This is a genomic window from Ruegeria sp. ANG10 (assembly GCF_040705255.1).
Taxonomy (GTDB): domain Bacteria; phylum Pseudomonadota; class Alphaproteobacteria; order Rhodobacterales; family Rhodobacteraceae; genus Ruegeria.
In genome coordinates this window covers 110290-166008 of the sequence record NZ_JBFCVU010000010.1, presented here as the reverse complement: position 1 = coordinate 166008, position 55719 = coordinate 110290, and the positions used below count along the sequence as shown (strand labels likewise).

General features: G+C 59.3%; 59 protein-coding genes (2 of these 59 cut by a window edge). 29 read left to right on the top strand and 30 right to left on the bottom strand.

Annotation, left to right across the window (positions count from 1 at the left end):
* Positions 1-602 carry the 5' portion of a zinc ABC transporter substrate-binding protein gene (locus AB1A64_RS18730; protein WP_366553110.1) on the bottom strand. 352 nt of this gene lie to the left of the window's left edge, so only the first 602 of its 954 coding nucleotides appear in the window; the start codon lies at positions 600-602; its stop codon lies beyond the left edge, outside the window.
* 200 nt (positions 603-802) lie between these two features.
* On the opposite strand from AB1A64_RS18730, the gene deoC reads away from it, so the two are divergent.
* From deoC to AB1A64_RS18715, 3 genes are read left to right on the top strand one after another with little or no spacing between them, the layout of a single operon-like run.
* The gene (gene deoC, locus AB1A64_RS18725; protein ID WP_366553108.1) at positions 803-1801 is read left to right on the top strand and encodes a deoxyribose-phosphate aldolase; all 999 of its coding nucleotides are present in this window, start codon (positions 803-805) and stop codon (positions 1799-1801) included.
* 48 nt (positions 1802-1849) lie between these two features.
* The gene (locus AB1A64_RS18720) at positions 1850-4183 is read left to right on the top strand and encodes an aldehyde dehydrogenase family protein (protein ID WP_366553106.1); all 2334 of its coding nucleotides are present in this window, start codon (positions 1850-1852) and stop codon (positions 4181-4183) included.
* A gap of 24 nt (positions 4184-4207) precedes the next feature.
* On the top strand, positions 4208-5023 hold the full coding sequence (locus AB1A64_RS18715; RefSeq protein WP_366553104.1) for an SDR family oxidoreductase: 816 nt from the start codon (positions 4208-4210) through the stop codon (positions 5021-5023).
* Positions 5024-5044: 21 nt separating this feature from the next.
* On the opposite strand, the gene AB1A64_RS18710 is transcribed toward AB1A64_RS18715, so the two are convergent.
* The 7 genes from AB1A64_RS18710 to AB1A64_RS18680 all read right to left on the bottom strand — a co-directional run bounded on the left by AB1A64_RS18710 (position 5045) and on the right by AB1A64_RS18680 (position 13512).
* Positions 5045-6355 carry a pitrilysin family protein gene (locus tag AB1A64_RS18710; RefSeq protein ID WP_366553103.1) on the bottom strand — a complete coding sequence of 437 codons (1311 nt, stop codon included), beginning with the start codon at positions 6353-6355 and terminating at the stop codon, positions 5045-5047.
* Positions 6352-7692 (bottom strand): pitrilysin family protein, encoded by a 1341-nt coding sequence (locus AB1A64_RS18705; protein ID WP_366553101.1) that lies wholly within the window; start codon positions 7690-7692, stop codon positions 6352-6354. Before AB1A64_RS18705 ends, AB1A64_RS18710 begins: the two co-directional genes overlap by 4 nt.
* An 82-nt stretch (positions 7693-7774) precedes the next feature.
* Positions 7775-8293: a DUF3035 domain-containing protein gene (locus AB1A64_RS18700; RefSeq protein ID WP_366553099.1), complete on the bottom strand. Its 519-nt coding sequence runs from the start codon at positions 8291-8293 to the stop codon at positions 7775-7777.
* A gap of 50 nt (positions 8294-8343) precedes the next feature.
* Positions 8344-8814, bottom strand: coding sequence for a signal peptidase II (gene lspA, locus AB1A64_RS18695; protein ID WP_366553097.1), 471 nt, complete (start codon positions 8812-8814; stop codon positions 8344-8346).
* Positions 8814-10403, bottom strand: a complete 1590-nt coding sequence (purH, locus tag AB1A64_RS18690) for a bifunctional phosphoribosylaminoimidazolecarboxamide formyltransferase/IMP cyclohydrolase (protein WP_366553095.1) — start codon at positions 10401-10403, stop codon at positions 8814-8816. The genes lspA and purH overlap by 1 nt, the downstream gene beginning before the upstream one ends.
* Positions 10404-10425: 22 nt before the next feature.
* Positions 10426-12165, bottom strand: coding sequence for a heparinase II/III family protein (locus tag AB1A64_RS18685; RefSeq protein WP_366553093.1), 1740 nt, complete (start codon positions 12163-12165; stop codon positions 10426-10428).
* Positions 12166-12255: 90 nt separating this feature from the next.
* Entirely contained in the window at positions 12256-13512 is a 1257-nt protein-coding gene (locus tag AB1A64_RS18680; RefSeq protein WP_366553091.1) for a transcription antitermination factor NusB, read from the bottom strand.
* Between the two features lie 89 nt (positions 13513-13601).
* Between AB1A64_RS18680 and AB1A64_RS18675 the strand changes: the two genes are divergently transcribed.
* Complete coding sequence (locus AB1A64_RS18675; RefSeq protein ID WP_366553089.1) at positions 13602-13784, top strand: DUF1674 domain-containing protein; 183 nt, start codon at positions 13602-13604, stop codon at positions 13782-13784.
* Positions 13785-13788: 4 nt separating this feature from the next.
* Here the strand turns inward: AB1A64_RS18675 and AB1A64_RS18670 are convergent, their stop codons facing one another.
* Complete coding sequence (locus AB1A64_RS18670; protein WP_366553087.1) at positions 13789-14643, bottom strand: LysR family transcriptional regulator; 855 nt, start codon at positions 14641-14643, stop codon at positions 13789-13791.
* A gap of 98 nt (positions 14644-14741) precedes the next feature.
* Between AB1A64_RS18670 and AB1A64_RS18665 the strand changes: the two genes are divergently transcribed.
* From AB1A64_RS18665 to AB1A64_RS18650, 4 genes are all read left to right on the top strand, one after another.
* Entirely contained in the window at positions 14742-15878 is a 1137-nt protein-coding gene (locus AB1A64_RS18665) for a gamma-butyrobetaine dioxygenase (protein WP_366553085.1), read from the top strand.
* A complete protein-coding gene (locus AB1A64_RS18660; protein WP_366553083.1) occupies positions 15875-16465 on the top strand; it encodes an HD domain-containing protein in 591 nt (196 codons plus the stop codon). Before AB1A64_RS18665 ends, AB1A64_RS18660 begins: the two co-directional genes overlap by 4 nt.
* Positions 16462-17130: an ureidoglycolate lyase gene (locus tag AB1A64_RS18655; protein WP_366553081.1), complete on the top strand. Its 669-nt coding sequence runs from the start codon at positions 16462-16464 to the stop codon at positions 17128-17130. The genes AB1A64_RS18660 and AB1A64_RS18655 overlap by 4 nt, the downstream gene beginning before the upstream one ends.
* A 97-nt stretch (positions 17131-17227) precedes the next feature.
* A complete protein-coding gene (locus AB1A64_RS18650; protein ID WP_366553079.1) occupies positions 17228-18085 on the top strand; it encodes a hypothetical protein in 858 nt (285 codons plus the stop codon).
* A 6-nt stretch (positions 18086-18091) separates the two neighbouring features.
* Here the strand turns inward: AB1A64_RS18650 and dapB are convergent, their stop codons facing one another.
* Complete coding sequence (gene dapB / locus AB1A64_RS18645) at positions 18092-18901, bottom strand: 4-hydroxy-tetrahydrodipicolinate reductase (protein WP_366553077.1); 810 nt, start codon at positions 18899-18901, stop codon at positions 18092-18094.
* Between the two features lie 92 nt (positions 18902-18993).
* Here dapB and rbfA point away from each other — a divergent pair, with 92 nt between their 5' ends.
* The 6 genes from rbfA to rpsO all read left to right on the top strand — a co-directional run bounded on the left by rbfA (position 18994) and on the right by rpsO (position 23150).
* Positions 18994-19389: a 30S ribosome-binding factor RbfA gene (gene rbfA, locus AB1A64_RS18640; protein WP_366553075.1), complete on the top strand. Its 396-nt coding sequence runs from the start codon at positions 18994-18996 to the stop codon at positions 19387-19389.
* Positions 19386-20129 carry a phosphodiester glycosidase family protein gene (locus tag AB1A64_RS18635; protein ID WP_366553073.1) on the top strand — a complete coding sequence of 248 codons (744 nt, stop codon included), beginning with the start codon at positions 19386-19388 and terminating at the stop codon, positions 20127-20129. The genes rbfA and AB1A64_RS18635 overlap by 4 nt, the downstream gene beginning before the upstream one ends.
* Before the next feature lie 54 nt (positions 20130-20183).
* Complete coding sequence (gene truB, locus AB1A64_RS18630; protein WP_366553071.1) at positions 20184-21089, top strand: tRNA pseudouridine(55) synthase TruB; 906 nt, start codon at positions 20184-20186, stop codon at positions 21087-21089.
* 21 nt (positions 21090-21110) lie between these two features.
* Complete coding sequence (locus AB1A64_RS18625; protein ID WP_366553069.1) at positions 21111-21614, top strand: DUF1643 domain-containing protein; 504 nt, start codon at positions 21111-21113, stop codon at positions 21612-21614.
* 94 nt (positions 21615-21708) lie between these two features.
* Positions 21709-22737 (top strand): calcium-binding protein, encoded by a 1029-nt coding sequence (locus tag AB1A64_RS18620; protein ID WP_366553067.1) that lies wholly within the window; start codon positions 21709-21711, stop codon positions 22735-22737.
* A gap of 143 nt (positions 22738-22880) precedes the next feature.
* A complete protein-coding gene (gene rpsO / locus AB1A64_RS18615; protein ID WP_039543122.1) occupies positions 22881-23150 on the top strand; it encodes a 30S ribosomal protein S15 in 270 nt (89 codons plus the stop codon).
* Positions 23151-23317: 167 nt separating this feature from the next.
* On the opposite strand, the gene AB1A64_RS18610 is transcribed toward rpsO, so the two are convergent.
* From AB1A64_RS18610 to AB1A64_RS18590, 5 genes are all read right to left on the bottom strand, one after another.
* Positions 23318-23644, bottom strand: coding sequence for a potassium channel family protein (locus tag AB1A64_RS18610; RefSeq protein ID WP_366553065.1), 327 nt, complete (start codon positions 23642-23644; stop codon positions 23318-23320).
* 32 nt (positions 23645-23676) lie between these two features.
* Positions 23677-24903, bottom strand: coding sequence for an HlyD family secretion protein (locus tag AB1A64_RS18605; RefSeq protein ID WP_366553063.1), 1227 nt, complete (start codon positions 24901-24903; stop codon positions 23677-23679).
* Complete coding sequence (locus AB1A64_RS18600; RefSeq protein ID WP_366553061.1) at positions 24896-25234, bottom strand: hypothetical protein; 339 nt, start codon at positions 25232-25234, stop codon at positions 24896-24898. The genes AB1A64_RS18605 and AB1A64_RS18600 overlap by 8 nt, the downstream gene beginning before the upstream one ends.
* Before the next feature lie 315 nt (positions 25235-25549).
* Positions 25550-27151 (bottom strand): BCCT family transporter, encoded by a 1602-nt coding sequence (locus AB1A64_RS18595; protein ID WP_366553059.1) that lies wholly within the window; start codon positions 27149-27151, stop codon positions 25550-25552.
* Between the two features lie 197 nt (positions 27152-27348).
* Complete coding sequence (locus AB1A64_RS18590) at positions 27349-28110, bottom strand: DUF3299 domain-containing protein (protein ID WP_366553057.1); 762 nt, start codon at positions 28108-28110, stop codon at positions 27349-27351.
* Positions 28111-28393: 283 nt separating this feature from the next.
* Here AB1A64_RS18590 and pnp point away from each other — a divergent pair, with 283 nt between their 5' ends.
* The gene (gene pnp / locus AB1A64_RS18585; RefSeq protein ID WP_366553055.1) at positions 28394-30544 is read left to right on the top strand and encodes a polyribonucleotide nucleotidyltransferase; all 2151 of its coding nucleotides are present in this window, start codon (positions 28394-28396) and stop codon (positions 30542-30544) included.
* A 119-nt stretch (positions 30545-30663) separates the two neighbouring features.
* Positions 30664-31002, top strand: a complete 339-nt coding sequence (locus AB1A64_RS18580) for an NIPSNAP family protein (RefSeq protein ID WP_366553053.1) — start codon at positions 30664-30666, stop codon at positions 31000-31002.
* 52 nt (positions 31003-31054) lie between these two features.
* Here the strand turns inward: AB1A64_RS18580 and AB1A64_RS18575 are convergent, their stop codons facing one another.
* Positions 31055-31690, bottom strand: a complete 636-nt coding sequence (locus tag AB1A64_RS18575) for a DUF1326 domain-containing protein (RefSeq protein ID WP_366553051.1) — start codon at positions 31688-31690, stop codon at positions 31055-31057.
* Between the two features lie 251 nt (positions 31691-31941).
* Between AB1A64_RS18575 and AB1A64_RS18570 the strand changes: the two genes are divergently transcribed.
* The 4 genes from AB1A64_RS18570 to AB1A64_RS18555 all read left to right on the top strand — a co-directional run bounded on the left by AB1A64_RS18570 (position 31942) and on the right by AB1A64_RS18555 (position 34389).
* On the top strand, positions 31942-32214 hold the full coding sequence (locus tag AB1A64_RS18570) for a PepSY domain-containing protein (RefSeq protein ID WP_366553049.1): 273 nt from the start codon (positions 31942-31944) through the stop codon (positions 32212-32214).
* Between the two features lie 23 nt (positions 32215-32237).
* Complete coding sequence (locus AB1A64_RS18565; RefSeq protein ID WP_366553047.1) at positions 32238-32765, top strand: LuxR C-terminal-related transcriptional regulator; 528 nt, start codon at positions 32238-32240, stop codon at positions 32763-32765.
* Positions 32766-32896: 131 nt separating this feature from the next.
* Positions 32897-33586 (top strand): outer membrane beta-barrel protein, encoded by a 690-nt coding sequence (locus AB1A64_RS18560; RefSeq protein ID WP_366553046.1) that lies wholly within the window; start codon positions 32897-32899, stop codon positions 33584-33586.
* 71 nt (positions 33587-33657) lie between these two features.
* Positions 33658-34389 (top strand): glycosyltransferase family 25 protein, encoded by a 732-nt coding sequence (locus tag AB1A64_RS18555; RefSeq protein ID WP_366553044.1) that lies wholly within the window; start codon positions 33658-33660, stop codon positions 34387-34389.
* Between the two features lie 72 nt (positions 34390-34461).
* On the opposite strand, the gene AB1A64_RS18550 is transcribed toward AB1A64_RS18555, so the two are convergent.
* Positions 34462-35112 carry a peroxiredoxin gene (locus AB1A64_RS18550; RefSeq protein ID WP_366553042.1) on the bottom strand — a complete coding sequence of 217 codons (651 nt, stop codon included), beginning with the start codon at positions 35110-35112 and terminating at the stop codon, positions 34462-34464.
* A gap of 183 nt (positions 35113-35295) precedes the next feature.
* Here AB1A64_RS18550 and AB1A64_RS18545 point away from each other — a divergent pair, with 183 nt between their 5' ends.
* Complete coding sequence (locus AB1A64_RS18545; RefSeq protein WP_366553040.1) at positions 35296-36735, top strand: aldehyde dehydrogenase family protein; 1440 nt, start codon at positions 35296-35298, stop codon at positions 36733-36735.
* A 53-nt stretch (positions 36736-36788) separates the two neighbouring features.
* Here AB1A64_RS18545 and AB1A64_RS18540 read toward each other — a convergent pair whose 3' ends face one another.
* A complete protein-coding gene (locus AB1A64_RS18540; RefSeq protein WP_366553038.1) occupies positions 36789-37640 on the bottom strand; it encodes a bifunctional helix-turn-helix domain-containing protein/methylated-DNA--[protein]-cysteine S-methyltransferase in 852 nt (283 codons plus the stop codon).
* 118 nt (positions 37641-37758) lie between these two features.
* Here AB1A64_RS18540 and nth point away from each other — a divergent pair, with 118 nt between their 5' ends.
* From nth to AB1A64_RS18525, 3 genes are read left to right on the top strand one after another with little or no spacing between them, the layout of a single operon-like run.
* Entirely contained in the window at positions 37759-38403 is a 645-nt protein-coding gene (gene nth / locus AB1A64_RS18535; RefSeq protein ID WP_366553148.1) for an endonuclease III, read from the top strand.
* Positions 38400-39389: an adenosine kinase gene (locus AB1A64_RS18530; protein WP_366553036.1), complete on the top strand. Its 990-nt coding sequence runs from the start codon at positions 38400-38402 to the stop codon at positions 39387-39389. The genes nth and AB1A64_RS18530 overlap by 4 nt, the downstream gene beginning before the upstream one ends.
* 28 nt (positions 39390-39417) lie before the next feature.
* Positions 39418-40269, top strand: a complete 852-nt coding sequence (locus AB1A64_RS18525) for a glycosyltransferase family 2 protein (protein WP_366553034.1) — start codon at positions 39418-39420, stop codon at positions 40267-40269.
* Between the two features lie 13 nt (positions 40270-40282).
* Here the strand turns inward: AB1A64_RS18525 and AB1A64_RS18520 are convergent, their stop codons facing one another.
* From AB1A64_RS18520 to AB1A64_RS18500, 5 genes are all read right to left on the bottom strand, one after another.
* Entirely contained in the window at positions 40283-41116 is an 834-nt protein-coding gene (locus tag AB1A64_RS18520; protein ID WP_366553032.1) for a DUF547 domain-containing protein, read from the bottom strand.
* Positions 41113-42486 (bottom strand): radical SAM protein, encoded by a 1374-nt coding sequence (locus AB1A64_RS18515; RefSeq protein ID WP_366553030.1) that lies wholly within the window; start codon positions 42484-42486, stop codon positions 41113-41115. The genes AB1A64_RS18520 and AB1A64_RS18515 overlap by 4 nt, the downstream gene beginning before the upstream one ends.
* Before the next feature lie 71 nt (positions 42487-42557).
* Positions 42558-43268: a glutathione S-transferase family protein gene (locus AB1A64_RS18510; protein WP_366553028.1), complete on the bottom strand. Its 711-nt coding sequence runs from the start codon at positions 43266-43268 to the stop codon at positions 42558-42560.
* Between the two features lie 64 nt (positions 43269-43332).
* The gene (sigZ, locus tag AB1A64_RS18505) at positions 43333-43872 is read right to left on the bottom strand and encodes an RNA polymerase sigma factor SigZ (RefSeq protein ID WP_366553026.1); all 540 of its coding nucleotides are present in this window, start codon (positions 43870-43872) and stop codon (positions 43333-43335) included.
* 6 nt (positions 43873-43878) lie between these two features.
* Positions 43879-44364 (bottom strand): RNA pyrophosphohydrolase, encoded by a 486-nt coding sequence (locus AB1A64_RS18500; RefSeq protein WP_366553024.1) that lies wholly within the window; start codon positions 44362-44364, stop codon positions 43879-43881.
* Between the two features lie 137 nt (positions 44365-44501).
* Here AB1A64_RS18500 and AB1A64_RS18495 point away from each other — a divergent pair, with 137 nt between their 5' ends.
* The gene (locus AB1A64_RS18495; protein ID WP_366553022.1) at positions 44502-46529 is read left to right on the top strand and encodes an NADPH-dependent 2,4-dienoyl-CoA reductase; all 2028 of its coding nucleotides are present in this window, start codon (positions 44502-44504) and stop codon (positions 46527-46529) included.
* 13 nt (positions 46530-46542) lie between these two features.
* On the opposite strand, the gene AB1A64_RS18490 is transcribed toward AB1A64_RS18495, so the two are convergent.
* Together AB1A64_RS18490 and AB1A64_RS18485 are read right to left on the bottom strand one after the other, a co-directional pair.
* The gene (locus AB1A64_RS18490; RefSeq protein WP_366553020.1) at positions 46543-47151 is read right to left on the bottom strand and encodes a LysE family translocator; all 609 of its coding nucleotides are present in this window, start codon (positions 47149-47151) and stop codon (positions 46543-46545) included.
* Between the two features lie 77 nt (positions 47152-47228).
* Complete coding sequence (locus AB1A64_RS18485) at positions 47229-47669, bottom strand: DUF4399 domain-containing protein (protein ID WP_366553018.1); 441 nt, start codon at positions 47667-47669, stop codon at positions 47229-47231.
* A 228-nt stretch (positions 47670-47897) separates the two neighbouring features.
* Between AB1A64_RS18485 and AB1A64_RS18480 the strand changes: the two genes are divergently transcribed.
* Both AB1A64_RS18480 and AB1A64_RS18475 read left to right on the top strand, forming a co-directional pair.
* On the top strand, positions 47898-48809 hold the full coding sequence (locus AB1A64_RS18480; protein ID WP_170515853.1) for a LysR family transcriptional regulator: 912 nt from the start codon (positions 47898-47900) through the stop codon (positions 48807-48809).
* Between the two features lie 392 nt (positions 48810-49201).
* Complete coding sequence (locus AB1A64_RS18475; RefSeq protein ID WP_366553016.1) at positions 49202-50074, top strand: isoprenylcysteine carboxylmethyltransferase family protein; 873 nt, start codon at positions 49202-49204, stop codon at positions 50072-50074.
* Between the two features lie 177 nt (positions 50075-50251).
* On the opposite strand, the gene AB1A64_RS18470 is transcribed toward AB1A64_RS18475, so the two are convergent.
* The 5 genes from AB1A64_RS18470 to AB1A64_RS18450 are packed head-to-tail and all read right to left on the bottom strand — an operon-like array spanning position 50252 to position 53935.
* Complete coding sequence (locus tag AB1A64_RS18470; RefSeq protein ID WP_366553014.1) at positions 50252-50971, bottom strand: SDR family NAD(P)-dependent oxidoreductase; 720 nt, start codon at positions 50969-50971, stop codon at positions 50252-50254.
* 48 nt (positions 50972-51019) lie between these two features.
* Entirely contained in the window at positions 51020-51922 is a 903-nt protein-coding gene (locus AB1A64_RS18465) for an OmpA family protein (protein ID WP_366553012.1), read from the bottom strand.
* Positions 51919-52491: a peroxidase-related enzyme gene (locus AB1A64_RS18460; protein ID WP_366553010.1), complete on the bottom strand. Its 573-nt coding sequence runs from the start codon at positions 52489-52491 to the stop codon at positions 51919-51921. Before AB1A64_RS18460 ends, AB1A64_RS18465 begins: the two co-directional genes overlap by 4 nt.
* Positions 52488-53216, bottom strand: a complete 729-nt coding sequence (locus tag AB1A64_RS18455) for a GNAT family N-acetyltransferase (RefSeq protein ID WP_366553008.1) — start codon at positions 53214-53216, stop codon at positions 52488-52490. Before AB1A64_RS18455 ends, AB1A64_RS18460 begins: the two co-directional genes overlap by 4 nt.
* Positions 53213-53935, bottom strand: a complete 723-nt coding sequence (locus AB1A64_RS18450) for a molybdopterin-binding protein (protein WP_366553006.1) — start codon at positions 53933-53935, stop codon at positions 53213-53215. Before AB1A64_RS18450 ends, AB1A64_RS18455 begins: the two co-directional genes overlap by 4 nt.
* 51 nt (positions 53936-53986) lie before the next feature.
* On the opposite strand from AB1A64_RS18450, the gene sfsA reads away from it, so the two are divergent.
* Positions 53987-54685, top strand: coding sequence for a DNA/RNA nuclease SfsA (gene sfsA, locus AB1A64_RS18445; RefSeq protein ID WP_366553005.1), 699 nt, complete (start codon positions 53987-53989; stop codon positions 54683-54685).
* A gap of 114 nt (positions 54686-54799) precedes the next feature.
* On the top strand, positions 54800-55719 hold the 5' portion of the coding sequence (locus tag AB1A64_RS18440) for an amidohydrolase (RefSeq protein ID WP_366553003.1). Its footprint extends 223 nt past the window's final position; 920 of the gene's 1143 nt are visible here — the first part of the coding sequence; its start codon is at positions 54800-54802; its stop codon lies beyond the right edge, outside the window.

Sequence of the window (55719 nt, the reverse complement as noted above, 5' to 3'; positions counted from 1 at the left end):
GCGCCGAAATAGCCAAAGGCGTCATGCGCGGTAACCAGCACGCGGTTGTTTTCGGGAACGGCCGCCAGTGCCTGATTAGCATAGGTGGTCAGCGCATCAAGCTCAGCCAAATGCACTTCCGCATTAGCGGCAAAAATATCCGCCGCTTCGGGGCGCGCTGCGGTCAGGGCCTCTTGCACCTCAACCACCACATCGCGCCACAGGGTTGGGCTCATCCACACATGCGGATCGTATTTGTCGGCATAATCGTCATGCGCGCGCAGTTTGGATTTGTCGATCCCTTCTGCCACGGCCACCACGGTGCGCTTGCGGCCGAGGTCATGGAAGAAATCTTCCATTTGCGCCTCAAGATAAAGGCCATGCCACAGGATCAGGTCCGCGCGAGTCATCGCAACGATATCACTGCGGGTCTGGCGATAGGCATGCGGATCGACGCCGGGGCCCATCAGGCCCTTCACCTCGACCTGGTCCCCGCCCACCTGACGCGCGGCGTCAGCAATCATACCAGTGGTTGCGACCACTTTCAGTGGTGTCTCGGCCCAAGCCGTCAGTGGCAAAGCAGCCGCAAATGCTAGCGCTGCAAGAAAGCTGCGACGAATCATAGTCAGATCCCGATTTGGTGTCCTGTTGAGAATGAATATGCGAACCATTCGCAACTAAGTCAACGCTATTGCGAATTATTCGCAAGAAAATGCCTATTTTTGTCCATTTGGTCAAAAAATTTGCAGATCGCTCCTTGCTGCACCTTCCCTTTACGTGCGGCTCGTGCGATTTTGGCGCAAACCTCCCAAAGGACGTGACTATGGATACGCAGAGCTCAGAAAGCCCCGTGCGCACCGCGCATCTGCCGCAAGTGACCGAACCCAGAAACCCCGGCATGGATCTTGATCTGGATTGGGTACGCGCCGTGCAGGCCAATACCTCGGCCATCGAACGCCGCGCCGCGACCCTGCCCGGTCGTCGGTCGGTTAAGAAAGAGTATCAGGCCGCGTGGCTGTTGAAGGCGATCACCATGATCGACCTGACCACCTTGTCCGGCGATGACACCGTGGGTCGGGTGCGCCGCCTGTGCGCCAAGGCGCGTCAGCCCGTGGCGCCTTCGGTATTGCAGGCGCTGGACATGCCGCCGATCACCACCGGGGCTGTCTGCGTCTACCACGACATGATCGGCACGGCGGTTGAGGCGCTGAAAGGCACCGGCATTCCGGTTGCGGCTGTGTCAACCGGTTTCCCGGCGGGCCTGTCGCCGTTCCACCTGCGTGTGGCCGAAATCGAAGAAAGTGTAAAAGCCGGCACCGAAGAGATCGACATCGTCATCTCGCGCCGTCACGTCCTGTCCGGCGATTGGCAGGCGCTGTATGATGAGATGAAGGCCTTCCGAGTGGCTTGCGGTGATGCGCATGTGAAGGCCATCCTCGCCACCGGAGAGCTGGGCAGTCTGCGCAACGTCGCCCGCGCTTCGCTGGTATGCATGATGGCGGGTGCTGATTTCATCAAAACCTCGACCGGGAAGGAAAGCGTCAACGCCACCCTGCCCGTGTCATTGGTGATGATCCGCGCGATCCGCGACTACTATGACCGCACCGGGTATCGAGTTGGGTATAAGCCTGCGGGCGGGATTTCTAAAGCCAAGGACGCGCTGGTGTATCTATCGCTGATCAAGGATGAGCTGGGCGACCGCTGGCTGCAGCCGGACCTGTACCGCTTTGGCGCATCATCCCTGCTGGGCGATATCGAACGGCAGTTGGAACATTATGTAACGGGCGCGTATTCCGCCGGTTACAGGCATTCACTCGGCTGAGCCTGTGACAAGCGTCAGGACAGTGAGTATTTGGGAAAAGATGAAGTCATGACTGTGAAAGAAATCTTCGAGACGATGGATTACGGCCCTGCCCCCGAAAGCGCCGCCGAGGCACTGGCCTGGCTGGTCGATCAGGGTGATAAGTTCGGTCACTATATCGACGGTGCCTTCACCAAACCGGGCAAAGGGTTTGAAAGCCGCAACCCCGCGACCGGAGAGGTGCTGGCCAAGCTGACCCAAGCCAAACAGGCCGATGTAGACGCAGCCGTTGCCGCTGCCCGCAAGGCGCAACCGAAATGGGAAAAGCTGGGCGGTGCGGGTCGTGCGCGATACCTCTATGCCATCGCACGCCTGCTACAGAAGCATTCGCGCCTGTTAGCCGTGCTGGAAAGCCTCGACAACGGCAAACCCATCCGGGAATCTCGCGACATCGACATCCCGTTGGCGCAGCGGCATTTCTACTACCATGCGGGCATGGCGCAGTTGATGGAAAGCGAGCTGCCGGATGCGCAGGCGCTGGGTGTGTGCGGGCAAATCATCCCGTGGAACTTCCCTTTGCTGATGCTGGCGTGGAAGATTGCCCCAGCGCTGGCGATGGGCAACACGGTGGTTCTGAAACCGGCCGAGTATACGTCGCTAACCGCGCTGCTGTTTGCCGACCTCTGTTCGCAGGCCGGACTGCCCAAGGGCGTGGTCAATATCGTCACCGGCGACGGCGCCGTGGGCGAGATGATTGTGAACGCGGACGTGGACAAGATCGCCTTTACCGGCTCGACCGTTGTGGGCCGCCGCATTCGCGAGGCAACCGCCGGGTCTGGTAAAGAGCTGACTCTGGAGCTGGGCGGCAAGTCCGCTTACGTCGTCTTTGATGACGCCGATATCGATTCAGCCATCGAAGGTCTGGTCGACGCGATCTGGTTCAATCAAGGTCAGGTCTGCTGCGCGGGCTCACGCCTGTTGGTGCAGGAAGGCATCGCCGACCGGTTCCACGAGAAACTGCGCGCGCGGATGGACAAGCTGCGCGTCGGTGATCCGCTGGACAAGTGCATCGACGTGGGCGCGGTGGTGGACCCGGTTCAGTTGCAGACCATCAAGAGCATGGTCGAAAGCAACACCGTCGGCCACGTTCATCAGGCGGCCTGCGACCTGCCCGCCAATGGGTGCTATTACCCGCCGACGCTGATCTCCGGGCTCGAAACCTCGGACCCGCTGATGCAGGAAGAAATCTTTGGCCCGGTGCTGGTATCGTCGACCTTCCGCACCCCGGAAGAGGCGGTCGAGCTGGCCAACAACACCCGCTACGGGCTGGCGGCGACGGTCTGGACCGAGAATGTGAACCTTGCACTGGATATTGCGCCCAAGCTGGTTGCGGGCGTGGTCTGGGTCAATGCCACCAACCTGTTCGATGCGGCCGCCGGGTTCGGCGGTGTGCGCGAAAGTGGCTTTGGCCGTGAAGGCGGCTGGGAAGGTCTGGCGGCCTATACCAAGCCCAAGGGCAAGGCCAAACCGCTGGCCAAGGTTGAGGCGACCCTGGGCGAAGGTGCTCCGGTCGATCCCATCGACCGCACCGCCAAGATGTATGTCGGTGGCAAGCAGGCAAGGCCCGATAGTGGCTATTCCAAACCTGTCTGGGGCAAATCCGGCCTGTTGGGCCATGTGGGTCTGGCCAACCGTAAGGACGTCCGCAACGCGGTTGAGGCTGCGGCGGGTGCCAAGGGTTGGTCTAAAACCACCGGTCATCTGCGGGCGCAAATCCTGTATTTCATTGGCGAGAATCTCTCGGCCCGTGCGGAAGAATTCGCAGCTCGTATCGATGCCATGACCGGCAAGAAAGACGGCGCGAAAGAGGTCGAGGCTTCGATCCAGCGACTGTTCACTGCTGCTGCCTGGGCTGACAAGTATGACGGTCAGGTGCATGGCGTTCCGATCCGGGGCGTGGCGATTGCCATGAAGGAGTCCGTTGGTGTCATCGGCGCGGTGTGCGCGGATGAGGCGCCATTGCTGGGTCTGGTCTCGGCCATGGCCCCGGCAATTGCGATGGGCAATCGGACGGTTCTGGTCGCTTCAGAGCCCTATCCACTGGCAGCAACCGACTTTTACCAGATCCTCGAAACCTCCGACGTGCCCGCAGGCGTGGTCAACATCTTGACCGGCAGTCACGCGGAACTGGCCAAGCCGATGGCTTCGCATCTGAACGTCGATGCGGTCTGGTCGTTCTCGTCCACCGATCTGTCGAAAGAGATCGAGGTCGTTTCTGCCGGAAATCTGAAACGAACCTGGGTCAATAACGCGACGGCATTTGATTGGGGCGTGGACCATTCGCGCCGCTTCCTGCAGGCTGCGACCGAAGTGAAAAACATCTGGGTGCCCTACGGCGAGTAGGGCTCCCGCTTTAGGGAGGCCTACATGGATTTTTCAGGACAAACCGTCATCGTCATTGGCGGCACCAGCGGCATCAACCGCGGCATTGCCGAGGCGTTTGCGGCCTCGGGGGCCAAACTGGCCGTTGCCAGCCGGTCGCAGGACAAGGTTGATGACACGCTTGCCGCGCTAAAAAAGACCGGCGCAGCCGAAGTAGTCGGCGCAGCCTTTGATGTGCGCGATGCGCAGGCAGTGGCGGACGGGCTGAAACAATTCCATGACGATTTGGGTGATTTCGACGTTCTGGTCTCGGGCGCGGCGGGGAATTTCCCGGCGCTCACCTCCGAGATGTCGGTCAACGCGTTCAAGACGGTGGTGGATATCGACCTGATGGGCACCGTTCATGTGATGAAGGGGGCCTATCCTTACCTCAAACGCCCCGGTGCCAGCATCATCAACATCTCGGCCCCACAGGCGTTTCTGCCCTACGAAGGGCAGGCTCATGTCTGCGCGGCCAAAGCCGGGGTCGATCAGATCACCCGCACTCTGTCGATGGAATGGGGGGTCGAGGGCATCCGCGTGAACTCGGTTGTGCCAGGATTTATTGAAGGAACTGAAGGCGCGCGGCGTCTGGCACCGACGGAAAACGCCCACGAGGAACTGCGCCGAGATGTGCCGCTGGGACGCTGGGGGAATACTCAGGACGTGGCCAATGCCTGCCTGTTCCTCAGCTCGGATATGGCCAGCTATATCAGTGGCACAGTTCTGTCCGTAGACGGCGCGCTGTATCAACGCGGGTCCGGCAAGTTCGGGCAGATGATGGGGCAGATGCTGCGCAGCGCAGCGGGAAAAAAGGGCTGAGCGTCGCTCAGCCCCCTTTGATCAGTTTGTGGTTTCCAAACCTTCGGGTTTGCCAACAACAGTGAAATGCAACCCCTCGGGGTCCAGCAATTCACTGGCCACACGGTTCACTTCATCCAGCGTCACCGCGCTTACCTTGTCATTGCGGGTGGCGATATAGTCGATGGGCAGGTTCTCCATCTGCATACCGACCATGATCCCAGCAATCGGACCATTGCCATCAAACCGCAGCGGATAGGCACCGGTCAAATAGGTCTTGGCGTCGTCCAGCTCTTTCTGGGTGACGCCTTCGGTCGCGGCACGGGCCCACTCGTCGCGGATCACCTCAACCGCTTCGGCAATGCGGTCATTGGCCGAGGACACCGAGCCCAGATAGACCGAGGCCAGATCCTTGGGCACCAGATAGGTCGCGACGCCGTAGGTCAGACCACGCTTTTCGCGCACCTCCTGCATCAGGCGGCTCTCAAAACCACCGCCACCCAGAATGTGGTTCAGAACAAAAGCGGCAAAAAAGTCCGGGTCGTCCCGGTCGATCCCCGCATGCCCGAACAGAGCCACGGATTGCGGCGTTTCGAACTCGACCACGCTGACGCCACCGGGGATGTCCACGTCAGCACGGCCCGGAATGGGTTTGCCCGCCTCGGGCAGATCCACCAGTAAAGTGTCCAGTAGCGCGCCCAGCTCATCGGGGGTGATATCGCCCACCGCACCGACATAGAGCCGATCCTTGGCGAACACGTTGTCATAGGCAGTCACTACATCATCGCGGTTCAATGCGCTGACGCTTTCGATCGTGCCTTTGCCTTCGGTGGCATAGGGGTGATCGCCATATGCCATCTGTGCAAAATTACGCCCGGCAATGTCATTAGGGTCAGTCTGGTCCGAGCGCAGCCCGGACAAAATCTGCGCCTTCACCCGCTCGACCGCGTCTTCATCGAACCGAGGCTCGTGGATCGTTGTGCGCAACAGGTCGATGACTTCGTCCCGGTTCTCAGTCAGAAATTGCGCCGAAATCGAAACAGAATCATCAGAGGCATTGTACCGGAACGAGGCCGCCAATGATTCCAACTCGCGTGCATAGGTGCGGGCGTCCATGTCACCTGCGCCTTCTTCGATCAGACCGCTCATCAGATAGATAGCGCCGCGTTTGCCGAGTTCGTCCAGCGAGGTGCCACCGCGAAAGCGCAGTTCCAGCGCGGTGAAGGGGATCGAGTGATCCTCGACCAGCCACGCGGTTATACCGCCGGGTGAGGTGACCTCTTCGATCTCGATCTCAGCCCATGCGGGCAGCGCGATGACAACGGCGATCAGGGTTGCGAAAATCCGTTTCATTGCGTCACCTCATCGTCGCGCATCAGCCATCCGGTGACCGACGCTTCGGGTTGCAGAACCTCGCGGGCGGCGGCGATGATCTCATCCCCGGTCACAGCTTGCAGGATATCGGGCCAGGCCTGCACATCCTCGACCGTCAGGCCACTGGTCAGAGCGCGGCCATAGCGGTTGCCGATCCCGTCCACATTGTCGCGCGCATAAGTCTGGGCGGCACGCAACTGCATCTTGATCCGATCAAGGTCTTCTTCGTTCACACCTTCGGCGATGAAATCGGCCACAGCCTGATCCATGGCTTCCTCGGCCTCTTGCAGCGAAACGCCCTGGGCCGGGACAACAAGCAGATCAAACGTCGTGTCGTCCAGCGACACGCCGCGATAGAAAGCGCCCGTATAAACGACCTTTTGCTGTTCGAATTGCAGTTTTTCGTTCAGGAAGGACGTAGTGCTGCCGCCCAAAAGTTCGGCCAGCAGGAACAGCGCCGCGGCTTTTTCCTGCGCGCCCGCATCCCGTTCGGGCGCGAGATAGCTGCGTTGCACATAAGGCTGTGAAACACGCGCGTCCTTGAAGGTCAGGCGACGTTCAGCCGATTGCGGCGGTTCTTGTGAACGTACGCGTTCAGGCAGGTCCAGGTTGGCGGGGATGACGCCATAATACTGTTCGGCCAGGGTTTTGACCTCATCCGGTTCCACATCGCCGGTCACCACCAGAATGGCGTTATTGGGCGCATAGTGGGTCTGATAGAAGGACAGCGCATCCTCCATATCCAGCGTCTCCATCTCATGCTTCCAGCCGATGATCGGTACGCCGTAGCGATGGTTCAGATACTGCGCTGCGCTCATCTGCTCGCCGAACAGGGCCCGCGGGCTGTTTTCGGTACGCTGATTGCGTTCTTCAAGGATCACATCGCGTTCGGTTAGAATATCCTCTTCGGACAGGCGGATGTTGCGCATCCGATCCGCCTCCATCCGCATCATCAGCTCTAGACGGTCGGCGGCAACGCGTTGAAAATAAGCAGTATAGTCGTAGGACGTGAACGCGTTGTCATTGCCACCATTGGCTGCGACGGTGGCGGAAAACTCACCCGGTGCTAGCGTATCGGTGCCCTTGAACAGCAAATGTTCCAGGAAATGCGCGACACCCGACGAGCCGACGGGCTCATCCGCTGATCCGGCGCGATACCAGACCATGTGCTGCACGACCGGAGCGCGGTGATCTTCGATCACAACGACATCCATGCCGTTATCCAGCGTGAAAGTGGTAACCGCCTCGTGCCCTTCCTTGGCAAGCAAAGGGGTGGCGGCGAACAGGGCGGCAGATAATGCCAGGGCCCGAACCATGGGGCGTCCTCCGTTTCGTTTGATGGTGTTCAAACTACGGTTGTGGTGCGCAGGTTCAAGGGTGATGACGGAAAGTTAAGATTTATTCATCAGCCGGCGGGGCCGAGGGTGTCTCAACCCCGGCCTGACGCGCTACTTCGTTCTGCCGATTGGCATCAAGTGCTTCGCGGCGATAAACCTGCTCATACCGGTCGATTTTGAACAGGCGCAGACGAGTCAAACGACCCTGTTTTCTGCGAAACTCGGCGTCTTCAGTGTCGACGACCTGACGCGTGTTGGACGGTACGCCATAGCGGCTAGAGGCCGTCACCAGCGCGCCATCAGATGCAGGAATTGCGGCATTCGGGTTCAACGCCGCTTCGCTGCCGCCCAGCGCCACCACGGCATCGGCCTTGGGGTTCGGATCGGTCAGGTTTGCGCCGCCCGGTGTGGGCGCAGGCAGGAACTTATAATCCTTGGGCTGGGTCAGCGGTTTGACCGGCATGACCGAAAACTCATCCGGGCCATCCCCCGGTGCCTCAAGATGGCGCAAACCGATATCCGCGCACCCGGCAACCGCAAAGGCCAATGTCACAGCAAAAATGGAACGCGGCAACCGCATCAGTTTCTCCAGCCAGTTTCAGGCGCTTTTATCGCATATCACCCGGCGCGTCACGAGGGCTTTTTGCCATCGAACAACACAAGTCCGAAAGCACCCGCAAAGATGAACACATCTGCCAGATTGAATACAAACGGATTGTTGATCCCACAGCAGGACATGTTCAGGAAATCCAGAACATAGCCATACAGCACCCGATCCACCACATTTCCAAGCGCGCCGCCAATCAGCAGCCCGCCGCAAAACAGCATCAGCTTGGACGGGGTTGTGTGCATCAGCCAGATCAGCACGCCAATCGCAACAGCAAGCGAAATACCGATCAACACCCAACGGGCGGTGTCGCTGTCGCCTTGGAACAGACCGAAATTGATGCCCCGATTCTCACCGTATTTGAACACCAAGAGCGGCGGCAGCACGTCGATATTGCCCTCGGCCACGCGCATCACGTGAACGACCAGATACTTGCTGATCTGGTCGATCGCAAACGCGGCCAGCGCGGCCCAGAGCAGAAGGCGAGCGCGCATCAGTGGCGGAAATGGCGCATGCCGGTGAAGACCATGGCCAGACCGGCCTCGTCCGCGGCCGCGATCACCTCATCATCGCGCATCGAGCCACCGGGCTGGATGACACAGGTGGCACCGGCCTCAGCAGCCTCCATCAACCCGTCGGGGAAGGGGAAGAACGCGTCCGAAGCCACGGCAGACCCAATTGTCAGAGGCCGCGGTAGCCCCAGCGCATCGGCCATACGTTCGGCTTTCTTCGCTGCGATCATGGCCGAGTCCAGGCGGCTCATCTGACCTGCACCGACGCCCACGGTCGCGCCGTCTTTGACGTAAACGATGGCATTGGATTTGACGTGCTTGGCCACTTTCCAGGCAAACAGCAGGTCCCGCATCTGTTCCTCGGACGGGGCCTTCTTGGTCACAACTTTCAGGTCGTCCATGCCGACGAACCCGTTATCCTTGTCCTGTACCAGCAGGCCACCGGCCACCTGACGTACGGTTTTGCCACCGGCGGTCACATCCGGCAGGGCTTCGGTGGTCAGCAGACGCAGGTTTTTCTTGGCAGCAAAGATCGCTTTGGCCTCATCCGAGGCACCGGGGGCAATTACAACTTCGGTGAAAATCCCGGTGATTTCCTGCGCGGTTTCGGCATCCAATGGCTGATTCAGCGCCACGATGCCGCCAAAGGCGGAGGTACGGTCGCAGTCAAACGCAGCCTTGTAGGCTTCCAATAGGGTCGCGCCCTTGGCCACACCACAAGGATTGGCGTGCTTGATGATGGCACAAGCGGCGGTTTGGGCGGGGTCGAACTCGGCAACCAATTCGAACGCAGCGTCGGTGTCGTTGATATTGTTGTAGCTCAGTTCCTTGCCCTGATGCTGAACAGCGGTCGCCACGCCCGGACGGTTGGTTCCGTCAGTGTAGAAAGCCGCCTGTTGATGGCTGTTCTCACCATAGCGCAGGGTTTGTTTCAACTCTCCGGCAAAGGCGCGACGACGCGGGGCCTCAGCGGCCAGCGCATCGGCCATCCAGTTCGACACAGCCGTGTCATAGGCGGCGGTCCGGGCATAGGCCGTTTGCGCCAGGTTCTGACGGAACGCGTACGATGTCTGCCCGTCATTGGCCGCCAACTCGGCCATCAGCGCGTCGTAATCCTGAACATCTACCACCACGTTGACAAAGGCGTGGTTTTTCGAGGCCGCGCGGATCATTGCCGGACCACCGATATCGATGTTCTCGATGCAGGTGTCGTAATCGGCGCCTTTGGCCACCGTCGCCTCGAACGGATAGAGGTTTACCACCAACAGGTCGATCGCGCCGATACCATGTTCATTCATCGCAGCCACGTGGCTATCATTGTCGCGCAAGGCCAGCAGGCCGCCATGCACCATCGGGTGCAGGGTCTTGACCCGGCCGTCCATCATCTCGGGGAAACCGGTGATCTCGCTCACATCCTTCACCTCAAGCCCTGCATCACGCAGCGCCTTGGCCGTACCGCCGGTCGACAACAGCTCGACCCCGCGCTCGGCCAGTGCCTTTCCCAGCTCGATCAATCCGGTCTTGTCGGAAACGGAAAGCAACGCGCGGCGCACGGGGTGAAGATCAGTCATGGGTCCAAAGGTCCTTTTGGCGTCAGTCAAACTCGGGCTCGTCCCGGTGCAGATCGCGCACGGCATAGGCTGTATCCTGTGCCTTACTCAGCGTCCACCGGGTGCGGGTCGCATACTCCATTGCGCGCCCGGATAGAACGATCTGTTTTGTCGCGCGTGGCTTTAAACGGCCTTTTTCAAGGTAAACGCTTGGTTCGACGGATAATTTTCCCACGCCGTCATGGCGGAAAACCCAGATCTCGCCGCTTTTGAGCGCCATCGACACCGCCGCGCCGCCCAAATCAATGGCCGCATCCACGTCAGGATGCAGGTGAAACCGGATATCAAAGCCGATCCCATTCAGGCCCGAAGCGTCCAGCGCCCGGTCAAACTGCCGCTTGGCCTTGTCAGTGGCGGTCAGCAGAATATCCTCCCCCGTCAGCTCGCGCCCATCAAATCGCAGCTCGAACGTACGCGCATGGGTCAGGCCGAACACTTTGGTATAACCGTCATGACCAAGCATAAAGCGGGTGCCCTCGAAGGCCTCTTCGAAATCGGTCGGCACATCTTGCGGTGCGTCGACCAAAGCCTCTCGTTCACCGCCATTCCCCGCTGGTGCCAGACGCGCGCTGGAATAGCCGTCCAGACACAAGGTCGAATGCGAAGGCGTCGCGCGTCCGGCGCGCCGCCATTCCGTTCCGAAACTTTCGCCTGATCCGCAGTTCACGATTAGCGGCCGCCGCCCCGAAGTCAGCTCGAACGCCAGCGTTGAGGCATGGGCATTATAAGATGCAGCCCCCTTGGGCGGCACGTTGGCATCGACGATCACGCTGGTCCGGGCCGCATAAAGCCGCGCAAACCCCATCGCCAATCCGGTTGCGTGCTGGGGGCGTACCCCGCTTTGGGCCAGTGCCTGATCCAGCCGCCCCTCGATCCCGCGCCCGCCGCCATGAAAGCGGGCCAGTGCGCCGTCCGAATGACGCAGGCTGCGCAAGGTCGGTGCCATTCGCTTGATCGCATCGGCCTGCGCGCCGGGGGTGCCCCGCCCCTGATCGCTCAGCGCAGCCGAGGTCCAAGACAACAGGGTAAACACCTCAAGCAGTTCTTCGGGGTTGCGGGTGGAGATGCCGCCCTGCGCATCGATCTGCCTTTCACATTCTCTTGCCAGCGCACGTAGCGCCGGGTCGGCCATCTGCTCCAACCCTTTCAGCGCCAGTCCGGCCTGAACCAGACCGGCCAGAGCCTCGAACCGGGGCAGGCCCGGCGTGGCCGCTTTCCAACGTTTGGACAGGAACCAGGTTTGCTGCGCCAGCGCGCGAAAGAACACATTGGTTTGCTTGTCATCCATTCCGCGCAGAAGGAAGACGGCATGGTTTATCCAGCGCATCACCCGTCGGCCGGTCAGATCGGGTGCCCAGCCCGGCCCTTGCCCGCGGCCATGCGCGTCAATCCAACCCCACACCCAACGCTGCGCCTTTTCCCGCGCCCGCATATCGCCGACGGCGGCCAGATCATCCAGCCATGCAAAGCCGTGACGTTCATTGTCAAATCCGGTGCTAGGCGCCGTCACGTCCCACAGGCCGGTGTCCTGTGCCTCGACCAGATACCCGGCAAACAGCAGATTTCCGGCAACCAACTGCCGCCCCCGGGCAAACGATCCTACAGTGCGCGGTTCAGGCTCGGTGACGAAGCCGGCAGCGGCCTTGCGCCGCTGGCTGAGCCGCGCATACAGACGGTTCTGAAACCGCGTCCACCGGTTTGTCATGGTATCTGAGTTTGACATGACGCTCGTTACTCTGCCTCTTGCGCTCTGCTGGCGCCTGAGACCCAACGATAGACCGGTGTGATCGTCAAGTCATCGAAAAGCGTGCCGTCAGGCGGATTTGTTCAGGCAGGCGATATAGAACCCGTCCATGCCACCGCGATCCGCCCAATAGTCGGGCCGCAGACGCAGACCACCTTCTTCGGTGATCCAGCTTTGATCCACCCCGGTCACGTCCAGCGCGTCGCGGTCGATGCTCATGTCGGGATATTGTTCCAGCGCCTCTTCGATCTGTACCTCGCCTTCGTCAGGCAACAGGGAACAGGTGCAATAGACGAGCCGCCCGCCGGGTTTCAGCAGGGTCCAGGCTTGGGCCAGCATCTGCGCCTGCAACTCAATCAACTCGCCGAATTCCGAGCCGTCCTTGGCGAAAGGCAGGTCCGGGTGGCGCCGAATGGTTCCGGTGGCCGAACAGGGCGCATCCAGCAGGATCGCGTCATACTTGCCTTGGTGCTCTAACGCGTCACCAGCGATGACCTGCGCTTGTAAACCGGTGCGTTTGAGGTTCTCGCGTACTCGCTCCAGTCGGGACGCCGAAATATCCAAAGCCGTCACCTTGGCCCCGGCTGCCGCCATTTGCAGCGTCTTGCCGCCCGGTGCGGCACAGAGGTCCAGCACGGTTTCCCCGGGCTTTGGTGCCAAAACACGCACCGGCAAGGCCGCCGCCGCGTCCTGCACCCACCAGTCACCCCGGTCAAACCCAGGTAGGTTTGAGACCTGCCCCGCATCCTGCACCCGCATCGATCCGGTCGGCAGCGCCTCACCCGGTCCAGTGACCCCAGGTTTCATTGAAAGGTCCAGCGGCGCGCCAGTGAAATGCGCCTGCTCCATACCTGCAACGGCCTCAGATCCCCAAGCCATGACCAACGGGTCGCGCAGCCAGTCCGGCAAGCGCGGCACCCGCATCTTGGGCCAGGCTTCCGGCCCTTCGGCGGCAACTTTGCGCAGCACCGCGTTGACCAACCCCTTGAGCCGGCCATGTTTACGCGACCGGCCCACGATCTCCACCATCGAGTTGACGACGCCATGCGCGGCCTCGCCCTGGCACAGCTCGACCGCGCCCAGGCGCAGGGCGTTGTGGACGGTCAGAGCAGGCGTCCGGTTCAGGTGATTGTCCAGCAGACGGTCTGCCCGTTCCAACCCGCGCAGGGTTTGCAAGGTCAAACGCTGCGCCCGCGCGCGATCCTCGGGGGCCAGCCGATCCAGCGCGCCCGCAGCCAGACATTCGGACAACAGCCGCCCCTCACCCAATATCTGATCCAACAGATAGATCGCGCTGCGTCGCGCCGCTGTTGCATTGTCGGACATGGAACCGCCTTTAATGTGACTCTCGCCCGCATTGCCAAAGGCGGACGGGGGCGTATATCAAGCCCCTGCACGGAAAGGAACCCGATGTCATGAGTGACGACTGCAAAGACCTGCCGCCCGCCGCCCAGCGCGCCCTGGCCGAAGCGGATGAGCGCCGCCGCAAGACCGAGACAGAAGCAAAAGAGATGCCCAAGGAACTGGGCGGGCGCGACGGCCCCGATCCGGCCCGTTATGGCGATTGGGAAAAAAAGGGTATCGCTGTCGATTTCTGACTGATTAACCCTGAAGGGCCTGCAGAAAATCGGCAATCAGGGCACGCTGCTTTTTCGATTTGACCCGCTCTTCGGGCCAAGTCAGCCAATAGCCGTCTTTGGTCTGCAATTCGAGCAGATCTAGCCGACACAGCCGACCGGCCTGCAAATCCGCGCTGGCCAGAGGCACCGAGCCTAGCACCACTCCAATCCCCTGCCGGGCCGCCGAAATGGCATGTTCCATCGAATCGAAACTGATCTGCGATGGCGGCATCTCGCCATGTCCCGTCTTACGCGCCCAGTCCCGCCACGCCGGGCGTTCGCCGCGCAACTCGATCAGCGGCACCCCCCATTTTACACCGGGCGCGGCCATTGGCACCAGAACCTCGCGGGCGATCAGGGCCGCATCCCGACCCGGCCACGCCCCGCGCCCATAGCGGATTTGCAACCAAGTCCGTTCCTCATCCAGAGACGACCGGCGCGCCACCGAGTCGGTCATCACCCGCACATTGGGTCGCAATTCCTGAAACCGGGCAAGCCCAGGCAGAACAAGCGCATGAATATTCGAGGACAGGCCCGCAACACGCAGCTCTTGCGGGGATTTTCCAAACAAATCCTCGGTGTTGCGCTCCAACGCCTGCAAACTCTCTTGCACCAGCGGCAGGTAGCTTTCGCCTTCAACCGTCAGTGACACGCCTCGTGCCTCGCGCACGAACAGGGACCGGCCCAGCCAGGCCTCCAGGTTGTCGATCCGCTGGCTGACGGCTGCCTGTGTCAGGCCAAACTCTCGGGCAGCGGCGGAAAAACCACCCAACCGACCGGCGGCCTCGAACACGCGCAGCCAGTCCAGCGGCGGCAATCCGATCTTTTTCTTTGCCATAAGATTTTCCAAGCCTCAGCCGAAAGAAGGATTAATTGTGTTAATGCCACAAGAGGCGTATCTGCTCAACCAAAGCCCGCGCCGAACAGGAGAGCCCCATGCTGCGCACTGCCAATCACGATACTTCGGTTGTGACTGTTGAATTTGACACCGGAACGCAGGCCCGTTTCCACGCCATCTGGCTGCGTGATAACGCGCTGGACCCGAAAACACGTGCGCCCGGAAACGGTCAGCGCCTGATCACCATCAGCGACATTCCTGCCGATATTTCAGTCAGCGCCGCCGAGATCACCAACGGTGATCTGAGCGTCACCTTCCAGCCCGAAGACAAGACCGTGACCTTCCCCACCGCGTGGCTGGCCGATCACGTCTACGATTTTGACCGGCCCGAGGAAACAGGCCGCATCGCACATGGCATCACCACCTGGGAACGCGGCATCGAAGCGCCTAGTGCTGATTGGGGTGAGGTCCACGCCAACCCCGCCACCAAGCGCGACTGGCTGGCCGCAGTGGCCAAGTTTGGCTTTGCCAAGTTGACCGGCGGCCCGACCGAACCGGAATCGCTGCTGAAGGTGGCTGATCTGTTCGGCTACGTCCGCGAAACCAACTATGGCCCCTATTTTGAGGTTCGGACTGAGGTAAACCCGACCAACCTCGCTTATACTGGCCTTGGTCTTCAGGCGCATACCGACAACCCCTATCGTGACCCGGTGCCGACGCTGCAAATCCTCTATTGTCTGGAAAACAGTGCCGAAGGTGGCGATTCCATTGTAGTCGATGGTTTCCGTGCCGCCGAAAAACTGCGCGATCAGAACCCCGAAGGCTTCAACCTGCTGGCGGGCTATCCCGCGCGATTTGAATACAAAGGTTCGGACGGCATCTGCCTGCGGTCTCGCCGCCCAATGATCGAGTTGTCGCCGGACGGTGAACTAGTCGGCATCCGCTTCAACAATCGGTCTTCCGCGCCGTTTGTTGACGTGCCCTTCGATCAGATGGAAGCCTACTATGCTGCCTATCGTCAACTTGGCGAGATCATCGACGATCCGGCCATGGGCGTGTCATTCAAGCTGGAACCGGGTGAAAGTTTCATCGTCGACAACACACGCGTCCTACACGCGCGGCTGGGCTATTCCGGGGCGGGTTCACGCTGGTTGCAGGGGTGTTACGCCGACAAGGATGGCTTGCTGTCGACGCTCGCGGCGATGGACATGGCGCAACCGGAGGCAGCGGAATGAAACCCGATTTCTCAACCCTGAACCGCGACAACATAGTGGCCTTTATCGCGGATATCTTCGACCGCCGCGGAGGTGAGGAATATCTGGGTGAACCGGTCACGATGGCAGAACACATGCTGCAAGGCGCCACGATTGCTGAACAGAACGGCCAGTCCGAGGAAATCATCGTCGGCGCGTTGCTGCATGATATCGGCCACTTCACGTCCGAGTTCGGCACCTATCACCCGGATGACACCGAGGACCGTCACCACGAGGATGCAGGGGCTGAGGTGCTGGAACAGTTCTTCCCCTCGGTCATCACCGATTGTTGCCGCTATCACGTGGCGGCCAAGCGGTATCTCTGCGCCACCAAGCCTGAGTATTTCAACCGCCTGTCCACGGCTTCGGTCCATACGCTGGAGCTACAGGGTGGCCCAATGAGTACCGAGGAGGTTGCGGAATTCGAGGTCAACCCGAACCTGAAAGAGATCATTCAGGTGCGGTATCTGGACGAAGCAGGCAAGCGTGCGGACATGGAGACGCCTGAATTCGCCCATTTCGCGCCGATGGTGCAACGCATGGTCGACAAACATCTGGGGGCGGCATGAACGCCCCCGAATATATCTTTGAAGCCAGTTCAAAGCCGTCCTTGCCCTGGCATGAGGTGCCTCTGATCCGGGCAACGGACGCATCGGTCAAGGGCTATGGCTGTCTGGTCGATGATCCGGACAGCTTCGAGATCGAAATCTCTCGCTGGCCCCGACAGGGCTGGCGTCCCATCGACGAGGGCACCGGCGACGAAGGTGGTTGGGTCGAGGGCACCTTCAAATGCGACTGGCAGGGCGACGTGCTCTATGGTGAGAACGAAGCGGTCAAAGGCCATTACATTCTGGGCTGGTCTGCCGACCCGCAACAGGCACAGACCGACCAGCAAACCGCACCGCGTGATCAGGTGCTGCTATGGCATATGAACTATCATCCCGACGGCGGACAGATGTTCTGGCCGCTGGACAACAAGCCCTTCATCGTTCCCGCGGCGCTGCCCGGCGACAACCTGACGCCCGAGAAAGTGGTGGCATTCTGGTGCGACGGTTCGCGAGGCCTCTATATCCATCCCGGCATCTGGCACGAGGGGATTTTCCCCGTCGAAGACAATCAGCGTTTTCTGGACCGACAGGGTCGGGTCCATGCCCGCGTCAGCGCGGATATCGGCAAAGAGTTCGGCGTTTATCTTTCCTGCCCGTTGTGTGAAGATAAGATCAAGGACCTGTAACCGCGGCCTCGGAAGCCCGTCATCAGAAACCCTTAACCCTCATCCGAAACATCTGTGATACTCTCGTTCCACGTCCAACAGGCACGGGAGATATCCGATGGGATGGAACAGGCGTAAAGTTATCCAGCTGGGAACCGCAGCGACGGTCGGAACCTTGTTGCCGCGCGTGGCCGCAGCAGCGGCAGACCAGAATGCGGCGTTCGAACAGGAATTCAGCACGACGCTCGATCATCTGAGAAAAACATTCTCGGGGCTTGGGTTCAACGAAGCAGCGCCGCTTTCCCTCGCATCCGGACGCAATGACTATAACGAAGGGCTGCGGCATGATTTCGATCAGTCAGCGCTGCCCTCGGACGCTTTTGTCATTCAACCCCTGGCGCGGGTTGCAGATGTGGATGAAAAATCACGTGCCGACGTATTGCCCCTGTTTCATGAGGTCGGCTGTCACCCTGCGGATGCCGACGGACAGGCCACGACGCGCCTGATGATGCGCATTTTGACCGAAGGCTTTGACCTCGACCCCGCCCGCATTGCCTTTGTCAGCGTGCCGCAGTCCGAGGATATGCGCACGGTGCTGGACGAGATGGCCCTACCCTTTACCGAAAAAGTGCTGCTGCGCGATGAGGCTGAGGCCCTGGCCGCCCGCGATGCCTCGGGCTTTTTCTTTCCTGATCCGTTTGGCGATGCCTACATCGTGACGATGGGCGTCTATTACCGCGTCGGTGATACCGATGAACTCGCCCCCGCGACCTATCCCCCGTCGGCCAACTGGACTGAGATCGGCGAGATCGTGATCGGAGGTGAGGCCGCGCCTCTTGGCATATCCATCGGGGCCGAGCGCCTTACCTATGCCCGAACCGGACAGTATCCGACTTGGGACCAACGGCTGAGCGCGCTGTTTGCAATGGCGAAACAAGAGGGCACAGACCCTCCCGGTCTGACCGCATTTCGCTAAACGGGCTTACAACCCCAGCACATCCACCATGTTATACTGGCCGGGTGCCTTACCCTGCCCCCACAGCGCCGCCTTCAGCGCGCCACGGGCAAAGATGGCGCGGTCGGTGGCCAGATGGCGCAGCACAATGCGTTCACCAGGGGCGGCGAAAAGAACGTCATGTTCACCGACGATGTCTCCACCGCGAATGGCGTGAAATCCAATGTCACCGCGTTTTCGTGCGCCAGTGATGCCGTCGCGGCCGCGATCGGACACGTCGGCCAGATTGACACCGCGCCCTTCGGCGGCGGCCTCACCCAGCATCAGCGCAGTGCCCGAGGGCGCATCGACCTTGTGGTGATGATGGCCTTCGATCACTTCGATGTCGAAATCCTCATCCAGCGCGGCGGCAACTTTCTTGGTCAGTTGCACCAGCAGGTTGACGCCAAGACTCATGTTCCCGGCCCGCACGATCACCGCATGGCGCGAGGCTGGCTCCAGCGCCGCGATCTGCTCGTCCGTCATGCCGGTGGTGCCGATCACGTGCACGCAGCGCGCCTGCGCGGCCAGCGCGGCAAACTCCAGCGTCGCTTCGGGGGCAGTGAAATCGATCACCGCCTGCGCCTGCGCAAATGCCTCAAGCGGGTCATCGGTCACAATCACGCCCAGCGCCTGACCACCCATCGCCTCACCCACATCCTGGCCGATCCAATCGTGGCCCTTACGCTCAACCACGCCCACCAGACGCGCCTGATCGCTGTCGGTGACGGTCTTGATCAGCATCTGCCCCATACGGCCCGAAGCCCCTGTGATGACGATCCCCGGAATATGGGTCATTGCGCTGGTCCTTTTTGTTTAAGTCGGCTCAAAGCCTCCTACCCCGTTCGCGCCCGCTTGGCAAAGCCCTGCTTTGGGCTTAGATCGGGGATATGGCAAAGAACAAATTCCACGATGGCCCCGGCCCGTCCCAACGACAGCTGCGTGTCGGCGAACTGATCCGTCGCACCCTGTCCGAGGTTCTGGCACGCGGAGATGTCCACGACCCCGACCTGAACCGTATGTCAATCACCGTAGGTGAGGTGCGCACCTCGCCCGATCTGAAGATCGCCACTGCCTATGTGCTGCCCTTGGGCGGCAAAGGGCAGGAGGACGTGATTGACCTGCTGGCCCGTAACAAGGGCGAACTGCGGCGCGTGATTGGCAAGAAACTCAATCTAAAATTTTCGCCCGATCTGCGGTTCCGTCTGGATGACACGTTTGACCGTCTGGATGACACCCGCCGCATGTTCAGTCAGGACGCGGTGCGCCGCGATCTGGACGAGTGATCCGCCTGACTGTCACGCTGGGCGCGGTCCTTTGGGCTGCGCAAGCCTCGGCGGTCACCTGCGAAAAGCTGACCCACGAGGATAAGCGGTACACCATCTGCGAGGTGGACGCCGCCAGCGAAGACCTGCGCCTGTTTCTGAATGATGAAAACGGCGACCTGCTGGGGCATTTCTCGTCTGTGAACGAGGCTCTGGAACCCGGTGGCAAGCGGCTGGCCTTTGCAATGAACGCGGGCATGTATCACGACGACCGCTCACCCGTCGGACATTATGTCGAAGAGGGCGAAGAGGTCATGCGCGTGATCCCGAATCCTGGCCCCGGCAATTTCGGCCTCCTGCCCAACGGCGTGTTCTGCATCCGCGACGGTCGTGCTGATGTGTTCGAGACGCTGGATTTCGTCGAACAGGCACCCGCTTGCCGGTTTGCCACCCAATCCGGCCCGATGCTGGTGATCGACGGAGAGCTGCATCCGCGCTTCCTGCCTGATTCGACTTCGCTGTTTGTGCGCAACGGCGTTGGCACCAGCACTGACGGCACGCGGGCGGTGTTTGCGATCTCGGACGACTACGTCACATTTCATGAATTCGGCAGCCTGTTCCGCGATGTGCTGGAAACGCCGAATGCGCTGTTCTTCGATGGCAATATCTCGCGGATGTATGACCGGGCCAGCAACCGCTCTGACGTCGGCTTTTCGCTGGGACCAATCGTGGGGGTGGTCGAAGACACACCGGGAAATTGACAGGACCCGGGTGATCCGTTAGGTCGCGCGCCTCAGCAAAGGGCAAGGTGCAAGATGGGACGTAAACGCAAGGGTCGCGACATTTCCGGCTGGCTGGTAGTGGACAAGCCCGCGGGCATGACCTCGACCGCGGTGGTCAACAAGGTCCGCTGGGCAATGGATGCCAAGAAGGCGGGCCATGCAGGCACGCTTGACCCTGAAGCGACTGGCGTTCTGGCGGTGGCGCTGGGCGAGGCCACCAAGACCGTTCCCTACATCACAGACGCGCTGAAAGCCTATACTTTTACAGTGCGTCTGGGTCAGGCCACCAATACCGACGATGCCGAGGGCGAAGTGATTGCACAAAGCGATGGGCGCCCTTCGGATGACGACATCAAACACGCGCTTGCCCCATTTCTGGGTGAGATCATGCAAGTTCCGCCCAAGTTCTCGGCTGTGAAGATAGACGGTCAGCGCGCCTATAAGTTGGCCCGCGATGGTGAGGATGTGGAGCTGTCCGCCCGACCCCTATGGGTTGAGGAATTGATTTTGGTCGACCGCCCCGACGCAGACCATGTTGTGTTGGAAATGACCTGCGGCAAAGGCGGCTATGTCCGCTCGATCGCCCGCGATCTAGGGGCGGCACTGGGATGCCATGGCCACGTCAAGGTCCTCCGCCGCATCTGGTCCGGCCCGTTTGAGGCCGAGGACGGCTTGAGCATCGAACAGATCGACGAGATGGCCAAGACAACCGCGCTGGACGACTACCTGCATCCGCTGGAAACCGGCCTGTCGGACCTGCCCGAACTGAAATGCACCCCCGAAGGGGCCACTCGCCTGCGCAACGGCAACCCGGGCATGGTGCTGGCCTCGGACGTGGATTACGGCGACGAGGCATGGGCCTCGCTTGATGGCAAGGCTGTGGCCGTGGGGATCTATAAATCCGGTGAATTGCATCCCAGCCGGGTGTTCGTCACCTGAGCCACGTGTTAGGCGAAGGGTATGATCACCCGAACGCACACCAAGGGCGACGCGCCCTCGACCGCCATTTATTCCGATTGCGAGAACTATCGCTATAGCCTGACCCGCATCTGGCACCCGGAGGGGCGAAAGGCGCTGTTCGTGATGCTGAACCCCTCAACCGCGACCGAGGTACAGAACGACCCTACCGTCGAACGCTGTGAACGCCGCGCGCGGGCGTTGGGGTTCGGGGCGTTTCAGGTGACCAACATCTTTGCCTGGCGCGACACCGATCCGCGCAAGATGCGCGCTGCCGCCGATCCGGTCGGGCCTGAGAATGACGCCGCGATTTTGGACGGCGTTGAATGGGCCGATCAGGTCATCGCCGCCTGGGGCACCCATGGCGCGCATCTGGAGCGCGGCCCGGCGGTGGAAACTCTGCTGCGCGGCACCGGTGAGCCGCTGTTTCATCTGGGGCTGACCAAAGGCGGGCACCCGAAGCATCCACTCTATATCGCTTATACTCAACAACCCGAACCGTGGTGACAAAAGGTTAACCACGAGATCAGCTTGGCTTTGACCAAGTGCTTGACCGCATGAGACATTTACCCTCGGGGCAGTACGTTCACGGAGGGTTCCCATGCTTCTGATCGGATTCCTAAGTCTGGCCGCTGTCGGTGGCGCAGCCTTTGCCATGAGCGACGCGTTTGTCCCTGAAGACGCGCCCGAAGATGAAGACAGCATTGACGATCAGCCTGACGAGGTCTCTGACGGCAAGTACCTTGAGATCGACGAAGCCGACGAAGACCCGACCACGTCCCAAGATGCCGCAGAAGAACAGGAACCATCGACCGGAACCATCCTGTCCGAATTCGATGGTGATCTGGTGATTGCCGGAACCGAAGAGGCGGATGTGCTGATCGGTCAGGACGGGGACGACCAAGTCAATGGATATGGTGGGGATGACACCATCGACGGCGGTGCCGGCAATGACGTGCTGTTCGCCGGTGAAGGGGCGGATTTCGTGTCAGGTGGCGCGGGTGACGATATTCTGCATGGCGAGGACGGGGATGACCTGCTGACCGGGGGTGAAGACGATGACATCCTTTATGGTCATTCCGGCGCAGATCAGCTGGAAGGGGACGAGGGTGAAGATACGCTCTATGGCGGGCAGGACGATGACACGTTGGACGGAGGTGAAGGCGATGATGCGCTGCACGGCGGGTATGGCGACGACATACTCGACGGCGGCGCGGGTGAGGATGTTCTTTTTGGTGGCGACGGCGACGACATCCTGACCGGCGAAGAAGGAGAAGACGCTGTCGATTTCCTGAACGGCGGCGCTGGCGAGGATACGATTCTGGCCGATAGTGGCGACATCGTCACCGGCGGCGACGGCGCGGATGAGATTATCCTGACCCCCGAAGCCGAGGATGAAGCGGTGACCGTGATGGATTTCCAACCCGGCCAGGACAAGCTGTTTGTATCGTGGGATGGTCAGGAAGACCCCGATATCCAGATCGAAACCGACGCTGAAAACGAGAATCTGACCCATGTGCTGATCGACGGGCAGGATGTGGCGCAGCTGCTGGGGGCCGTAGGGATGACCGCCGACGACATTCAGCTGATCTCTGAGATCGATCTGGCACAGCTGACTGCATTGGGCTGAGCCCGAAGAATCTTTTTGCCATTCGTCAAAAATACGCTTATACGCGCGCATCCGCATCGGAATCGGTGCGGTTTTCTCCATGGGCCTGTGCTGGACGACATCCCGGCCTGCGCCATCAACTCTAACCTTTAAAGGAGACCCCGATGTCGATTACTGCCGCTGAAAAAGCACGCGTCATGAAAGAATTCGGCACCAAGGACGGCGACACCGGTTCGCCAGAAGTCCAGGTTGCTATCCTGACCTCGCGCATCACCACCCTGACCGAGCACTTCAAGACCCACAAGAAAGACAACCACGGTCGTCGCGGTCTGCTGAAAATGGTCGCCCAGCGCCGTAAATTGCTGGACTACCTGAAGGGCAAGGAAGAAGCACGCTATCAGGACCTGATCAAAAAGCTGGGCATCCGCCGCTAATTTTGGCTCCTGCCGCTTTTGGATTTCAGACGCCCGCCAATTTGGCGGGCGTTTTTCTTGTTTAGAAGGCCACACAGCCGCCATTCGTTGCGGGTGCAGCACTAGTCGTCGTTGACGGCCGCTTCGCGGACCAAGCGGTCATTCTCGTTTCTTGCAACCTACACAAATCAAAACTCGACATTCATTGAGGTCTCAACTGCATGTACACCTATACCTACGACAACGCCTGCAAAGATAAGCCCAACAAATGCGTTGATAACCGCCAAAGCCCGGCTCGCGGGTTTCTCCGGCTTAATGTCTCCGTAGCCAACCGTAGTTGCGTTTATGAAAGCATGGTAAAGGCTCGGTCCGGTCGACCAGCCTTCGATCCGACCAATTGATACCCCCAGAATGCACACCAAGACCAACAAGAATACAAGTATCGGTAAAAGGTAGATCAGGTCCCAAAGGAAAACCGACAAAAACGTGCAAATATAGCTTGCGTCGCAACCCATTATGATACTCTACCTTTCTGCTAGTTGGGAGCTTAGTTGAATACCAATGTCTTGACAGGGAGCAGAATCGCCTGTGCACGCAAGACAATTGCATTTGCTATACCCATGCCATCAACAATCCTTGCGATGAAAGCAGACAGGCCTGTGATCTCACCAGCGTCGATTTCCTTTGCTCGACTCGAATAAGCAACTCCAACGCACGAACTACCGGGCGGGATGCTATCAAGATGCCGTGGAAAAATAGGTGCTAAGAACGCTGTAACTGTACCGGGTCTCGCTCGATCCTGCTGATCCAGCAGCGCATCCCCTGGTCGGAACTGCCCTGCAGCAATCGCCTCCTGCACGTCGTCCACAACCATTGGGATTATGGTCAACGGTTTAGACGCACAGGTAATTTCCACCAGCATACCCGGCTTTAGCACACTGGCAGAAATCTGACCAAAAGCCGCGATAAAACGCCCTTGTCCCGTGACCTCAGGCACCAAAATCCCGGCAGGGCGTAGTATTGGATTAACGATATCACCCGGCTTTAGGAGGAACTGCGTTACCGTCCCATCCACCTCGGCAAACACGGTGGATTTTGATATCTCGTTCTCAGATTCTCTCAAAACCGATCGCGCAGTTTCAAGCTGTGCAGGGAGAAGAGTGGTTTGGCGCAACTTGGCACCGTCTAGCGAGGCAATGGCGGCTGCGCGCTGACTTTCCGCGCCGGTCACTGCTGTTTGCAAGCGTTCCAGTTCCTGCTCACTAACAACGGTGTTGTTTCGTTCCGCAAGCTCCAGACGGCGCTCCAAATCGCTCGTAGCCTGAGCAAGGTCAGCTTCCGCCGCCTCAACCCTAGCGGTGGCGCTCGCGACTTCCGTTGCGGTCAGGCCCAAAGCCGCCTCAATCTCTTCGATACGTCGCTGAGCCGTTTCCACTGCTGCCTCCTGACGGGTGGTGTCCAGTCGGAAAATGGCCTCGCCAGCCATAACGTCTTCATTATTGGCAACGTAGACCTCCGCTACCCGCCCCGCGCGATCCGACAGAATGGTAACTGTGCGAAACGCCGCAGAGACATTCCGCGTTGAGGGGTGGAAATAGAAGATCACCGTGATCAGCGTCACAGCCAGTATTGCACAGGCGGTCAAACCCCACCGCAATTCATACCAGACATTGAACAGGGTTATTTCGTGACCCCACCGCTTGCCCTGCTTGTAACGACGATACAAGTAGTCCGGGACGATTGTGATCAGCGCAGAGAAGACTAACTCAAGCATCGTCGCTCTCCGAGACGTCTACTTCGTTCTTGAGTGGAAAGATTTCATGCAACGGCACGGCGGCGATCAGAATTGCCGCGATCCAAAAGGCGTTGTTCAGGGTGAAGAGGGAGATCAACCCAAGCACGCCGACCAACTGCATTTGTACTTTGTGGGCACCGGCGGCCATGCGGTCGGGAATGGCCTGTACGGTGAAGTAGAGCGCACCAAAACCCAGCAGCACTATGACTAGAACCAACCCAACAACGATCAGAAAACCGTCCGTCTCCCCCGGGGGTGTTACCCAAAAAGGGAGTCTTGCCATCGCCTCATCAGAAATAGAACTGTTCACCTGTCCCCCCGCATCCAAGTGATCACATTCGAATATAACTGATTGAAATCAAGAAAACCAATTTGTCTTGAGGCTCTAAAATTCTATCAAAAGCATCATTGCAAATTTGGCTAATCCACCAGGCTTGGAAACTGGGGTGCAGATCATTTAGCCGGAATATGTTTAGAATATTGTTGGGTCCGCTCTTGGATCCGTAGCTGCCGAATGCATCCGCAGCTTTCTACTGGCGCGGTAATGGCCGCTCAGGGCTCAAAGCACCAAACAAAAAAACGCCCGCCGACTGGCGGGCGTTTCAAACAATTTAGTGAAAATCGCCTACATCTTCGCCCGTTCCGACTTCAGTGCCAGCCACAAGCAGTAGCACATTATCAAAACTACCAGCGTGAAGGGGATGCCGGTCGATACCGCCGCGCCTTGCAGGGCGGCGAGGCCACCCCCCAGCAGCAGGGCGATGGCGACCAGACCTTCGAGCGTGCACCAGAACACACGCTGGATGACCGGGGCGTCCATCTTGCCGCCCGCCGTGATCGTGTCGATCACCAGCGAACCCGAATCCGACGAGGTCACAAAGAACACCACGATCAGGACCAGCGCGATGGGGGCCACGATGCTATACAGCGGCAGCTCTTTCAGGAAGCCGAACAGCGCGCCTTCGGGGGCGTAGCTGTCGATTACCGTGGCGCGAACACCTTCTGCTCCGCCTGCGTTCAGCATGTCGATCGCTGCACCGCCAAAGGTCGACATCCACAGGGCGCAAACCGCCGTTGGTGCAAGCAGGGCGCAGATGACGAACTCACGCACCGTGCGCCCCTTCGAGATACGGGCGATGAACATGCCTACAAACGGTGACCAAGCGATCCACCACGCCCAGTAGAAGGTGGTCCAGCCGTGGAAGTAACTGGTATCCTCACGCCCGAAAGGATTGGACAGTGCTGGCAGGTGCAAAACGTAATCCGTCATCACGCTGAAATACCGAGAGATGGCTGTGCCAATTCCGGTGACAACGATGACGAAAATGAACAGCCCTACAGCCATGATCATGTTGATCTCACTCAGCCGTTTGACGCCTGCATCCATACCCATCAGGACCGAGCCCAGTGCGATCATGGTGATGCCGATAATAAGCAGGACAACGACGGTCGGGCTGGATTCGATGCCGAACACTTCGTACAGCCCCGCCGCAACCTGCTGCGCGCCCAGACCCAATGAGGTGGTCAAGCCGAACAGGGTGGCAAAGACGGCCAGCGTATCGATGAAATGGCCCCACCAGCCCCAGACTCGCTCACCCAGGATTGGGTAGAACGCAGACCGAAGGGTCAACGGCAGGCCCAGGTTGTAGCTGAAGATCGCAAGGCTAAGACCAACCGCGGCGTAAACCGCCCAACCTTCAAGACCCCAATGGTGAATGGTGCCGACGACACCAGCATATTCATTGCCTGGTACCGCGATATCGATGCCCAATGGCACGGCGTTCCCATCCTCGGCAAAGTTGTAATAGACCGGCTCCATCACGCCAAAGAACAACAGGCCGATGCCGATGCCGGCGGCGAACATCATCGCAATCCAACCTGCGTAGGAATAATCAGGCTTGGCGTCTTTGCCGCCGATCCGGACCTTGCCCACGGGCAGGATGATCAGCACGAGGCAGAACAGCGTGATCGCGTCCACGGACAGGACCAGGAACCAATCAAACGTGCTTGTCAGCCAGGGCCGGAGCCAACCAAAGAACGTCGCTGCGGCCTCTTGGTTGGCCAATGCGATCAGAACAAAGGCAAAGATCAGGATACTTGAGATCAAAAAGACCGGGTTGTGGATATCCAGACCGAAGGGCCGGACATTATCCTGGCCCAGTTCATATTCGGTCTCGAAATCATAGATCCGTGGATCCGGATCCAGCATTTTCTTGGTTTGTGCCATTCGACTTTCCCTCAGTTTGCTGTGTGCAAACGCCAAGGTCTTCGGTCGGTGGACGGCAAGTGTTCTGGTTTTCCCTTGGCGCGTTTCCCGTCATGTCGACCGCGGGTCTTCTGGTAAGAGCTTACACGATCATCAAAATTTCGCAAAATCCTCACAATATTCGGGGTTTTCCCGCCAAAAACGGAAAAAACGGGCAGTTAATCCTGTAACGGTGTCCCACGGGTTTTTCGACTGCCCGCCGCGCGCAACCGGTCCCTGAGGGTTGGCGTCCAAGTGGGCTGACCCTCATGGTTTTCCAGCGTCTCGACAAGATCGGCATCCATCCGGAATGTGGCGCGCATTGGCATTAGCCCGTCAACCACGTTCATCTCATGGTCCGAAGGATCGATGACCAGTTGCCCGGTCAGGCGCACGGGTTCATGCGCATAGGCCGGTGTCCAGCCGTTGCGCAATTTCACCCGGATCATCTGGTTCGGCGCGGGCGGTGGCAGGTGACTGCACATACCGGGCTTAGGCACCAGATAGGCCACCGATTGGCCATCTTCATCCGATGGCGCGGGAATGGCATAGCCCATCAGGGTCACCGTCTGACCGTCAAGGCCGGGATTGCCGCTGGTATTGGCCCTGTTTCGGCGCTCGGCCACGTCCTCGCGCTGGGACAGCAGCCAATCGATATCAATCTGATAAGCGGCAAGCGCGTCCTCGGTTTCGATCAAAAGCGTCTGCCATTTCAGGCGTTCTTCCACGCTGCCGACATCCTGCTGCAATCTGTTGCGCAGGCGGACCGCGAATAACAGATCATCAAATTGCTCGGGGGTAAGCGCGCGAAACGGGTCGTCAAAGTTCTGGACCGACGGGTCCGGCAGCGCGGCCCAATCCAACGCAGCACCCGGCGCGGCCGAAACCGGGCCGATGAAACCCAGCAATGCCAGCGGTATAATCTTTAGCCAGGCCGTCATCTGCATTCTCCGCCCGAAACCCGAAATGCCCCCGTACCTTAGCGGCCTGTACCACCCCAGGTCCATGCCGGGATCATCACGAATTCAGCAGGGCGGCAGACCGCCAACCCGGTTCGGTTTCGCTTTCCTTTGGGCGCATTCTCATGTATGCGCGCGATATCTGAGACGTTGTGCCCTGACCCCGGCACTCAGACGAAAGTAAAAATTGGGTCGGCGGCAATGGGGCCGCCATGCAAAACGGGAGACCCGCAGGGGCGGGAGTGCTCCCATCTAGGATACGCATATGTTTGATGTAACAAAGAAATCTATGCAGTGGGGCGAAGAGACGCTTACACTGGAAACCGGCAAGGTTGCCCGTCAGGCGGACGGCAGCGTGATTGCCACGCTGGGCGAGACCAGCGTCATGGCAAACGTGACCTTTGCGCGGGCTCAAAAACCCGGTCAGGACTTTTTCCCGCTGACCGTGCATTATCAGGAAAAATACTATGCCGCCGGTAAGGTTCCGGGTGGCTTCTTCAAGCGCGAGGCGCGCCCGACCGAGAAAGAGACGCTGACCGCGCGTCTGATCGACCGTCCGATCCGCCCGCTGTTTGTTGACGGCTTCAAGAACGAAGTTCTGGTGATGTGTACCGTCCTCAGCCACGATCTGGTCAACGATCCCGACATCGTTGCGATGATCGCGGCATCGGCTGCCCTGACCATTTCCGGCGCGCCGTTCCGTGGCCCGATCGCCGGTGCCCGTGTTGGATTTGAGGATGGTGAATATGTCCTGAACCCGACCGTCGACGACATGCAGGACCTGCGCCTGAACCCCGAACAGCGTCTGGATCTTGTTGTTGCTGGCACCAAAGACGCCGTGATGATGGTGGAATCCGAAGCCTACGAGCTGTCCGAGGCCGAAATGCTGGGCGCGGTGAACTTTGCGCATGAGCAAATTCAGCCGGTCATCGACCTGATCATCTCGCTGGCTGAGGAAGCTGCGAAAGAGCCGTTTGACTTCCAGGCGCCGGATTACTCTGAGCTGTCCGCAGCGGTTAAGGCCGCCGGTGAAGAGCAGATGCGCGCAGCTTTCGCGATCACCGACAAGCAAGAGCGCACCGCCGCTGTTGCCGCTGCACGTGAAGCGATCAAGGAAGCACTGACCGAAGAACAGCTGGAAGACGGCAACCTCGGCTCCGCAATGAAAAAGCTGGAAGCCGGTATTCTGCGCGGCGACGTCGTCAAAGGCGGCAAGCGGATCGACGGTCGTTCGACCACCGACATCCGCTCGATCGTAGCTGAAACCTCGATGCTGCCGCGTACACACGGTTCTGCCCTGTTCACCCGTGGTGAAACGCAGGCGCTGGCCGTGACCACGCTGGGCACCGGCGACGATGAGCAGTTCATCGACGCGCTGCATGGCAACTTCAAATCGAACTTCCTGCTGCACTATAACTTCCCTCCGTATTCGGTTGGTGAAGTCGGCCGCGTGGGTGGTCCGGGCCGTCGTGAAATCGGCCACGGCAAGCTGGCATGGCGCGCCCTGCAGGCGGTTCTGCCTGCGGCAACCGACTTCCCCTACACGATCCGCATCGTGTCGGAGATCACTGAATCCAACGGCTCCAGCTCGATGGCATCTGTTTGCGGCGGTTCGCTGTCGATGATGGATGCGGGTGTTCCGCTGAAAGCACCGGTTGCCGGTGTGGCCATGGGTCTGATCCTGGAAGATGACGGCGACTATGCGATCCTGTCGGATATTCTGGGTGACGAAGATCACCTGGGCGACATGGACTTCAAGGTTGCGGGTACCGAAAACGGCATCACCTCGTTGCAGATGGACATCAAGGTTGCGGGCATCACACCCGAGATCATGGAGAAAGCCCTGGCGCAAGCCAAGGACGGCCGGATGCACATCCTGGGCGAGATGGGTAAAGCCCTGTCCGAGACCAACGAGTTCTCGGTCCACGCTCCGCGCATCGAGACCATGAACATCCCAACCGACAAGATCCGCGAAGTGATCGGTTCGGGCGGTAAAGTCATCCGCGAAATCGTCGAAGTGTCGGGTGCCAAGGTCGACATCAACGACGACGGCGTCATCAAGATCGCCTCGCCTGACGGTGAATCGATCAAGAAGGCTTATGAGATGATCCACTCGATCGTCGCTGAGCCGGAAGAAGGTCAGGTCTACACCGGTAAGGTCGTGAAGATCGTCGATTTCGGTGCCTTCGTGAACTTCTTTGGCAAGCGCGACGGTCTGGTCCACGTATCCCAGATCGAAAACCGCCGCCTGAACCATCCGTCGGATGTTCTGAAGGAAGGTCAGGAAGTAAAGGTCAAGCTGCTGGGCTTTGACGATCGCGGCAAGGTCCGCCTGTCGATGAAAGTGGTCGATCAGGAAACCGGCGAAGAGATCGTTCCCGAGAAAAAAGAAAAGAAAGAGGAAAGCGCAGAGTAATCTGCCCTTCTATTTCGAACAAGAAAGACCCCGGTTTCGGCCGGGGTTTTTTTTGAGCTGCTATTGAAACGCCTCCGAACCAAGCCGACAGTCAAAGAGGTGTTCTGAGAGGCAATTCAATGATCCTGGAAATTCGTCACTACACGCTGAAACCCGGTCTCCGAGAAGAGTTTATTGCGTTCTTCGAAAAGCATAACCGCTCTGCTCTGCGCGAAGCAGGCATGCTTGTTTTCGGACCGCTCCGAGATTTGGAGGACGCCAACAAAGTACACTGGATGCGCGCTTTCCCCTCTTTGGAAGCAAGAGAGCGGATAAAGAATGATTTCTACGAAGGGCCAGTCTGGCACGAGCAGATCGAGCCCATCGCAATGTCAATGATTGCCCACTACGAGGCAGAACTGACCGAGACAACCAACGGGTTCGAAACTTTCAAGGGCGCTCGGACACTCGACATGTAGTGAGAACCCCGCTGCAATTCGTGTTTTGGACAAATGCAGCGCAGTCCGAAAATCAGTGCGCTATCCCTGTTGGCCCGTGCTTCATGACATGCCACTGACCGTAGCTGTCGTTCAGATCCAGCGTGATCGCCGCATTCGCCTTGGTCGATGCGCTGCCGATCTCAGCCAAGGTGAATTCGATACCTCCGGGAATGTCGATCCGGACGCGATGCGGGCCACCGCCATGAGGTGCCTGAATCGGTTCGCCGGATGATTTCAGCACGTCCCCGATGGTGACCTGGGCTGTACGCCCCTCCATGTCCATCTCGAAATCAATCGGCACATACAGGGTGTCGTGAACATTATCGCACATCGTACGGAAGACGTGCCAATGGGTTGCCATTTCCTCGGTCTCTTCACCATGAAAGACCTTTTCCAATGCGGCGCGTTGGGCGTCCGAAGCGCTTGGGTCGATGATCACCTGCATCTCACCGCCGCCCTCAAAAATGGGGCCCGGCCAAGCATAGATCAGAGCAGCCTTTGTGCCACTTAGATCCGTGTCGCCAAAATGCCCCTTTGATACTTCCAACACTTCAAACCCGCGGCAATGACCGTGGGTCGGCAATTCTTCGAACTGACAAGGGCATGCATACCCGCAATTACAGTTCCCAAAAGCATCGCCTTCAATGTACCAATCAGTAAAACCCATCGTCTTCTCCTGTTATGCACAGTCTGAAATCCCGACGTCGTTGGTCGCATGCCTGTAGATTATTCCCCCGGCATCACCCTACCACAAATTGGCTGCGTTCAGAACCGGAAGGCCTAAATGCCACTGTTTCGTTGAAATTGCGGCATAAACCTTGGTTTAAACACACCAGTTTCAACCAAAATCCAATCGCAGCAGTTGGGGGCCATCCCCAGTTCGATCGCATCGACGCAACACACAAAAGGAGATGCGATATGGAAACCTTCAAAATGCTGACACTGACCGGCTTGATCGCCGTTGCACCGGCCCTGGCGCTGGCCAACGTAGGGCTTGGCGACAAACTGGGAACCAACGAGGCCGAAATCCGGTCGACTCTTGAGGCGCAGGGGTACCAGATCGAAGAGATCGAATTCGAAGATGGTGAGATCGAGGTTGAACTCAGCAAGGATGGCGTGGAAACTGAACTGGTCCTGACCGAAACGGATGGCGAGGTGACCGCCATCGAAATCGAAAAAGACGACGACTGACCGCGCGATATCAAAGGAGCGCCATGAAGCTCTCACAGACGTCTTTACTCTGGCTCCTTCTGGTGGTGCAGGCCCTCTGCGCCGCCTTTTTCTTGACCGACGCAATCCTGGATTGGACCGGAGGCGAAAGTGCCGGGTTCCGCCATCTGCACGGGTTTGAACTGGCCCTGTCGCTGGCGCTGATGGGAGGATTGGCCGCAACCATTACCCTGATACGCACACAAAACCGACGCGTGCGCGAAATGCAGCGCCAGCTTGGTGTAGCGCAGGGTGCCTTTGCCCAAATCATCGACAACCAGTTCAGCGAATGGCAACTCAGCGACGCCGAGCGTGACGTCGCGTTGCTGTCCATCAAAGGGCTGTCCATCGCAGAAATCGCCGAACTCAGGCAGACCAAAGAAGGGACGATCAAGGCACAAAGCGCGGCGATCTACCGTAAGGCAGATGTCACGGGGCGGCTTCAACTGCTCAGTTTCTTTGTCGAAGAGCTTTTGACCGCCCCCCTGATGAACGAGGCCAAAGCGGCCAAGCCCAGGAAAGATCAAGCCTGAAATTCAAGGCGGGTTTATTCACTCACACCGTGCAAAGAACCTGTGACTCAACGTGAAGGTCCCGCGTCTTCTTTTCGCGTCTCAATTGCCCACATGTGCCTCGTACGCAATTCGGAACAAAGGACATGGTTATGGTTTCTCGTCTCATTCTCGCCTCGGCGGCCCTGACGGTCAGCGCGTCGGCACTGGCTGCCCAAAGCCTGACAGATGGCCTTTATATTCAAGGCTTCGCAGGCTACAGCCAATTGCAAGACAGCGACTTTGGCGGCAAAGTCAACGGATCGCCGCAATCAGTGGATACCGATTTTGACTCGGGCTATGGACTGGGCATCGCCGTCGGCAAAGAAATTCCACAATGGTCGAATGATCGGATCGGCACCCGAGTTGAACTGGAACTGTCCTACCGCGACAACGACGTGGACGGCGTCAACTTCTCGGGCAACGGACCGGGAAATGAGGGCAATACATCGGGCGACATCACGCAGACCTCGCTGTTTGGCAATGTACTGTTCGACATCAAGCAAAGCAGCGCTTTCACACCCTATGTGGGCTTGGGTCTGGGCGTCACCTATTCCGATATCGATATCTCTTACGGGCCAGGCGTCCGGCTGGACGACAGTGAGACGAACTTTGCGGCCCAGGTCATTGCCGGCGTGGCCTATGAGGTCAACGAAACCACCGCATTGACCCTCGATACCCGCTACTCTCGCGCCTTCGACGTCTCAACCAACCGCGTGGCACCCAACGGGGCCTCTACCGGCTCGGTCGAAGACGATATCGACACGTTCAGCGTCAATGTCGGCCTGCGCTACGGGTTCTGAGTGCGCACGGGGGCAGAGTTTCTATCCGGTTCCTCTTCCCCCGCATGGTCCCGTGTTCTATGCACGGGATCATGCGATCTTTTATCATCCATATGTCCTCTAGCCCCGCCCGGCGACCCAATGCCGACAAGCTGTGCGCCGATCTGCCCAATGCCGAACTGTTCGAGGCCGTGAACGGCCGTGATCCTGACCAGATCGCCGGAGTTCAGCTTCATCCCGGCAATCTGCACCGCCCGCATTACCCCTTTGCCCTGCGCCCGGCCGAAATCGGCGTGTTCGAAAGTCATCGCCGCATCTGGCGCAAGCTGGTCGACGAAGAGATCGATCTGGCCATCATCACCGAAGATGACCTGCGTATCGACCCCGCCCGCATGGCCGAGACGCTCAAGGTTCTGGCCCCGATCGCCACACCCGACCACTATATCCGCATTCCGGTAAAGCAGCGCGAGGTCCCGGTTCAGACTCTGGCCGAACAGAATGGTTTGCGGCTGATCCTACCCAAGGTGATCGGGTTGCAATGTGTCTGTCAGATGGTGGGTCGGCACGCAGCCAAACGGTTGCTGGCCGCCACCGAACAGATTGACCGCCCAGTAGATACGTTCATGCAAATGCACTGGCTGACGGGCCAACCCATCCACGCCCTGCTGGGTAGCGGCAATCAGGAAGTGGCGCGCGAAATCGGTGGGTCGACCATCCAGACCAAACCGCCACTGTCGGATAAACTGACCCGCGAATTCAAACGCGCCGCTTATCGGGCAAAGCTGCATCTTCACCCGCAGCGCCCGCCTGCTTCATCTGGCTGAAAATACCTTCGGGGGGAATCGCGCCAAAAGGCGCGATGGGGGGCAGACAGCCCCCCCAGACCCGGCCCCGTCTTACGACGGCGCCTTGGTCTTGCGCAGATAGGGAAAGATCGTCTCGAACTCGCCGAACTTTTCTTTCGCTTCATCGTTGGAGACGGCAGGAGGAATGATCACATCTTCACCCGGCACCCAGTTGGCGGGCGTCGCAACGCCCTTGGCCGACATCTGCAACCCGTCCAGCGCGCGCAGAATCTCGGCGAAGTTCCGGCCCACGGTCATCGGATAGGTCATCGACAGTTTCAGCTGCTTGTCCGGCCCGATGATAAAGACCGAGCGCACCGTGGCGCTGTCTGCGGGCGTGCGACCATCGGGCAGATACGCCTCGGCCGGCAGCATGTCGAAGGCCTTGGACACGGCCAGCCCGTCATCGGCGATGATCGGGAAACCGGGGTTGGCGTTGCCATAGGCTTTGATGTCTTCTTTCCACTTCTTGTGATCCTCGACCCCGTCGACCGATACGCCCAGAACCTTGGTATTGCGGGCCGCCCATTCGTCATTCAGTTGCGCCACGGCCGAAAACTCGGTGGTGCAGACAGGGGTGAAGTCCTTGGGATGCGAGAACAGGATGGCCCAGCTGTCACCGATCCAATCATGAAACTGAATGGTGCCCTGATCCGTTTCTGCGGTAAAGTTCGGAACCGTATCATTGATGCGCAAACCCATGGCGAATCTCCTTTATTGTGAAAAACCCGAGTCGGTTGCCGTAAACCTAAACACTTTGCGCAATTGTTAAACCACATAAGGGCGTCAAATAATTTGATCAAATTTTTCCTTGCCGTGCCCTTGCCCCGGTGACAGAGTGGCCGCGATTCCCGGCTTCGGGCTGTTGGCACAGGAGGATGCGCCATGATCGAAAAACGCGATTTCTATATCAACGGTCAGTGGGTCGCCCCCGCAGCGGCCAATGACTTTCACGTGATCAACCCCTCGAACGAGGAGCCCTGCGCGGTGATCTCGTTGGGTGCGCAGGCCGATACGGATGCCGCCGTCGCTGCGGCCAAGGCGGCTCTGCCGAGCTGGATGGCCACTCCTGTTGCGGAACGGATCGCACTAATGGAGAAGCTCGTTGAGGTCTACCAGACCCGCTCGGAAGATCTGGCGCAGGCCATGTCGCTTGAGATGGGCGCGCCACTGGATATGTCGCGCAGTTCGCAGACAGGTGCGGGAATCTATCACCTCAAGAACTTCATCCGCGCTGCAAAGGATTTCCAATTCGAACGCCCGCTGGGCGATCATGCCCCCAATGACCGCATCATTCACGAGGCAGTCGGCGTTGCGGCCCTGATCACACCGTGGAACTGGCCGATGAACCAGATCACGCTCAAGGTCGGCGCGGCGGCAATTGCGGGCTGTACCATGGTGCTGAAACCGTCCGAGCAAAGCCCGCTGAACGCGATGATCTTTGCCGAGATGATGGACGCCGCAGGATTCCCGCCCGGCGTGTTCAACCTGGTGAACGGCGATGGGATGGGCGTAGGCTCGCAACTTTCGGCACACCCAGATGTGGATATGGTCAGCTTTACCGGATCGACCCGCGCCGGAACGGCGATCTCCAAAGCCGCGGCTGAGACGCTGAAGAAAGTGCATCTGGAACTGGGCGGCAAGGGCGCGAATGTGATCTTTGCCGATGCCGATGAAAAGGCCGTTAAACGCGGTGTGCTGCACATGATGAACAACACCGGCCAAAGCTGCAACGCGCCCAGCCGCATGCTGGTCCAGCGCCCGATCTATGATCAGGCGGTGGAGATTGCGGCAGAGGTAGCCAACAAAGTCACCGTTGGTCCCGCGCTTGAGGAAGGTCGCCATATCGGCCCTGTGGTGAACGAGGTGCAATGGACCAAGATTCAGGACCTGATCCAGCAGGGTATTGATGAAGGTGCGCGTCTGGTTGCTGGCGGCACCGGACGGCCCGAGGGTTTGAACAAGGGCTACTACGTCCGCCCCACCGTCTTTGCGGACGCCAATAATCAGATGACCATCGCGCGTGAAGAAATCTTTGGCCCGGTTTTGACCATGATGCCCTTCGACACCGAAGAAGAGGCCGTCGAGATCGCCAATGACACGCCTTATGGTCTGACAAACTATGTCCAGACTCAGGACGCCGCGCGCGCCAATCGCATGGCGCGGGTGCTGCGGTCGGGCATGGTTGAAATGAATGGCCAGTCGCGCAGCGCAGGATCACCGTTTGGTGGGATGAAGCAATCCGGCAATGGGCGCGAAGGCGGTGTTTGGGGGCTAGAGGACTTTTTGGAAGTCAAATCCGTCGGCGGCTGGGCAGCCGAGTAAACAGACTTGGAATAATCCAATTGTGAGGCACCTTGCGGTGCCTCGCTCTGTTTTCAGGCATCCGCCTGCGCGGCCTCATAAGCCAGCATCGCGCGTTTGACCGGCAGGCCCCAATGGTAGCCGCCCAAACCGCCGGATTTCCGCAGCGCCCGGTGGCAGGGGATCAGCCAGCTGACTGGATTGCGCCCCACCGCCGTACCAACCGCACGCACCGCTTGCGGAGACCCTACCCGCTGCGCGATCTCGGAATAGGTGGTGACCTGGCCTGATGGGATGTGCATCAAAGCCTCCCAAACTTTGATCTGCAGGGGTGAGCCGATCAGGTAGAGCGGTGTCGGCTCCAACCGATCACTGACCGATCCAAACGCGCTCAGCACCCAGGGGCGCAGGCGCATAGGGTCCTCGACGAAGTCCGCCTGTGGCCAGCGCGACAGCATATCCTCCATCGCGTCTTCTTCACCGGTCTCGGCGCCGAAGGCCATGCCGCAAATGCCTTTGTCGGTGCCCATCACCAGCGCCGGGCCAAAGGGGCTTTCGAACCAGCCCCAATATATTGTCAGACCTGCGCCTTTGCGGGCGTATTCGCCGGGGCTCATGGATTCCCATTTCAGGAACAGATCATGCAAGCGGCCAGAACCGGACAGGCCGACGTTATGCGCGGTTTCCAATGTCGTGAACCGTTCGCGCAACAGCGCCTTGGCGTGGCCCAGCGTCAGGTATTGCTGGTACCGTTTCGGCGACACGCCGGTCCAGCGCGAGAACAGACGCTGGAAATGCGCCGGGCTCATGTCCATCTGGCAGGCCAGCTCATCCAGGCTGAGAGGCTCTCCGCCCTGATCAATCAACTCGATCGCGCGCCGCATGACGTTGTAGTGATAGCCGCTTTCAGGAGTCTGGACGTTCATGTCTTTCACCTCATTATCTGGGGTAAACCATAGCGCGCAGGCCACGCCCAAGCGACCCGGAACTTGCGCATTGGCTTTGGGCTTGTGTCACGGGCCAGCGGGCGGCATTAAGGCCCGGATGGCAAAACAACTCGATTATCACACGATCCGCGAGATCTTTACGCGTTTTCACGACGCCGACCCCGAACCCAAGGGCGAGTTGGAGCACGTGAACGTCTACACCTTGGTCGTTGCTGTGGCGCTGTCTGCGCAGGCGACGGACGCGGGCGTCAACAAAGCCACACGCGCGTTGTTCAAGGTTGCCGACACGCCGCAAAAGATGCTGGATCTTGGCGAAGAGGGCCTGATCGAACATATCAAGACCATCGGCCTGTTCCGGCAAAAGGCCAAGAACGTCATCAAGCTCAGCCGTATTCTGGTTGAAGACTATGGCGGCGAGGTTCCCAATTCCCGTGCGGCCTTGCAATCACTGCCGGGGGTGGGGCGCAAGACGGCCAATGTGGTTCTGAACATGTGGTGGCGCTATCCGGCACAGGCGGTGGACACCCATATCTTTCGCGTCGGAAATCGCAGCGGCATCTGCCCCGGCAAAAACGTGGACGCGGTCGAGCGTGCCATCGAGGATAACATCCCAACCGATTTCCAGCTGCACGCGCATCACTGGCTGATCCTGCATGGCCGCTATCACTGTAAGGCGCGCAAACCCATGTGCGGCACCTGTATCATCCGCGATCTCTGCGAATTTGAGGACAAGAATCTATGAAAACCTACCAGCTTGTTGGCATCGGCAATGCCGTTGTGGACGTGATTTCCCAGGCCGATGACAGTTTCCTGGAACTGATGGGCATCGAAAAAGGCATCATGCAGCTGATCGAACAGGAACGGGGCGAGGTGCTCTATGCCTCGATGGAAGGTCGGGTGCAGACGCCGGGCGGGTCTGTTGCAAATACCATCGCCGGGGCCGGCGCACTGGGGCTGGATGCCGCGTTTATCGGGCGGGTGCATGATGACGCGCTGGGCCGGTTCTATGCGGATGCGATGAACGAGGATGGTGTGGATTTCGTCAACCCGCCGGTGCCTGGCGGTGAACTGCCAACGTCACGCTCGATGATCTTTGTCTCGCCCGATGGCGAACGGTCGATGAACACGTATCTTGGGATTTCGTCCGAGCTGTCTTCGGCCGACGTCTCTGCTGACGTGGCGGGCAACAGCCAGCTTATGTTCCTTGAGGGGTATCTGTTCGACAAGGAAAAGGGCAAGGCGGCGTTTCTTGAGGCTGCGCGAAACTGCCACAAGGGCGGCGGCAAAGCGGGCATCGCCATTTCCGACCCGTTCTGCGTGGAACGTCACAGGGTCGATTTCCTGCTGCTGATCGAGAACGAGTTGGATTTCGTCATCGGCAACGAGGCCGAGATCAAGTCGCTGTTCGAAACCGACGATCTGGAAGAGGCGCTGGCAAAGACCGCCGCGATCTGCCCTCTGGTCGTGTGTACCCGGTCGGGTGACGGGGTAACGGTTCTGTATGACGGCCAACGCACCGATGTTTCGGTGGAAAAGGTGGTGCCGGTGGACGCGACCGGCGCGGGCGACCAGTTTGCCGCCGGGTTCCTGTATGGCATGGCCACCGGTCGCGATTATGAGACCTGCGCCCGCATCGGCAATGTCTGCGCCCGCGAAGTGATCAGCCATATCGGCCCAAGGCCCGAAGCAAATATGCAGGAACTGCTGCGCGCCGAAGGCTTGCTGTAAAGGGTCAGGGCCGGACAGAGGGCATCGCATGAAAATAGCTGCGCTGACGATGGTGTACCGCGACTATGAAATGCTGGCGCGCTGGTGCGATTATTACGGCGACATGCTGGGCCGCGAAAACCTTTTTATCGTCTCTCATGGTGCCGACCCACGGCACCGTGAGATTGCCCAAGGGTGCAACTGCATCACTGTCCCGAGGGAGCCGGTCGCGAATTTCGACACGTGGCGGTTCGAAATGCTGCATCGCTTCGTTCAATTCCTGTCCAGTTCCTATGAATGGGTCATTCGGACAGATTCGGATGAGTTCATTGTCGCGGACAGGGCATATGGAACCGTGCCCGAGATCCTCCAGCGTCAGGAGGTTCCGTTCGCCTTTGCCCTCGGCCTTGAGGTTTTCCAGCACGAAAGCGAAAAAGAACTGACGCCAGACCCTATCACCACCCAACGACGCTATGGTCTGGTTCTGGCCAGGTATTCCAAGGCGTTTGCGGTACGAAATGGCATGCGGCTGGAAAACCATGGAGTTCACATAAACCCGCAGGACTCATCTTCTTACACTGTGAACATGCCTGAAGGGCTTTATCTGCTGCACATGCGGATGTGTTCGAACGCGGTGCATCAGGCCCATCGTGACCGAAAGATCATGATGAAGAACGCGCCGCGTTCGTGGAAGAATCTGGACAAGTGGGAACGGATCATTCTTGACCACATTGCTTTGGGTCTGGTCGACGATAGCGATGCTCATCTAAGTCACGTCCGGAACGTTCAAAGCAATCGCCACAGACCGGCCTGGTATCGACGCGGTATCCTTGTGCCCGTTGCGACACCCGACATGAACCGCGTCGTGGAACTCCCGCAGGGTATTCTCGGCCAGGTGTGATCGGAAGGTCGTGCTATGAACCGGTCGCGTCATTCAGCCGCCAGTCGTAATCATACGCCCTAACCCGCTGTGTTTGCTGCAATCGGGCCCGCAGGTTCGGATCGGCGACCGTTCGAATATAGGCCAGCACGGCCTGTTCATTTGGTCCAAAATCCTCGCGGAACCAGATGTAGATTTTCGACAGGACAAGCCCCCCGCGCTCGTTGAACCGCACCCCGCGCGGATCGTTGACATAGGCATGCTCGGCCGCGGCAAAGTCCTGTTCCAGCGTCTTGGCCTGCCAGGCACGGCCCATCAGGTTGGGACAGCCCACAGCAGCACAGTTTAACGCATAGTGGATGCGGGGCTCATCATATGTGGGCCGGATGATGCGATGCTCGATATCGTTCAGGCTCAGCTGCTGCCCCGCCACCTCAACCAGAGTCCGGTTCCAGGGGCCGATCGACAGCGGCCCGTCTTTGATGTCACGGATCGAGGCGACGGGATAGTTATCGAGAACCACATCCACCGTCACCGCATTATAGAGATTGATCCAATAGGCCAGCTGCTGATTGCGGGTCAATTGCATCGGATCCACGGCTTGCAAATCGGTCAAATAGCCGTCCAGCCGCGCCCGGTCGGCCTGCGTCACCTGCCCATATGCCACCCGATTTACACCTTGCGCATCCGGCGCGACATAACGGGACAGAAAAGCCGTCCAATCACGGTGATCAACCCGTTGTCCGGGCGGTGGCGCATAGCTGGTCAAGGTCCTCCCTGGCAAAGCCTCAGGCGCGGGCAGCGCCAGACGCTCGACACTGGCGCAGGCGGTCAGCAAGGGCAGCAGCAGGATCAACAGGTATCTCATGACGCGTCCTTCCGGGTCTGGCGCAGGGCCCGCATCTGACCCTTGAGCCGCTTCAGTGGGGCAAGCGAGGGGTCGCCAAGCTCGGGCAGATCCGGGCCACCAGACAGGCGCGGCACGGCGGCATTCCACCAGCTTGGCCCGGTGGGGCCTTCGATCCGATCCGGGCTAGCCAGATGCATATCGCGCTGCGCATTGTGTACACACATCGACAGCGGTCCGTTTGCCGTCGCGACCATGAACACGCATGAGGCGCAACGATCCTCCTCAAGCGCATCCGCCGCCATGAAGTTATGGATAAACACGGCCTGCCGTCGTACCGGGCCGCGCAGCAGCCCTGATCCCAGACGCGCCACGCTTAACGCCAGATGACCAAGCGCCCGCAAAGCCAGCAGCGGGTGCCGCCGGATCATGCGCCGCAGTTTGGGGCGGATGCGAATATGCGCGTCCTGCTTATCGTCCACGCCCTCAAGCGCGGCGATCACCCGATGCACCAGCCGCTGGTTCGACAGCAACGAGACCGCACGCCCTCCGGCTGTGACCACACTGGCATAACGGTTGCATTTGGAATGCCCAACGGCCGCGGTGTCGAAATGCAGCGGTGTGCCATAGCCTGCCTCGATCGCGCGCGTCACACTGCCCTGCGTGATCGCATCGGGCCGCGCGCGCAGAACACCGCGCCCGGTATCGGCCTGCATCTGGAACGACACAAAGGCAACCTCGGGGCGGTCACGCAGAAACCGGGCCAATTCCGGTATCTCGCCGAAATTGCCACCAAACACGGTGGTATTGAACAGGATACGCAACCCCAACCCGCGCGCACGGCGGATATAAGCGCGGCGTACGGTGTTCAGTTCGACCTCGGAGCTGAAGCCTGTGCGTTCCTGAGTCAGGTCGACGTGAAAGGCGACATCATCCAACCCTGCCGCTGCCAGCCGCGTCAGAAAGGCCCGGCTGGCGCGGATACCGTTGGTCATCAGGCAGGATCGCATGCCCAGGCGGCGGATTTCGCGGCACAAGGCCTCCAGATCCTCGACCTTGCGCAGGGTCGGATCACCGCCCGTCAGTTGTACCGAGACACCGGTGCCATAGTGGCTGCGGATCGTGGCGAGCCGTGCAAACAGAACCGAAAGCGGTGGGTCAAAGGTCATCTCGGCGCGGTCCGAGAGGTAGCATAACTTGCAATCCAGATTGCAGTGCTGGGTGACCTCAAGCGCAACGCAGGCGATGGGGTAAAACCGCCCCGCTGTCTGTCCCGCACCAAATTCACCGCAACTCTTTAATCCACCACGCAAGGGGGTACGACGGTCGGTGCCTGTGAACTTGCGTCCGGCGGGGGCAATAGCGGGCTGGGGATGCGCGGTGTCTTTCATACGCACCAAGCTAGAGAGGGCTCGGACATGCGGCCACGCCCCCTCACGCCAACGTGCGGGCCGGTGAACGATCAGCCGCAGCAGCCACCGGATCGTTTCACTTCGGTCGCCGACGGAGCCTCGTTCACATTCGCACCCCGACCCAGCCAGGTGCGTTCGGCCAGATAGAAATCGGTGAAGCGGTCGTGAAAGTCGTCGGACACGGATTTCTGCGGGATGCCCGTGGCCAGTAGGGCCTGCTGCCACGCTTTCACTTTGGGATAATCGGCCAGCATGTCGTGCCCGCTGTGATCGGCCACAATCGCAGCACGGTGCAACAAGGGCAGCCATGCCATATCCACATTGCCCAGTGTTTCCCCTGCAAAGAACGGACCATCGCCCAGTTGCTTTTCCGCCTTGGCAAACGCGCCGCTCAACTTGCCCACACGTTCGCCGAACACCGCGCTGTCGGCACTTTGCATGGTGCTGCACTGAACCAGATAGTGCTTGCTTGCCTGATAGCTCCACGCTCGGTTCAAGGCGCGCTGTTCGGGCGTCAGATCGGGTTGCAGCGGGGCGGACACCTCATCCAGATATTCGGCGATTGCATCTGACTCGAACAGCGGCGTGCCGCCTTCGGTCACCAACACGGGCACCTGGCCGGTGGGTGACAGCTCAAGAAACCACTCGGGCTTGTCACTGAGTTTGATGAAGTCGATTTGATAGGGCACCTGCTTGGCCTCAAGCAGCGCCGTGACGCGCTGAACGAAGGGGCAGATTTTAAAGCTAATGATACGGATCATTGGTCTTTCCTTTTGGTTGCTTCACCTGTCAGACGAAGCGCGCGCCAAAAAGACGACGTTCAGATCAACATTTTTTGCAATTGGCGGATTTTGCCTGCACGTCCGAGATGTTCCCCCGCACATCCATCGAGATATTGCAGCAATCTTCAAACGCCTTCCGCAGCTCGGCCCGACCTTTCTGAACGCGGGACTTGAGTGTCGAATAGGACAGCCCATGCGCCTGCGCATAGTCGCGTTGAGACATGCCGTTGATGTCGATGGCCATCAACATATCTGCGGTCTCGGCGGGCAGACCCCGAATGAAGGGTTCGACGCAGCCTTCAAGATCCTGACGGGTTTCGGGGTCTTCGCGATGATACCACAGATCATCCGGATGCGCCTGCGCACGGCCCGATTTGCGATAGTGGTCAATGATGGTGCGATCCGCCGTCTGGAACAGCCAGGGCTGCAGCCTGGCCGGGTCTTTCAAATCAGGCAGGCCGGTGAAGACCTTGAACGAAATCTCTTGCAGCAGATCATCCACATCCGCCGCATTGGACACGCGCGAATGCAAAAACGCCTTTAGACGAGCGCGATATTTCGGCCAGATATCTTCGATCTGCATGCTGGTTTATGACAGGTAATCGGCGAACGCGTCCACCACCTGCTCATAGACCGCGCGCTTGAAGGGCACGATTTCCGCGATCAGCTTGCCTGGCTCCTGCCATTTCCAGCGGGTGAATTCCGGGTGGTCGGTTGCGATATTGATCTGATCGTCGCTGCCGGTGAAGCGCAGCAGGAACCATTTCTGTTCCTGCCCGCGAAAGCGGCCCTTCCAGATATTGGGCACGATCTCATGCGGCAGATCATAGGGCAGCCAGCCATCGGTCTCGGCCACCACCTTGACCAGATCAGCGGTCACGCCGGTTTCTTCCCATAACTCGCGCAGGGCCGCATCGCGGGGGTCCTCACCCTTGTCCACCCCACCCTGCGGCATCTGCCAGGCGTCCTTATGGCGGTCATTGCGCTGGCCGACGAAAATCTTTCCCTCGGCATTCATCAGCATAAGGCCGACGCAGGGGCGATAGGGCAGTTTGGCGATTTCTTCCGGGGTCATCCGCGGCCTCATGGGGTTGTTCAGGCAACCTGTAACAAGCGCCGCAAGATCCGCAAAGGGGGTGACGTTAGGTTTCGCGTGACAAAGTTTACGCGCACGTCAATTTAGAGTGCAAATTCGTGAGGGAGAGTTTTGCCATGACTGCGTACCCAAACATGCTGGCCCCGCTGGATCTGGGCTTTACCACGCTGAAGAACCGCGTGCTGATGGGTTCGATGCATACTGGTCTGGAAGAGACCGGCGATTGGAACCGCGTGGCCGAGTTCTATGCAGATCGCGCAAGGGGTGGTGTGGCTTTGATGGTCACCGGTGGGATTGGTCCGAACCTTGAAGGTTCGGTGTTGCCCGGCGCGTCGATGATGACAAACGATAAAGAAGTGGCGAACCATTCTATCGTGACGCAGCGCGTGCACGAGGCAGGCGGCAAGATCGCCATGCAGATCCTGCACGCGGGCCGCTATGCCTATGGTCCGAAATGCGTGGCCCCAAGCCCGGTAAAATCCCCTATCTCGCCATTTCCGCCGAACGAGTTGGACGAAGACGGCATCGAAAAACAGATTAGCGATATCGTCAACGCCTCCCGATTGGCACAGAAGGCGGGTTATGACGGGGTCGAAATCATGGGCTCCGAAGGGTATTTCCTGAACCAGTTCCTTGTGACCCACACCAACAAGCGCTCCGACCGTTGGGGCGGGTCGTATGAGAACCGGATGCGCCTGCCCATCGAAGTCGTACGCCGCACGCGCGAGGCAGTGGGGACGGACTTCATCATCATCTACCGCCTGTCGATGATTGACCTGATCCCCAATGGCTCGACCCATGATGAGGTGGTGGAACTGGCGCAGCGGATCGAACAGGCCGGCGCGACGATCATCAACACCGGCATCGGCTGGCACGAGGCGCGGATTCCGACGATTGCGACCAGTGTTCCCCGCGCCGCCTTTGCGTGGGTGACCAAAAAGCTGATGGGCAAGGTTTCGATCCCCGTGATCACCTCGAACCGTATCAATACACCGGAAGTAGCCGAAGAGGTTCTGGCGACAGGTTGTGCCGATATGGTCTCACTAGCCCGCCCGATGCTGGCGGATGCGGATTTCGTGAACAAAGCGCTTGCCGGGGACGGGGCCAAGATCGCGCCCTGTATCGCCTGCAATCAGGCCTGCCTGGATCACACGTTCAGCGGCAAGCTGACCTCATGCCTGGTTAACCCACGCGCCTGCCACGAGACCGAGTTGGAGATTGCCAAGGCGGATACGGTCAAGACGGTGGCTATTGTCGGTGCAGGCCCGGCTGGCCTGTCCACCGCCATGACCGCCGCCCAACGCGGCCACAAGGTCACCCTGTTCGACCGCGCCAGCGAAATTGGCGGTCAGTTGAACATGGCCAAACAGGTACCGGGTAAAGAAGAGTTCTGGGGTCTGGTCAACTGGTACCGCACCATGATGGCTGATCTGGGTGTGAAGTTGGAATTGAACCGCGAAGTGACCGCCGATGACCTGAGCGGCTTTGACGAGGTAGTCATCGCCACCGGCGTCTCTCCTCGCGACCCACAGATACCGGGGCAGGATCGCGACAATGTCCTTAGCTACGTCGATGTGCTGCGCAACAAAGCGGAAGTCGGCGCATCCGTTGCTGTCATCGGCGCGGGCGGAATCGGGTTTGACGTGTCCGAATTCCTGATCGAGGACGGCCACAGCCCGACCACTGACTTGTCCGTCTGGATGAAGGAATGGGGCGTGACCGACCCGGCCGAACACCGCGCGGGTCTGGCCCCCGAAGGTCCGCTACCCGAGGCTCCCAAGCGGCAGGTTACCCTACTGCAACGCAAGAAACAGGCACACGGCAAGGGGTTGGGCAAAACTACGGGATGGATTCATCGCGCAACGCTCAAGATGAAAAACGTCAATTTCCTGGGCGGCGTGAACTATGAACGCATCGACGAGGACGGCCTGCATGTAACCTTTGGCGAAGAACGCGCTGATCCGACCGTCATCCCAGCGGATACGATTGTTCTGTGTTCTGGTCAGGTGTCTGAACGCAGCCTTGCCGACACGCTGATCGACCGCGGCATCACCCCGCACGTGATCGGTGGCGCGGATGTGGCGGCGGAGCTGGACGCCAAGCGGGCGATCAATCAAGGCACGCGACTTGCAGCTGGTCTCTGAGCTCCTACACAGATTACTCAGAAAGCGCGAGCTTGACGCCCAACGCACCAAACGCGGTTGAGAAACACCGCTTGATCCAGGCCATGACGGATGGTCTGTGAATAACATAATCCCGCGCCAGCGCCGCGCAGGCCCCGTAGCCAACAAAAACCACAAAGGTCAGTGCCATGAAGGCAAGGGCGAGCTTGATCAGTTCCAGCCCTGCGCTCGCCGTACCTGCTGGTAAAAACTGCGGCAGGAAGGCCAGAAAGAACAAGGACAGTTTGGGGTTCAGTACATTGATCAACGTTCCGGTCACCGCAATTTTGACGTAGCTTACCGAGGATTTCTCGGCATTGACCTCCAACGCGCCGCCATCTTTGAGAATCCCCCAAGCCATATAAAACAGATAGAGGACACCCAGATACTTGATGAGCTGAAACGCCAGCGCGCTGGTATGCAAAAGCGCGGCAAGCCCGATGATACTCGCAAGCGCTGCCGGAACGATTCCAATTGTACATCCAACTGCTGCTGCAAGGCTGGCGCGAAAACCGCGCCCAAGACCAACGGCCAGCGTGTATATCACACCGGTCCCTGGCAATAGCACTACTATTAAGGATGTCAGAAAAAACTCAAGCGACATGCCGCCTCCAACTTGTTCCGAGGCAGAGTTTCCGACAATCAAAATAATGTAAACCGATTTCGCAGCAGATCTGGTGACTACTCCACCGTAATCGTAATCACCTCGGACACAATCGGCGTCGCGTGCGGCACGTGGCCCGCATCGCCAAGCACTAGTTGCAGCGTGTGTTCACCGGGAGCAAGGTCTAGCGTCACTTCGGTCTGGCCGCCGCCGAAATGCAGATGATTGTCATCCGAGGGCAAACCATAAGCCAGCTCATCCGCGCCGTCTTCGCCTTCACCCAGGGGTGGGCGGTCAATCAGCAAATGGTGGTGCCCGGTGTTTTCCTTCTCGGTCCCGGCAGGGGCCACGCCCATGCCACTAAGGCCAAAGACCACCGTCACCGGCGACTGGACAGTATCCCCGTCCGCCAGATTGACGAAATAGACCTTTGCTTCGGGGTTGGATGGTGTTTCTCCACCGGCCAACGCGAGGGTTGCGGACAGGCACAGGGCGGCAAGGGCGAAAAGGGCTTTCATGATCTCCTCCGTGGTCACAAATTTGCCATTCTCATCTTAGCATATTCGCGCCAATGCCCCTAAACCCTTTGTCTTTTTTGGGATGTGGCCACCTTGGAAACTATTGTTTCCGCGTTTCCCATCTGCAAACGATAGCAATTAAATCCCTGATATTATCCCATGTCTGCCCCGTTTCCGCCCAGATTGGGCGCCAAAGTCAGGCAAAGACAAAACACCCGAGGAACGAGTATGGACCGACTGACCGAAATGGAAGCCTTTGCCAATGTGGTGGATCAGGGTGGGTTCACTGATGCGGCCAAGAAGATGGGTATTTCCAAATCTGCAGTATCAAAGCACGTATCAAGCCTTGAGGCACGGTTGGGCGCGCGATTGCTGAACCGCACCACGCGTCGGGTATCCCCGACCGAGATCGGGCTAGCCTATTACGACCGCGCGCGCCGCGTACTGAATGATGCAGGCGAGGCGGATGCGCTGGTCACCTCAATGCAATCGGCACCATCCGGTCTGCTGCGAATCAGCGTGGCGACGGATTTCGGGGTGAATCATCTGTCGCCGGTGCTGTCGGACTTTTTGGCCGCGTACCCGGATATCACCGTGAATATGGTTCTGAACAACCGTTACGTGGAATTGATTTCCGAAGGCTTCGACGTCGCCGTACGCATTGGTGAGCTTGAGGACAGCACGCTGCGCGCACGTAAACTGACCGAAACCGTGAAACGGATGGTCGCCGCGCCCAGCTATATCGAGAAATTCGGCCGTCCGCAGAAAATCGACGATCTGAATGAACACAAGCTGCTGCATTACTCGAGCCAATCCTCGGGCAATGTCTGGAGGCTGACCGCACCGTCAGGTGAAAAAAGACAAGTGCGCACCGCCGGTTGGCTCAGCGTGAATGACGGTCAATCGCTTTTGAATGCGGCGATCTCGGGGTTGGGGATCGCGTATCTACCCAGCTACTTATATGCTGAGGCGCTGAAATCCGGCGCGGTACTGGATGCGATGCCGTCATTGCCCGATGAAGTGCAGGGCATCTATGCCGTCTATCCACCCGGCCGCTTCACGCAGCCCAAAGTACGCGCGTTCATCGACTTCCTGGTTCAGTCCTTTGCGGAAAAAGGCCTGATGGATTGGGTGGATTGACCCGATGTTCAACAGGCTGAACGGATGAATAAAGCTATTTAGACCGAGATTAGCACCGAGCGCGCCGATGGCGACGCACGTCCTGCATCGTCAACAGGGTTTAAAACGCCACCGGTTGCAGCCATCAGCGAAATCACTGGCCTGATTGGCGTATTCGGCCTTTTTGCAGCAACATCGGTAGCCGTCTAATTCGACACGCCACTGCTGCAATCCATTCAGTTGTTGTTGGCGGGCGCCGCGCTGCCGATGATTGCCTTGTCTACCCTGCTGGACAAGGCCCATTTGCGCGCCTCGACACGGTTGGATTATGGGCTGAGGAGGCACTCTTCAGATGTCGTCGCGATTACAGTGACAAAGACCTAGGGCCTTGGGGCGACCTTTTTGTCATCGCCATGGCCTACCAGATCATCCCGACCTACGACTCGTCGAAATACGAGCTGGTTCGCGCACAGACGCTTTCTTGTTTTCCTATAACTTGGATTCTGTCCCCTGCATACATTGCCTTCACCACCCGCCACATGGTCGAGCCGCGCAACGAGCTTTGGCACTTTGGCAAACTGATCACCCTGCAGCTTTCCATCGTCGATCCTGAACAGATCAAGGACCACTGCAGGGCATGGCTGGTCAAAGGATTTTTCCTGGCCTTCATGATCACCATCCTGCCGCAGATTGTCAGTTTCGTGACCAACGTAGATCTGGAAAGCTTTTTTGCCGACCCGGTGTTCCGGCTTCTCGATTCACATATCAGAACCGCGACTCCGTATCTGTCTGCTTGGATCGCGGCCCCGATGTGTTATCGCCCCTTCGCATTGATGACCGCTGGCGGCCCGCTTGATTATCGCGCGGGCACGCAATCATGGACGGATTGGCTGTCGGATCAGCCTGTGCTTTTGGTTGTTTGGGGCGGTGCGATTCTGGTGCTTGCCATAGTCTACGCCTGGGCAACCGCTGCATTCGGGCTTCGTTTTTCGAACCTGACCCATCGCGGGATCATCACAACCGGGGCGTTTCGCTATTCCAAACATCCTGCCTATCTGTCCAAGAAAATCATGTGGTGGATGCTTTATATGCCGTTTCTTTCGGCCGTCGGACCAGCGGCCGCCCTTCAAAGCTGTATTTTGTTGTTGGGGGTGAATGCACTGTATTACGCGCGCGCCAAGACGGAAGAAAAGCATCTTATGGCCGACGAAGACTATCGCGCCTGTGCGGGTTGGATCGCGGAAAATGGTCTGATTGCGCATTCGCGAAAGCGCCGTCGCAGTTAGAAACCCTGATAGTCAGGGCGGATCGAAAGCGATTGGTCGAAGAAAAACCACAGATCGTCTTCGTTTTGTCGACAAATCGTCTCTTTTGCCAGTGATAGTGCAAGTAACAGGAAATATCTCCCCCGGTGAACTTCGACGGCCCGCGCATAAGTGCGGGTCTTTTTTCTTGATTGCCCTTTAGAAACGCTCGACCCATGGACGCAAGGTCAGCTCGTTGCTCCAGGCGGATCGGTCCTGATGTATCAGGTGCATGTATTCCCGCGCGATGGCATCCGGGTCCAACATGCTGTCGGGGTTGTCCGTGGCCTCAACCCGTTCAGGCCGTGATGCATTGCGGATGCCGCCGTCGATATTGATCCAAGCCACGTGGATGCCTTTGGGGTGCAACTCGCGCGCCATGGATTGCGCCAAACCGCGTTGTGCGAATTTACCCATGGCAAAGGGTGCGGATAGCGGAAAGCCTTTGACCCCGGCCGAGGCACCGGTGAACAGAATTGTGCCGCGCCGGTTGTCCCGCATCGGCTGGTCCAGCATGCGGCGAGCAGCGGCCTGTCCTAACAAAAAGGCTCCGTGGGCCGTGACCTCAACTGCCTTTCGCACCGTTTCGGGATCCAGCTCGATGATTGGACCACGTTGCCGGGCCGAGGGGTTATAGCAGGCCACGCGCAATTCACCCGGCAGATCGGCAACCAGCGCCGCCACGCCCTTGGCATCCGTACCGTCCAGCTGATGCAGCGTCGCACCCGTTTCGGCAGCCAGTGGTTCCAGTTTCGCGATATCACGCGCGGTCAAGTGCAGCGCATAGCCATCCCGCGCTAAGGCCCGCGCGAACGAGGCCGACAGGCCCGCCCCCGCGCCGATAATCAATGCCTGAGGGGGTTGTGTCGGATCGGCCATGGCAGGCTCCTTCTCTCTTGGTCCTCTCACTGACCTAAGTCGGTGCGATCAATTGACCAGCAACACGGCCTCGACCCGGCGGTTCAGGTCGCGCCCTTCGGGGGTCGCGTTCGACGTCAGCGGTGCCAGATAGCCAATCCCCCGCGCCTCAAGCCGGTCGGCGGCGACCCCATGGGCCTCGATCAGGCGGGTTCGCACCGCTTGCGCCCGACCCGTGCTAACCGAGATATTGGCGTCCAGCGCGCCCGTATCATCTGTGTGGCCCACCAACGCCAGCCGCGTGCCCGGATTGTCGGCCAAATACCCGGCAATCAAATCCAGAGAGGCAAAGGGCCCGTCACCCAGCGTTATCTCGCCGGTACGGAAATGAAGGTCGTCCAGAATCACATGCCCGTTCTGGGCCAATTCGCTCAGCAGGCCGTCCGAACCACTGACCGTTTCCTCTATCACCAGCGGCGGCGGAGCAGCGACACCAACTGGGGTGACACGGATCATCTGCACATAACCGCTGGGCGGGTTGCGGCTGACCAGCAGGCTCAGCACCTCATCCCCGCGCGTGGCAGCCAAAAAGCGGTAATCCTGGATCGACACATACATGTCGGGGGTCGGCACCACCTCGGTCCCGAAGCGGAAATCGAACCCACCGCAGGTCCGAGCCTCGCACTCGAACAAGACCTCATAGCCCTGCGCGATGACCTGTTCACGCAATGGCGCCAACAATTGCAACGTGGTGCTAGAGCCCGATTGCACACGCCATGTGATGCGCTCAACCTGCCCTTCGACATGGCGGACAGGCAGGCTGCCATCTGCAAAGGGGCCAGTGGGCAGATCGTAACTGTCCAAGGGGCTGACACGGTCGCTGAGCTGGCGCGCGCCGGTAGGCAGGGCCAGGTCTTGCGCGGCAAGCGGTCCGGCCAGTAAAAACAGGATCAGAAAGGCAATTCGGGTCATCGGGCCTGCGCGTGATATTCATCGTTCGGGGCCATGGCCGTAGCACTGGCAACCCGGTTCGACATGTTGAAAAAACCGGTGACATTGGCGAGGTCCCAAATATCCCGGTCACTCAGCCCCACATCCCGCAGGCGTTGGCGATCGGGCTCTTCGATCTCGGCGCTGGCGATGGTCATTTTGGCGGCGAAATCCAGCATGGCGCGCTGGCGCGGGTCCAGTGGCGCCACACGGTAGTTCATCACCAGCATCTCACCCAGTTGCGGATTGCCCGACAATTGCCGCACCGCTGCGCCATGGGCCACAAGGCAGTAAAAACATTTATTGATCGCCGAAACGACCACGGCGATCATTTCCCGTTCCAACTTGGTCAGACCGCTGTCGCCCAGCATCAAGTCGTTGTACGTCGCGGTAAATGCGTTCAGCTTGTCGATATCAAACGCATAAGCCCGCAGCACATTCGGTACAAAGCCCAGCTTTTCCACACAGATATCAAAATATTTCTGCGTCTCGGGCGGCAGCGGGTCCACCATCGGCAAGTCCAGCGCGGTGGGCATATTCTGGTCGGTCACGTCAGGCTCTCTCTTTGGACAAGCTGACGGTAGTGGTATTCGCCGACAATCTCCATCCCAAGTGCGTAATAAAGCCCGTTGGCCGCAGCATTCGCCTTGGTGCAGATCACGCTGAGTGTTTCGGCACCGTTTTCCTGTGCCCAAAAGGCTGCCGCGCGCATCGCCCAGGCACCCAACCCGTGTCGCCGGTGCTGGGGCAGAACCTCAAGCGCGTGAACCATCGCAACGCCGTCCTTTATCGCGACAAATACAGTACCGGCGGGTTGATCGTCGCGACGCAGCAGCAGCCCTGTTTTTAGGCCTTTCACCCGCTCCATCACGGAAACCCGCGCCCGGCCAATTCCCCCCTGCGCCCAGATTTCACGCATGATCGCAAGGGGTTCCGGCGTGGGAAAGACCATCACGCGCGGGATCGGTGTATCGGTGAGGTGGCCTGTCGGACAGGCATAGATGTTAACCGGATCCAGAACCTCATACCCGCGCGCGGCAAGCTGAGCATCCAATGCCTCATCCCCCGGACGCAGACAGAACAGATGCTTTTGCCCCATCGCCTGCATTGCAGCCTCGGCGGCGCTGATATCAGCTTCGGTTACCGGACCCTGCGCACTGGCCGCAGACACACGCGATCCGCCGCCCTGCCCTTGTCGCAGCTGAAACGGACCCAGCCGTTGATAGCCCGCAGCGGGCCAGGTGCCGTCGACGACGTCGGGCCAGTTGACCCTCACAGATCAAGCTCTTTCGCCAACCGGGTGACAGCCGCGTCGATCCGTGCCCCGTCTGTGCCACGCACAACCACGTTCGCCCCAAATACGCCGTTGATCTGGTACGGATAGCTGCCGATGGAGAGATCAGAAAAATCTTCAGCCAACACGGACAGCGGTCCCGCGATATCACCCTCACCACGTTCCACGCGCAGGGTTTGCGACAACAACGGGCTGCCACCAGTGAGGCCGGGCAACACGCTGGCAACCATCGCCTGAAACACCGAAGGCACCCCGGCCATCACGTGCACGTTCTGAATGGTGAACCCCGGCGCGGTCGAAACCGGATTGTCGATCAGCGCCGCCCCGTCCGGAATGCGCGCCATACGCAGGCGGGCCGCGTTCAACTCCTGCCCGGATTTGTCATAGCGGGCCTGCAACAAGGCGCGGGCATCCTCACGCACGTCGATGGGTGTGTCGAAGGCACGGGCAATGCTGTCGGCGGTGATATCGTCATGGGTCGGGCCAATGCCGCCGCTGGTAAAGACATTGTCATAGGCTTCCGCCAGCGCCTTGACCGCCGTTTCAATGGCGGATGCGTCGTCGCTGACAATGCGCACCTCTTTCAGGTCTATGCCATGTTTGGTCAGTTCACCGGCGAGGTAATGCATATTCGCATCTCGGGTGCGGCCTGAAAGGATTTCATCCCCGATCACTAGCATTGCAGCGGTTGGATTGGCCATGGCGCGTGCCCCCTCTTGATCGACCTTATGGGCAGGTATAGGCCCTGAGGCATGCGATTTGAAACCCCTCTTGTCCCCGCCCGCCTGATCCGACGCTACAAACGCTTCCTGGCTGATTGCACGTTGGAGGACGGGCGCGAGGTCACCGCCCATTGCGCCAATCCGGGCTCGATGATGGGTCTGGCTGAACCGGGCGAGAAAATCTGGCTGGAGCCCAATGACGACCCGAAGAAGAAACTGAAATACGGCTGGCGTCTGGTCGATCATGAGAATGGGCATTTTACCGGGGTTGATACCTCGGTTCCCAACAAAGCGCTGCGCGCGGCGCTGGAGGCTGGCGAGATTCCGGAACTGGCGGTTTATGAGACCATCCGCCCCGAGGTGAAATACGGCGAAAACAGCCGCATCGACTTTCTGTTAACCCAACCGGGCCTGCCGGATGCCTATGTCGAGGTCAAAAGCGTCACCCTGTCTCGCCAACCGGGACTCGCTGAATTCCCCGACAGTGTCACCGCCCGCGGCACCAAGCATCTGGGCGAACTGGCGGCGATGGCGGCACAGGGGCATCGCGCGATCATGCTGTATCTGGTGCAGCGCACCGATTGCGACCGGTTTGCGCTGGCCGCGGATATCGATCCCGCCTATGCGGCTGCGTTTGAGGTCGCGCAGACGCAGGGAGTAGAACGGCTGATTTACGGCACGCGCATTGCGCCCGACGAAATCGCTGTCGGCGAAAGGCTTCTGGCGTAACCCGGTTAAGACCGGATTTTATCTGTTGCGCCCGTTGCCATTTCCCGGTCCGCGCGTTTGACTATGCGCGTGTCACCCGCACCAACGATTTAACAGCCAGTCAGGGGAAAGCACTTGGAGTCCAATCAAGAAAAGCTAGTTGCCTTGCGGCAAGATTTTCACCGCTTTCCGGAACTTGGGTTCGATGAGACCCGCACCAAGGCCAAAGTAGCGGAATTTCTGCGCGATCTCGGATTGGACGTTCACGAGGGCGTCGGCGTCGTGGGGGTGTTGAAAGCGGGTACAGGCAACCGGGCCATCGGGCTGCGCGCTGATATGGATGCCCTGCCAATCCATGAGACCAGCCAGCACGATTACCCCTCGGAGACCGACGGCGTGATGCATGCCTGTGGGCATGACGGCCACATGTCGATGTTGCTGGGCGCCGCGCAGGAACTGGCTGCTGATCCCGTTTTCGATGGCACAATAGTTTTTGTGTTCCAGCCCAATGAAGAACACGGGCTCGGCGCGCGGGCGATGATTGATGAAGGGGTTCTGGAACAGTTTCCGGTGGACGAAATTTATGCCATTCACAACTTACCCGGCGCCCCTGTTGGGCAGGTATCGACGCGGACCGGGTTGATCTGTTCCTCAGAAAGCCTGTTCGAGATTGCCATCACCGGGCAGGGCGGCCATGCCTCGATGCCGCAAGCAGGGCGCGATGCGATCACCATTGGCGCGGACATGGTACAGGCATTGCAGACCATCGTATCGCGCAAACTTGCCCCCGGTGCCGGGGCAGTGGTGTCCGTGACCGAGTTTCTGACCGATGGGCAGCGCAATGTTCTGCCGGGACATGCGACTTTGAAAGGCGACGTGCGCGCCCGCAGCCCCGAAGACCGCATCACTATCGAGGGCCTGATGCGCGAAATCGCACGCGGTGTGGCCATCGCGCACGGGGTCTCGGTCGATGTCACGTTCAACACGGAATTCATCGAAACAATCAATGCCGAGGAACCCACACAGGCCGTTGTTCGGGCTGCACGATCCATCGG

Bases quoted from the DNA above. Each gene is read 5' to 3' on its own strand.
- rpsO (WP_039543122.1), top strand. From the start codon at position 22,881: ATGTCGATTACTGCCGCTGAAAAAGCACGCGTCATGAAAGAATTCGGC.
- AB1A64_RS18710 (WP_366553103.1), bottom strand. From the start codon at position 6,355: ATGAAACGGATTTTCGCAACCCTGATCGCCGTTGTCATCGCGCTGCCC.
- AB1A64_RS18625 (WP_366553069.1), top strand. From the start codon at position 21,111: ATGATCACCCGAACGCACACCAAGGGCGACGCGCCCTCGACCGCCATT.
- AB1A64_RS18530 (WP_366553036.1), top strand. From the start codon at position 38,400: ATGAAAACCTACCAGCTTGTTGGCATCGGCAATGCCGTTGTGGACGTG.
- AB1A64_RS18575 (WP_366553051.1), bottom strand. From the start codon at position 31,690: ATGGGTTTTACTGATTGGTACATTGAAGGCGATGCTTTTGGGAACTGT.
- dapB (WP_366553077.1), bottom strand. From the start codon at position 18,901: ATGACCCATATTCCGGGGATCGTCATCACAGGGGCTTCGGGCCGTATG.
- AB1A64_RS18490 (WP_366553020.1), bottom strand. From the start codon at position 47,151: ATGTCGCTTGAGTTTTTTCTGACATCCTTAATAGTAGTGCTATTGCCA.
- AB1A64_RS18590 (WP_366553057.1), bottom strand. From the start codon at position 28,110: ATGACGGCCTGGCTAAAGATTATACCGCTGGCATTGCTGGGTTTCATC.
- AB1A64_RS18515 (WP_366553030.1), bottom strand. From the start codon at position 42,486: ATGAAAGACACCGCGCATCCCCAGCCCGCTATTGCCCCCGCCGGACGC.
- AB1A64_RS18670 (WP_366553087.1), bottom strand. From the start codon at position 14,643: ATGGCAAAGAAAAAGATCGGATTGCCGCCGCTGGACTGGCTGCGCGTG.
- AB1A64_RS18665 (WP_366553085.1), top strand. From the start codon at position 14,742: ATGCTGCGCACTGCCAATCACGATACTTCGGTTGTGACTGTTGAATTT.
- AB1A64_RS18555 (WP_366553044.1), top strand. From the start codon at position 33,658: ATGCGATCTTTTATCATCCATATGTCCTCTAGCCCCGCCCGGCGACCC.
- AB1A64_RS18485 (WP_366553018.1), bottom strand. From the start codon at position 47,669: ATGAAAGCCCTTTTCGCCCTTGCCGCCCTGTGCCTGTCCGCAACCCTC.
- AB1A64_RS18680 (WP_366553091.1), bottom strand. From the start codon at position 13,512: ATGTCCGACAATGCAACAGCGGCGCGACGCAGCGCGATCTATCTGTTG.
- AB1A64_RS18510 (WP_366553028.1), bottom strand. From the start codon at position 43,268: ATGATCCGTATCATTAGCTTTAAAATCTGCCCCTTCGTTCAGCGCGTC.
- AB1A64_RS18500 (WP_366553024.1), bottom strand. From the start codon at position 44,364: ATGACCCCGGAAGAAATCGCCAAACTGCCCTATCGCCCCTGCGTCGGC.
- rbfA (WP_366553075.1), top strand. From the start codon at position 18,994: ATGGCAAAGAACAAATTCCACGATGGCCCCGGCCCGTCCCAACGACAG.
- AB1A64_RS18550 (WP_366553042.1), bottom strand. From the start codon at position 35,112: ATGGGTTTGCGCATCAATGATACGGTTCCGAACTTTACCGCAGAAACG.
- AB1A64_RS18715 (WP_366553104.1), top strand. From the start codon at position 4,208: ATGGATTTTTCAGGACAAACCGTCATCGTCATTGGCGGCACCAGCGGC.
- AB1A64_RS18610 (WP_366553065.1), bottom strand. From the start codon at position 23,644: ATGGGTTGCGACGCAAGCTATATTTGCACGTTTTTGTCGGTTTTCCTT.
- AB1A64_RS18685 (WP_366553093.1), bottom strand. From the start codon at position 12,165: ATGTCAAACTCAGATACCATGACAAACCGGTGGACGCGGTTTCAGAAC.
- sigZ (WP_366553026.1), bottom strand. From the start codon at position 43,872: ATGCAGATCGAAGATATCTGGCCGAAATATCGCGCTCGTCTAAAGGCG.
- purH (WP_366553095.1), bottom strand. From the start codon at position 10,403: ATGACTGATCTTCACCCCGTGCGCCGCGCGTTGCTTTCCGTTTCCGAC.
- AB1A64_RS18545 (WP_366553040.1), top strand. From the start codon at position 35,296: ATGATCGAAAAACGCGATTTCTATATCAACGGTCAGTGGGTCGCCCCC.
- deoC (WP_366553108.1), top strand. From the start codon at position 803: ATGGATACGCAGAGCTCAGAAAGCCCCGTGCGCACCGCGCATCTGCCG.
- AB1A64_RS18470 (WP_366553014.1), bottom strand. From the start codon at position 50,971: ATGGCCGATCCGACACAACCCCCTCAGGCATTGATTATCGGCGCGGGG.
- AB1A64_RS18520 (WP_366553032.1), bottom strand. From the start codon at position 41,116: ATGAGATACCTGTTGATCCTGCTGCTGCCCTTGCTGACCGCCTGCGCC.
- AB1A64_RS18620 (WP_366553067.1), top strand. From the start codon at position 21,709: ATGCTTCTGATCGGATTCCTAAGTCTGGCCGCTGTCGGTGGCGCAGCC.
- AB1A64_RS18650 (WP_366553079.1), top strand. From the start codon at position 17,228: ATGGGATGGAACAGGCGTAAAGTTATCCAGCTGGGAACCGCAGCGACG.
- AB1A64_RS18655 (WP_366553081.1), top strand. From the start codon at position 16,462: ATGAACGCCCCCGAATATATCTTTGAAGCCAGTTCAAAGCCGTCCTTG.
- AB1A64_RS18720 (WP_366553106.1), top strand. From the start codon at position 1,850: ATGACTGTGAAAGAAATCTTCGAGACGATGGATTACGGCCCTGCCCCC.
- AB1A64_RS18560 (WP_366553046.1), top strand. From the start codon at position 32,897: ATGGTTTCTCGTCTCATTCTCGCCTCGGCGGCCCTGACGGTCAGCGCG.
- lspA (WP_366553097.1), bottom strand. From the start codon at position 8,814: ATGCGCGCTCGCCTTCTGCTCTGGGCCGCGCTGGCCGCGTTTGCGATC.
- AB1A64_RS18465 (WP_366553012.1), bottom strand. From the start codon at position 51,922: ATGACCCGAATTGCCTTTCTGATCCTGTTTTTACTGGCCGGACCGCTT.
- AB1A64_RS18580 (WP_366553053.1), top strand. From the start codon at position 30,664: ATGATCCTGGAAATTCGTCACTACACGCTGAAACCCGGTCTCCGAGAA.
- AB1A64_RS18705 (WP_366553101.1), bottom strand. From the start codon at position 7,692: ATGGTTCGGGCCCTGGCATTATCTGCCGCCCTGTTCGCCGCCACCCCT.
- AB1A64_RS18565 (WP_366553047.1), top strand. From the start codon at position 32,238: ATGAAGCTCTCACAGACGTCTTTACTCTGGCTCCTTCTGGTGGTGCAG.
- AB1A64_RS18475 (WP_366553016.1), top strand. From the start codon at position 49,202: ATGGCCTACCAGATCATCCCGACCTACGACTCGTCGAAATACGAGCTG.
- nth (WP_366553148.1), top strand. From the start codon at position 37,759: ATGGCAAAACAACTCGATTATCACACGATCCGCGAGATCTTTACGCGT.
- pnp (WP_366553055.1), top strand. From the start codon at position 28,394: ATGTTTGATGTAACAAAGAAATCTATGCAGTGGGGCGAAGAGACGCTT.
- truB (WP_366553071.1), top strand. From the start codon at position 20,184: ATGGGACGTAAACGCAAGGGTCGCGACATTTCCGGCTGGCTGGTAGTG.
- AB1A64_RS18660 (WP_366553083.1), top strand. From the start codon at position 15,875: ATGAAACCCGATTTCTCAACCCTGAACCGCGACAACATAGTGGCCTTT.
- AB1A64_RS18675 (WP_366553089.1), top strand. From the start codon at position 13,602: ATGAGTGACGACTGCAAAGACCTGCCGCCCGCCGCCCAGCGCGCCCTG.
- sfsA (WP_366553005.1), top strand. From the start codon at position 53,987: ATGCGATTTGAAACCCCTCTTGTCCCCGCCCGCCTGATCCGACGCTAC.
- AB1A64_RS18700 (WP_366553099.1), bottom strand. From the start codon at position 8,293: ATGCGGTTGCCGCGTTCCATTTTTGCTGTGACATTGGCCTTTGCGGTT.
- AB1A64_RS18540 (WP_366553038.1), bottom strand. From the start codon at position 37,640: ATGAACGTCCAGACTCCTGAAAGCGGCTATCACTACAACGTCATGCGG.
- AB1A64_RS18570 (WP_366553049.1), top strand. From the start codon at position 31,942: ATGGAAACCTTCAAAATGCTGACACTGACCGGCTTGATCGCCGTTGCA.
- AB1A64_RS18495 (WP_366553022.1), top strand. From the start codon at position 44,502: ATGACTGCGTACCCAAACATGCTGGCCCCGCTGGATCTGGGCTTTACC.
- AB1A64_RS18450 (WP_366553006.1), bottom strand. From the start codon at position 53,935: ATGGCCAATCCAACCGCTGCAATGCTAGTGATCGGGGATGAAATCCTT.
- AB1A64_RS18525 (WP_366553034.1), top strand. From the start codon at position 39,418: ATGAAAATAGCTGCGCTGACGATGGTGTACCGCGACTATGAAATGCTG.
- AB1A64_RS18605 (WP_366553063.1), bottom strand. From the start codon at position 24,903: ATGCTTGAGTTAGTCTTCTCTGCGCTGATCACAATCGTCCCGGACTAC.
- AB1A64_RS18595 (WP_366553059.1), bottom strand. From the start codon at position 27,151: ATGGCACAAACCAAGAAAATGCTGGATCCGGATCCACGGATCTATGAT.
- AB1A64_RS18480 (WP_170515853.1), top strand. From the start codon at position 47,898: ATGGACCGACTGACCGAAATGGAAGCCTTTGCCAATGTGGTGGATCAG.